The sequence below is a fragment of the Methylobacterium sp. ME121 genome, from assembly GCF_000974725.1.
Taxonomy (GTDB): Bacteria; Pseudomonadota; Alphaproteobacteria; order Rhizobiales; family Beijerinckiaceae; genus Methylobacterium; species Methylobacterium radiotolerans.
In genome coordinates, this window is record NZ_BBUX01000019.1 from 54,129 (window position 1) to 97,984 (window position 43,856).

Consider the following 43,856-nt stretch of genomic DNA (forward strand, 5'->3'; position numbering starts at 1 on the left):
CTTGGCGTTCAGCTCGTCCTCCAGCGCCTTGCGCTTGGTCTCGGCCTCGGCGGCCAGCTCGTTCCGGGTGGTCTGCGCGATGTCGCGCGCCTTGCCCTGGGCATCCCGGAGGGCGGTCTCGAAGGCCACGCCGGCGGCGTCCGCCTCGGCCTTCATCGCCTGCGCCTGGTCCAGATCGGCACGCAGGCGCTCGGCGCGGGCGTGCAGGATCGACTGGATCCGCGGCAGCGCGATCTTGTCCATCAGGTAGTAGAGGAGCCCGAAGGCCAGGGCGAGCCAGATCAGCTGCGCCAGGAAGCCCGAGGTCTCGAAGGGCGGGAAAGCGCCCGAATGCGCTTCCGTATGCTCGACATGGCCCGGCACGACCTGCGTGTCGGCGCCCGGGGGCGGCGTGGTGAGGGGATTGGGCTGCGCCATGAGACCGCTACACTGACACCGTTCGCTGAGGCCACCGCCGGCGCGGTGACGGACGAAGGCGGACGCCCCGTCGCGGGAGCGTCCACCCGTTCATCGGGCCGGAGCCCGGGAGGAGACCGCGGGGACCGCGGGCTCCGGCGCCGATCAGACGGCGAAGAGCAGCAGCAGCGCGATCAGCAGCGAGAAGATGCCGAGCGCCTCGGTGAGGGCGAAGCCCAGGAGCAGGGTGGCGCGCTGGCCGTCGGCCGCGGACGGGTTGCGAAGGGCGCCGGCGAGGAACTGACCGAACAGGTTGCCGAGGCCGATGCCCGCACCCGCCATGCCGAGGCAGGCGAGGCCGGCGCCGATGTACTTCGCAGCGACGGGATCCATGGTAACTCCTGAGGTCTCTTCAGATCGAAACGTGCGATGACGTTTGCGGCGGGTGGAGCCGGCCGATCAGTGGCCGGGGTGAAGGGCGTCGTTGAGGTAGATCGCCGTCAGCGTCGCGAAGACGTAGGCCTGAAGCGCCGCAACGAGGAACTCGAGAGCGGTCAGCGCGATCGTCAGGAACAGCGGGAGCGGCGATAGCACGCTCCAGGCGCCCGCGAGAAGGAGCTGAACCACGAAGAAGGCGAAGATCTTCATCGCGATGTGGCCGGCCAGCATGTTGGCGAACAGACGGACCGACAGGCTGATCGGGCGCGAGATGAACGAGATCACCTCGATCGGCACCAGGATCGCGAGGAGCGGCTTCGGCACGCCCGACGGCACGAACAGGCCGAAGAAGTGGGTGCCGTGCTTCATCACGCCGAAGATCACCACGGTGGAGATCACCAGCGCCGCGAGGCCGAAGGTGATGATCAGGTGGCTGGTCACCGCGAAGGCGTAGGGGATCATCCCGAACAGGTTCAGGACGAGCACGAACATGAACAGCGAGAACACGAGCGGCATGAACCGCTTGCCGCCGTCGCCCGTCGCCTGGTGCACGGTGTCGGCGATGAACTCGTAGAAGATCTCGGCCAGCGACTGCATGCGGCCCGGAACGATCGAGCGGGACGCGGTCGCCACGATGGTGATGAGCGCGATCACACCGACGGCGGCGAACATGTAGAGGGCCGACTGCGTGAACGCGAGCTGCTGGTGGCCGATATGGCCCAGCGAAACGAGCGGCTTCAGCTCGAACTGATGGATCGGGTCGATCGTGACCGCCATTCCCGCTTCCGCCCTTCTTGTCCGGCGCGCCGACGGGTGTCGGCCGCCCCACATTCCCCACTGACCGGCGCGCCTTATGGCTCCTGCCGATCGCGCCGTCCCGGACGCGCGCCGGCGAAACCCGACACCCGCATCACGTTGTAGACCCCCGCGACGAACCCCAGCATCAGGAGGACGATCAGGCCCCAGGGCTTCGTCCCGAAGACATGATCGACGATCCAGCCGAGTATGCCCCCCGCGATCACGCCCGCGACGAACTCCGTGGAGAGCGTCATGGCCTGGCCCAGCGAGGATGGCCCGCCGTTCCGAGGGCGCGTAGAAGGATCGGGAGCGGCCTGCGGCCGCTTCCGTTCGATCTGCGTCTCGAGACGTCTGAGCCTCGCGGAGAGTTCGCTGTCCGTCGGCGTCTGCTCGGTCCCTTTCCCGTCCCTCGGATCGTCGCCGTTCACGGCTCAAAACTCATCGGGCGGGAGGCTGTGGAACCGGCTGGACACCCCCAGCAAGCGGGGCGCACCATAGTTTCGCCTATCTTGAGTGTCAAGGCGAACCCCATACACCGTAAGTAATTGATTTCAGTTTGGTATTCCAACTTCGGGCGATGCGCCGGAGCCGCGCCGCGCACGAGGCTCCGACCGGTCGATCAGGCGCCGATGATCGGCTTGATCACCTTCTCCATGCCCTCCACGGTCATCTCGCCGGTGTAGCGCTCGCCGTTGATGAAGAAGGTCGGGGTCGAATCCACCTTGAAGACGTCGAGGCCGCGCTGCTTCACGGCGTTGACCGCGCTGTAGATCTTCTGGTCCTTCAGGCAGGCCTCGAAGGTCTGCTTGTTGTAGCCCGCCTGCCGGAGCATCTGCTCCAGCGCGTCCACGGGCTTCGGCGTGAAGGCCCAGGCCGCCTGCTGGTCGAACAGCAGGTCGGTGATCGGGTAGTACTTGGAATCGCCCTGGCAGCGCGCGAGCATGAAGGCCGCGGTGGCCAGCGGGTCGAGGGGAAATTCGCGCAGGGTGAACCGCACCTTGCCGGTGTCGATGTAGCGTTCCTTGAGGGTCGGCCACGTGTTCCGGTGGAAGGCGGCGCAGTGCGAGCAGGTCATCGAGGCGTACTCGATGATCGTGCACTTCGCGTCCGCCGGGCCCAGCCAGACGTCGCCGAGCGGGCCCGGCTGCAGCAGGGCCGCCATCTCGGAATTCTGCGCCTGGGCAGGCCGCCCGAGATAGGGCAGGGCGAGGCCGGCGCCGAGGGCGAGGCCGGAGAACTTGAGAGCGTCGCGTCGCGTCGTCATCGGGCAGGCTCCGCCGGATTGATCAGTCGTGGCGTCCGGATGCCGGTACTCGGGCGCGACCGTCCTGGCAAGGTGACCGAATCGACCGTTCACCGCTCCGGACGCGTCGCCACGGCGGCGGTGCCGAGGCGGTCGAGGGCGGCGCGCAGGCCGTCATCGACGATCCCCGCCACGGCGCGCTGGACCTCGACGGCGGCGGCCGGATCGACGCGCGCGCGCGCGGGCGCCCGGCCGGCGCGCCCGACCCGGTCCTGCTGCAGCACGATCCGGGAGACGCAGGCCCAGCCGTAATGGGCGTTGATCCGCTGGATCACCACCGGCGCGAGATGCTGCAACTCGAGCGCGAAGACGCCCTCGACGCGCACGACCAGCGTGCCGGATTCGGGCGTGGCGGACTCGCTCCGGCGGCGCTTCGGCCATTCCAGCTTGGACGGCCGGCAGTAGCGGGCCAGCCGCTCGCCGACGATCTCCGGCCAGGCGGCCAGGATGTCGGTCGAGGCGAATCCCTGCGCCGCGAAGGCCGGCCCGATGCAACTCTCGATCAGCTCGGCTAGCGGTTTGACGCGCGCCATGGTGGTTCCGGCCCTGTGGATCCGCGAAGGTTAGCGCAGGATGGTTGACGAAGGGAGCACGCGCCGGCGCTTTCGACGCCCTATGATCGCCGCGGCGCTCCGGCTATTCAGCGCGACCCCTGTCGACCTGCCCATGCCGCCTCGCACAGCCACGGATCCTGAAGCCGGTCCCGGACCGCGCGCCGACGACCTGCTCGCCTGGTACGACCGGCATCGGCGGGTGCTGCCCTGGCGGGCGCTCGCCGGCGCGGCGCCGGATCCCTACCGGGTCTGGCTGTCCGAGGTGATGCTGCAGCAGACCACCATCGCGGCGGTGCGGCCGTACTTCGAGCGCTTCCTGACGCGCTTTCCCGACATCTTCGCCCTCGCCGAGGCCCCCGAGGAGGCGGTGATGTCCGCCTGGGCCGGCCTCGGCTACTACTCCCGGGCCCGCAACCTCCACGCCTGCGCCAGAACGGTCGCGGCGGCCGGCGGGCGCTTCCCCGACACCGCCGAGGGCCTGCGCAAGCTCCCGGGAATCGGCGCCTACACGGCCGGCGCGATCGCCGCGATCGCCTTCGACCGGCAAGAGGCGGCCGTCGACGGCAATGTCGAGCGGGTCCTGAGCCGCGCCTACGCGGTGGAGGCCCCGCTCCCGGGGAGCCGGCCGGAGATCCGCCGCCTGACGCAGGCGCTCGTGCCGACGGACAGGCCGGGCGACTTCGCCCAGGCGCTGATGGATCTCGGCGCGACGATCTGCACGCCCAAGCGCCCCGCCTGCGCGCTCTGCCCGTGGATGCGGCCCTGCCGCGCCCGGTCGCTCGGCACGCAGGAGAGCTTCCCGCGCAAGATCAAGGTCGCCAAGGGGGCGCTCCGCCGCGGCGCCGCCTTCGTGGCGATCCGCAGCGGCGACGAGGCGGTGCTGCTGCGGACACGCCCGCCCGAGGGTCTGCTCGGCAACATGGCCGAGCCGCCGGGGAGCGCCTGGGAGCCGGATTACGACGTCGCCGCCGCCCTGCTGGACGCGCCGCTCGACGCGCGGTGGAAGCGGCTCCCGGGGCTGGTCCGCCACGGCTTCACGCACTTCCCCCTGGAGCTGACGGTCTTCGTGGCCCGCGTCGCGCTGGCGACACCGGCTCCGGCCGGCACCCGCTTCACGCCGCGCAGCGCCCTCGACGACGAGCCGCTGCCCGGCCTCATGCGCAAGGTCCTGGCGCACGCCTTCGACCCGAAGCCGGAGCCCGAGAAGAAGCCGCGCGGGCGGCCCAGGAAGGAACCGCCGCCGATGCCGCTGCTGGCGGCGATGGAGGCGCCGGTCTTGATGCCGGATCCCGAGCCGCGTCCGCGCGTGCGCGCCGTCCCCAAGCCTCAGCCGAAGGCGCCGCCGGCGCCGCCGCCCGAGGCGAACGAGTTGTTCGACGGGGAGGTCGAGCCATCACCCGCACCGGCGCGGGCCCGGTCATCGCCGCGGCGGCCGGGGCCGGTCCGGAAGCGGTAGGACAACCGTCATCGCGGGCGCAGCGAAGCGACCCAGGGCAGCGCGAGGCCTCGAGACGTCGCGCGACCGGCTCGCTTCGCCGCGCTCGCAGAGACGGCGGCGCGTCAGCCGTTCGCCATCGCCTGGCGGAGACCGGCCCGGAAGGTGTCGATCACCACTGGCTTGCCGCCGCGCTCCACGTGCCAGAAGGTCCAGCCGTTGCAGGCCGGAAGGCCCTGCACCAGCGCGCCGATCTTGTGGATCGAGCCGATGACGAGGCCGTTGTCGAGCTGGCCGTCCGGGCGCACCGTGGCGCGGAACCGGCGGCGCTCGTCGGTCACGGTCTCGCCGGGGCGGATGTGGCCCGCCTCGATCACCGACAGGAACGGCACCCGCGGTTCGGCGCGCTTGGTCGGCGCCACCATGAGGGCGGCCCTCGACAGGGTCTCGACGGCGGCGATCCGCTCCCGGGCGGCCTCGGCGTAGGTCGCCTCGCGCTCGATGCCGATGAAGCGGCGGCCGAGGCGCTTGGCGACGGCGCCGGTGGTGCCGGTGCCGAAGAACGGGTCGAGCACCACGTCGCCGGGATTGGTCGCCGCGAGCAGCGTCCGGGCGAGCAGGGCCTCGGGCTTCTGGGTCGGGTGGACCTTGCGGCCCTCCGCATCCTTCAGCCGCTCCTCGCCGGTGCAGAGGGGGATGAACCAGTCCGAGCGCATCTGGAGGTCCTCGTTGCCCCCTTTCAGCGCCTCGTAATGGAAGGTGTAGCCCTTCGAGTCGGCCGAGCGCGAGGCCCAGATCAGGGTCTCGTGGGCGTTGGTGAAGCGCTTGCCGCGGAAGTTCGGCATCGGGTTGGCCTTGCGCCAGACGATGTCGTTGAGGATCCAGTAACCGAGATCCTGCAACGCGCTCCCGACCCGGAAGATGTTGTGGTACGACCCGATCACCCAGAGGGTCGCGTTCGGCTTCATCACGCGGCGGCAGGCGGAGAGCCAGTCCCGGGTGAAGGTGTCGTAGGCCTCGAAGGTCGCGAACTTGTCCCAGTCGTCGTCGACCGCGTCGACGCGACTCTGGTCCGGGCGCAGGAGGCCGGCGTCGCCGAGCTGGAGATTGTAGGGCGGATCGGCGAACACGCAGTCGACGCTCGACGCCGGCAGGGCGTTCATGGCCGCGATGCAGTCCCCGACGAGAACCTGGTCGAGGGGCAGGGAACGCTGGGCGGGTACGAGACCCATCCGTGGCGCCGACGCGGGCCGCCCGGCACGCGAGACCTGTTTCCGGGCGACGGCGTCGGCAGCCACGGTACGCGGGGAAGCCATGGCAAACACCGGTTACGCGACTGACCTGCAGACCATGCGCCGGGTACGGTAAAGGTCACGTTGTCGAATTCGCGTCCGGCGCGTCCCGTTCTGGGGCTGCAGATTTTGCCGACCGGGCGCTCGGACAAGGATCCGACAGGTTAAGCAACCGTTACTGCGCCGCACCGCGCCTCCGCGACCAGGCGACAACACTCTATCGTTGCGGGCCGCGCGCCGCCGCGGCGGCCTATCCTTCGGCAACAGCCGCGCACGACAATCATCGTCGTCAGCGGGCAGCCCGGCACCCGCCGCTTCCACCTCAGCGGGACGCAGGGTCACACCCGGCGCAGGGCTTAAGAATGATATCCTATTCTGCGGCTTCGCGGGCCGACATGGGCAGTTCTTGGTGAATACACGGAACGACGCGCCAATGCATCACCCGCAACAAGAGCGCAAATAAGCTGAAATAAGCCCTCATGTAATCAGCATGACCAGCACGAAATCGGCCAAAATATGACCCCAGCGACCGGAAAACGCCTGCCATATTCCGGCCGATTTCGGACACGACTGGCGCCGCCCCGACAAAAACAAAGGGAATGCGTCGAGAATGTCGTTTGGTTTCGGTAAGCTCGTTGTCTCACTTGGAATGCTGTCCACCGTCGTCGGAACAAGCCTCCCGGCCGCCGCGCAGAGCGGAGCGGCCTCCTGGTACGGGAGCGGCCATCGCACCGCCAACGGCGAGCGTTTCAACCCCAACGGACTGACCGCCGCCCATCGCAGCCTGCCGTTCGGAACCCGGGTCCGCGTCGAGAACAAGCGGACCGGCCGCTCGGTCGTCGTCCGCATCAACGACCGCGGCCCCTTCGTGCGCGGCCGCATCATCGATCTGTCGCGCGGCTCCGCCCGCGCCCTCGGCATGGGCGGCACGACCTACGTGTCGCTGCAGGTCGTGCACTGAGCCCTCAGGGGTATTCCACGCCCCGGCCCGCTCCCGCTCCGCGCGGGCGGGGCGGCCTCCGGGGCGTTGTCTGCCGGACCCGGACGCACCATCTGCTGCCGGGTTCAGCTCGGATCACCCGCCCATGCCCAAGCCCCTCATCGTCGACATCCCGCACGACCTCGGCCGCGACGAGGCCAAGCGGCGCCTCGAGCACGGCACGGATCAGGCGCGGGCCTTCCTGGCCAAGAGCGGTATCACGGTGGACCAGCTCGCCTGGACGGGAGACCGCCTCGATTTCGGTGTGTCCGCGGTGGCGCAGAAGATTGCCGGCACGATCGACGTGGGCGCGGAGAGCGTCCGTCTCGAAGTGAAGCTGCCTTTCCTGCTCGCCCTGTTCGCCGAGAAGATCCAGAAGGTGGCGAGCAAGGAGGGCAATCTCCTGCTGACGAAGAAGTAGGGCTCGGAACCGGATCGGCCGGACCTTGTTTCCGCGGAAACGGTGCGGATCTGCACCGTCGGTCTCGCGGAGGATAACGGTGCCCGATTTCACGCTCGCCGACCCGGGGCAGGTCCCCGAGGTTCCGCCGCAGCCGGCGCCCGTGCCGGACCGGCCCTACGATCCGCCGCAGGCCCCGACGCAGCCGCCCGGACCGGAAATCCCCGGGAACACCCCGGCCGAGGCGCCGGGCGTCCATCCGCCCGAGGTCCCGGTCAACGATCCGGGCGCGCCGGAGATCAGCCCGCCGACGGGACCGGCCAACCGGATCGCCTGACCGGGAGTCGATCGACGGGGGCGGCGCCGTTTGAACAGGCCGCCCCACGCTGCCATAAGCCGGCCCATGGCCGCTCCCCCGCTCCTCACCCTCCAGGACGTCGCGCTCACCTTCGGCGGCACGCCGCTGATCACGAGCGCGAGCCTCGCCATCGCGCCGGGCGAGCGCACCTGCCTCGTCGGCCGGAACGGGTCCGGGAAGTCGACGCTCATGAAGATCGCCGCGGGCCTCGCGGAGCCCGACCGGGGCCGGCGATTCGTCCAGCCCGGCACGACGATCCGCTACCTCGCGCAGGAACCCGACTTCACGGGCTTCTCCACGACCCTGGACTTCGTCGAGGCCGGCCTGCCGCCGGGCGAATCGACCCACCGCGCCCGCTACCTGCTGGAGAGCCTCGGCCTGACCGGCGAGGAGGATCCGAGCAAGCTCTCCGGCGGCGAGGGACGCCGCACCGCGCTGGCGCAGGCGCTCGCTCCGGAGCCCGACGTGCTGCTCCTCGACGAGCCCACCAACCACCTCGACCTGCCGGCGATCGAGTGGCTCGAGACGGAGCTGAAGGGTACCCGCGCGGCCCTCGTACTCATCAGCCACGACCGGCGCTTCCTCTCGGCGCTGTCCCGGGCCACGATCTGGCTCGACCGCGGCGAGACGCGCCGGATCGACCAGGGCTTCTCCAGCTTCGAGGCGTGGCGCGACGCCTTCTTCGAGGAGGAGGAGCGGGACCAGCACAAGCTCGACCGCAAGATCGCCGCCGAGGAGCACTGGCTGCGCTACGGGGTCACCGCGCGGCGCAAGCGCAATGTCCGCCGGCTCGGCAACCTGCACGAGCTGCGCAAGAACCGCCGCGAGGTGCGTCGCCCGGTGGGCAGCGTCAGCATGCAGGCCTCCGACGCGGAATCCTCGGGAAGCCTCGTCGTCGAGGCCCGCGACATCGCGAAGAGCTACGGCGAGCGCAAGATCGTCGACGGCCTGTCCCTGCGGGTGATGCGGGGCGACCGGCTCGGCATCGTCGGGGCGAACGGCGCGGGCAAGAGCACCCTGATCAACCTGCTCATGGGCCGGCTCGCGCCGGATGCCGGGCAGGTCGTGCTCGGTACGAACCTGCTGCCGGTGGTGCTCGATCAGGCCCGCGCCGTGCTGGAGCCCGGGATGACCGTCACCGACGTGCTGACCGGCGGTCGCGGCGACAGTGTCACGGTGAACGGACAGAGCCGCCACGTGGTCGGCTACCTCAAGGACTTCCTGTTCACGCCCGAGCAGGCCCGCACGCCGGTCTCGGTGCTGTCCGGCGGCGAGCGCAACCGGCTGCTGATCGCCCGGGCCCTGGCCCAGCCGGCCAACCTCCTCGTCCTCGACGAGCCGACCAACGACCTCGACCTCGAGACCCTCGACCTGCTCCAGGAGATGCTGGGCGACTACCAGGGCACGCTGATCCTGGTCAGCCACGACCGCGACTTCCTCGACCGCGTGGTCGGCAGCGTGCTGGTCTCCGAGGGCGCCGGCCGGTGGGTCGAGTATGCCGGCGGCTACAGCGACATGCTGGTCCAGCGCGGGCAGGGCGTCGAGGCGCGCACCGTCGCGCCGAAGACCAAGGAGCCGCGCGAGCGCGCCGCTCCGGCGGCCCAGCCCTCGGGCAAGCCCAAGCTCGGCTTCAAGGACCAGCACGAGTTGAAGACCCTGCCGGCCCGCATCGAGAAGCTGGAGGCGGCGATCGCCCAGCTCCGGACGATCCTCGCCGACCCCGAGCTCTACGCCCGCGACCCGGCGCGGTTCGACAAGGCCTCGACCATGCTGGCCCAGGCCGAGACCGAGCTGTCGCAGGCGGAGGACCGCTGGCTGGAACTGGAGATGCTTCAGGCGGGGTGAGAGCCGCAGCGTCGCGCCGCGAGACCTTTCCGACGGAGACCGCATGACCGCCTATCAAACCCTCGAACAGCGCTTCGCCCGGCTCGCCGCCCTCGAGGGCGCGGCCGGGATCCTCGGCTGGGACGCGCAGACCCTGATGCCGGAGGGTGCCGCCGAGGCCCGCGGCGACCAGCTCGCGATCCTGCGCGGGCTCGCCCACGGGATGCTCACCGCCCCCGAGGCCGCCGAGGAGCTGGCGGCGGCCGAGCAGGCCGGGGACCTCGAACCCTGGGCCGCCGCCAACCTGCGGGAGATGCGCCGCGCCCAGGCCCACGCCACCGCGGTGCCCCGCGACCTCGTCGAGGCGAGCTCCCGCGCCGTGTCCCGCTCCGAGATGGTCTGGCGCGAGGCGCGGCGCGACGCCGACTTCGCCCGCCTCGAACCCCACCTCGCCGAGGTGCTGCGGCTCCAGCGGGAGATCGGCCAGGCGAAGGGCGCGGCCCTCGGCCTCGATCCCTACGACGCGCTGCTCGACAGCTACGATCCCGGCATGCGCCGGGCGACCATCGACCCGCTCTTCGCGGATCTGACCGGCTGGCTGCCGGACCTGATCGCCCGCGCCCGGGAGATCCAGGCGTCCCGGCCGGCGCCGCTCCCGCTCGACGGACCGTTCGACGTGACGGTGCAGCGCGACCTCGGCCTGACGCTGATGAAGGCGGTGGGCTTCGACTTCACCCGCGGCCGGCTCGACATCAGCCTGCACCCGTTCTGCGGCGGCGCCACCGACGACGTGCGGATCACCACCCGCTACGACGCGGCCGATTTCGGCCGGTCGCTGATGGGCGTTCTCCACGAGACCGGGCACGCCCTCTACGAGCAGGGCCGGCCGGCGGCGTGGCGGAACCAGCCGGTCGGCGCGGCGCGCGGGATGAGCCTGCACGAGAGCCAGTCGCTCATCGTCGAGATGCAGGCCTGCCGGAGCCGGGAGTTCTTCACCTTCCTGGCGCCGCTCCTGCAGGCGGCGTTCGGGCGATCCGGGCCCGAATGGTCGCCAGAGAACCTTCACGCGCTCAACACCCGGGTCGCGCCGGGCTTCATCCGGGTGGATGCCGACGAGGCGACCTACCCGGCCCACATCCTCCTGCGCTACCGGCTGGAGACCGCGATGATCGCGGGCGACCTCGCGGTGCGCGACCTGCCGGGGGCGTTCAACGACGGGCTGCGCGATCTGCTCGGGCTCACCGTGCCGGACGACCGGGTCGGCTGCCTCCAGGACATCCACTGGCCGAGCGGCGCGTTCGGCTATTTCCCGACCTACACGCTCGGCGCCCTGGCGGCCGCGCAGCTGTTCCGGGCGGCCCGCACGACCGAGCCCGCGCTGCCGGGCTGCCTCGCGCAGGGCGACTTCGGACCCTTGCGGGACTGGCTCCGCGCGCACGTGCACGCGGTGGGGAGCCTGCTCGACACCGACGACCTGCTCACCCGCGCCACCGGGACGAAGCTCGGCACGGCGGCGTTCCGGGCCCACCTGGAGGCGCGCTATCTCGGGCGCGCGGGCGCCTGAGCGGCTGCGGACGGGGAGGGGGCGGATCGGCCCCCTCCGCCAGCCCCCCTAGAGCGTCACCACGTCGACGGAGTCGCCGAGCCGGTCGCGGGCGATGTCCGCGACGTGGCGGTGGTGCGTGAACAGGATCGGCTGGACGCGGGTGCCGATCGCGGCCAGCGCGTCCAGACCGTACCCGGTCCGGGTCTCGTCGAAGGTCGAGAACAGGTCGTCGCCGATGAACGGGGCCGGCTCGGCGCGGCCGGCGTAATCCTCCAGATAGGCCAGCCGCAGGGCGAGATAGAGCTGGTCGCGGGTGCCCTCGCTCATGCCCTCGATCGCGACCGTGCCGCCCCCGGCACGCTGCCCGGCGAGCTTCGGCGTGTCGGCCTCGTCGTAGATCTGCGCCAGGCCGGAGAACGCGCCGCCGGTCAGCGCGCTGAACAGCGCGCCCGCCCGGGTGACGAGCGGATCCTGCTGCCCCGCGCGGTGGCGGGCCACGGCCTGCCCGAGCATCAGCCCGGCGAGCCGCAGCACGGCCCAGGACCGGGCCGCCGCCTGGAGATCCGCCTCCGCGGCCTTGCGCTCCGCGAGGGCCAGCTCGGCGCCGGTGCCGCCCTCGAGCTCCGCCCGCCGCCGCTCCGCCCGGTCGCGGTCCGCGAAGATGACCTGGCCGCGCTCGGCCTGCTCATCGGCCTCGAGCGACAGCCGCGCCAGCTCCGCCTCGATCGCCTCCGGGGACAAGGTCTCCAGGCCGGCCCGCAGCTCGGCCTCGGGAAGCCCGTCGGCCGCGCCCGCGAGGGTGCCGCGGAGCCGCAGGCGCTCGGCGCGCAGCGCCTCCCGCGCGCTGAGGCGGCCGAACAGCCGGTCGATCTCCGGCGTCGGTGCCGCGGCGAGGTCCGGCATCACCTCGGCCACCTGCCGGACGAGCGTCGCCCGCGCGGCGTCGCGCGCCTCGGCGGCGGCGCGATGGGCCGCCTCGGCCTCGTCGCGGCGGCGGTCCAGCTCGGCGCGCCGCGCCTCGCGGGCCTGCGCGGCCACGAGGCGGCCGTGGAGCGATCGGATCGCGCCGGCGGACAACACCTCCGCGAGGTCGGGCGCCAGGGCCCCGACCAGGGTGGCCGCCGTGGACCGGAACGCCTCCATGTCCCGCCGGATCCCGGCGGAGCGGCGCTGAAGGGCGGCCCGTTCCGCCAGCCGGTCCGGCACGCTTCGCCACGCCTCCAGCGCGCCCTCCGCCTCCTCGGGACCGGCCGAACCGTCGAGGCCGAGGGGCAGGAGCGCCGCCGCCCAGTCCGCCCGCCACGCGGCGCGACGGGCAGCGGTCTCGGCGAGGCTCGCCTCCAGCCGCTCCACGGCGAGTCCCGCGGCGCGCAGCAGCCCGCCGGTCTGCAGATTGGCCTCCCAGCGGCTCGCCAGGGCGGCGATGCGCGCTTCGAGACCGTCCAGCGCGGCGGCGATCTCGAGGTCCGGTGCGGCGTCGAGCCCGGCTCGGGTACGCAGGTCGGCCAAGGGCCCCCGCGCGGTCTCGATCCGCGCCAGGAGGCGGTCGGCCTCGATCCGCTGCGCCGCGAGGCGCTGCTCGGCCTCGATCAGGCTCTCCACCTCGGCGAGCCAGGCCGCCATCTCGGCCGGCGGCCCGGGCACGAGGCCGGCGGGCCGCCAGGCCTCGCCCCACGCCGCCTCGCCCGCCGCGATCTCCGCGGCGAGACCGGCGAGGACGTCGTCGGCCCGCGCGGCCTCCGCCTCCTCGGCGGCGAGCCGCTCCAGGTCGGCCGCGTGGGCGGCGACCCGGGCGGCGTCGGAGGCCCGCTCGTCCGCGACGCGGTCGGCCTCGAGGAGCGCGCGCTCGAAGGCCGCGATCTCGGCGACGGCGGCCGCTCGGCCGGCCGCGAGAGCGTCGCGCAGGGGCGCGAACGCCGCGTCGCGGGTCGCCCGCAGGGCGTCGAGCCGCTCCCGGGTGGCGACGGGCCGGCCGGCCTCGCGCTCCCGCAGCCGCGCCCGGGTGACCGCGACCTGCCGGCGGGCCGTGTCGCACCGGTCGGCGGCTCGCTCGTGCTCGCGGGTCTTGGCCTCCAGGCGCTGACGGTAGCGCGCCACCGTGTCGGGGGCGGGCAGGGGCGTCCGGACGAGGGCGGCGAGGTCGGGGACCGGGGGCGACAGCCGCTCGGCCTGGTTGCGCAGCAGCGCCGCCTCCCGGCGGACCGCGCCGTCCAGGGTATCGCGGGCCGCGATCCACTCGTGGAGCCGGACGAGGGGCTTCAGCGCCTCCCGGAGCGGGGTCGGATCCCGGGCCGCGTCCGCCGCCTCCACCTCGCGGGCGAGGCGCTCCCGCTCGGCGCGGGCGGCGGCGAGGTCGCGGGCGACCTGCTCCTCGGCGGCCGCCAAGGTCCGGCCGTCGCGGATCAGCCGCTCGGTTCGCGCCCGCGCGGCGTCCGGGGGCTGGCGGGCCTCCAGCGCGGCGAGGTCGGGCACGCCGATCCGGGCGCGCAGCCGCTCCAGCTCCAGCCCGACCTTGTGGGCGTCGCCCTCGAGGCGGGGCAGGTCGGTGCCGCCCTTCTCGAACTCCCTGGTGCCGCTGAATGCCGCCAGGATCTCGTCCGCCCGGTGGGTCAGCCCCGGCTCGACCGGGACGGATTCGGCCTCGCTGCGGGCCCGGTCGAGCGCGGCCTCGGCCCGCTCCGCCTCGGAATCGGCGGCGCGGCACGCGTCCAGGGCGGCCCCGAGACGGGCGATCCAGGCGGGATCCGCGTCGACGAGGTCGGCCTCGGCGGCGATGCGCTGCTCCAGCGCGTCGATCTCGGCGATGATCGGCCGGACGCGCTTGAACCGCTCCAGCCGGGCGCGCGCGACCGCGCCGGCCTTCTGCTCGGCCCGGAGCGCCTCGAGCTGCGCGGCCGCCGCGGCGATCTCGTCGTTCAGGGCGCGCCAGTCGCCGGCGCGCAGGCCCCGCTCGCGGATCGCCCGCCGGGCCGTCTCGTGGCGCTCCAGCGCCTGGTAGAAGGTCCGGTGCTTCGCCTGGCGCGGGGCGAAGATGGCGTCGGCCTCCGCGTCGAGCGTCGTCTGCAGATCCGTGAGGCCGCGCAGGCCGGAGCCCGCCGCGAACAGGCTCGCGCCGACCTCGCCCTCGACGTCGACCATCTCGCGGCCCCCGGCCCGGAGGCTCGCCGCGTCGAGCCCGAAGGCCCGGCAGAACACCGTCCGGGACAGGCCGCCGAGGTAGGGGGCGAGGGCGTCGTCGGCGAGCGGCGTGTCGGCGGCGTCGATGAGGGTGCGGCTGTTGCCCTTCCGGCGCCGGAAGGACAGCCGGCGTCCGTCGGCGGCGGCGATCTCCGCACCGAGGCGCAGCTGCGGCATGTCGTGCAGGAAGGCGTAGGGCGTGGTCTTGCCGAAGCCGAACAGCAGGTCCGTGACCGCCGCCAGGGCGGTGCTCTTGCCGGCCTCGTTGGCGCCCAGCACGACGTGCAGGCGCGCGTCCGGCCGGAACGCGACGGTGCGGTCCGTGAAGGCGCCGTAGCGCTCCAGGGCGAGGCGGATCAGGCGCATCGGGGGTCCATGGGCGCGCCTCAGCAGTGCCGGCCGCCGAGGCGGCCGAGGACGAGCGCCTCGGCCTCGGCGCAGAGCGCGTCGAACTCCGAGTCGAGGTCGGCCTCCGCGGCGGCCGTCCCCGGCATACGGCCGCCGATCTCGGCCAGCGCCGCCTTCGCCCGAGCGCGGAACTCGGGGTCGCGGTCGAGGTCGGCGAGCAGGGCCGCGGGGTCGATGGCGGCTCCGGTCGGCTCCGCCGCGGCGCGCGGGCGGCGGGTCTCGATCTTCAGGCGCTCCAGCCAGATGTCCTCGTGCAGCCGGTGCGCGGCCGCCTGGATCTCGGCCGTCAGGGACTCGCGGTCGGCCGCGAGGGCGTCGTGGGCCCGCGTCGTCCCGGCGAGGTGGACGCGGACCAGGAGCAGCCGGCGCGCCGCGATCGGCGCCAGGGGCGCAAGCGCCGCCTCGACGGCCTCGACGGCGCCGCGCGCGTCGGCCACCGCCCCGAGATCGACCGTGACGCGCTCGAACCGCGCCCGGTCGAGGGGCAGGCGGCTCACCCCCGTCACCCGACCGTCGGCGACGTCGACCACGACGGCCCCCTTCTCGCCGCACTCGCGCACGCTCCGGCCCTGGAGATTGCCGGGGAACACGATCCAGGGATCCCGGGACAGCTCCGCGTACTCGTGGATGTGGCCGAGCGCCCAGTACTCGTAGCCCCGGGCCGCGAGGTCGGCGACCGAGCAGGGGGCGTAGGTCTCGTGGGCCGCGTGGCCGGTGCAGGAGGTGTGCAGGACCCCGAGGTTGAACCAGCCCGGCACGGCGGCCGGGTAGGTCAGCGAGAGGTTCTCCTCGACGGCCCGGCCCTGGAAGCTGCGGCCGTGGACCGCGACGCGGAGCGCGTCGAGGCGCAGGGTGCCGGCGCGGGCAGTCGGGAAGACGTGCACGGAGGCCGGCAGCGTGATCGAGCGCGTGATGACGCTCTCGGCGTCGTGGTTACCGCGCACGAGGATCGTCGGGATGCCGGCGCGGTCGAGGCGCGCCACCTGCCGGGCGAAGAACAGGCCGATCGTGGTGTCGGCCCAGTCGCCGTCGTAGACGTCGCCCGCCACCACCACGAAGGCGACCGACCGCTCGATCGCCTGGCTCACCAGATCCTCGAAGGCCTGCCGACTCGCCGAGGCGAGGCGACGGGCCAGATCCGCGTCGCGCGCGGCGAGCCCCGCCAGCGGGCTGCCGAGGTGCAGGTCGGCGGCATGGATGAAGCTGAACGCCGTCATGGCCTCCGGACGGGATCGGTGGATGGCGGCACGCGGCGGTCCGCGGAGCGGCCGGCGCAGCGCCGTGCCGGCTCTTAGGCCGCCGACCGGGTCCGCCTCAAGCACCGTCCTGCGATGCGCTGTGGGGCGAAGAGATCGGCCCCGGGCGCGTCCGCGAGCGGCACCGCTATCGCGGCCCCTTTCCGATCACGGCAAGCCCGATTGCAAGCCCGATCACGGCGCGGCACCGGTCGAACGTCCCGGCTCCGGGCGCGTTAGAGCGTGGCGGTGGCGGGAGCGCCGCGCGTTGAGGTACGAGACCGGCCCGATGAATCCTTCTGCACGCCCGGCCCGCTCCAACCCCGCACCGTCACCCGTCACTCCCATCCGCCCGGCAGACCGGCCGCACCAGCCCTTCAAGATCGTGAGCTGGAACCTGCTGCGGCGCACCGGCGCGGCGGTGGACGACGTCGCCGCCCTCGTGGCGCAGGAGAAGCCGGACCTGCTGCTGATGCAGGAGGCCACCCGCGCCATCGGCTTCCTGCTGGACCGGATCGGCGGCCACTACGCCTGGGCCCCCCTGCCGGGCCGGATCCACGGGCTCGCCATGTGGAGCCCGAAGCCCTGGACGGCCCCGCCCCGGGTCATAGCGCTCCCCTCCGGCGCCCTCGTGCACCGGGTCTGCCAGATCCTCGACCTCGGCGAGTTCGGCGTGGCCAATGTCCACCTCTCGCACGGACAGATGCTGAACCGGCGCCAGCTGCGCCGCATCGTCAGCGAGCTGCCGCCGCGGGCGGCCGTGCTCGGCGACTACAACATCGTCGGCCCGGCGCTGATCCCGGGGTTCCGCGATGTCGGACCGCGGCAACCGACCCACGCGATGGTCGAGGTCCTGCCGCTGCGGCTAGACCGCTGCTTGGCCCGCGGGCTCGTCTGCCACGCGCACGCGGTGCTGCCGCGGGGGCGCTCCGATCACCGGCCGATCGTCGTCCATCTCGGCCCGGCGCCGGAGGCGCACGCGCCCGCCCGGTTCAAAGGTATGGCAGCAGCAGTCGCACGCCTGCGTCGCGCAGACGGAGCGGCAGGCCGCGCGCGGCGAGATCCTCCCGGCTGAGCCGCGCCTCCATCTTGCCGCGCATGAACCGGTCGAGGTGGGCCGCGAGGTCCGCGTCGATGATCTCGACGTTCAGCTCGAAATTGAGCCGGAAGCTGCGCATGTCCCAGTTGGCGCTGCCGACGAAGCACCAGATGTCGTCGACCACCATCGCCTTGGAATGGTCGAAGGGCGGCTCGTCGAGCCAGACGTTCACGCCGGCCCGCAACAGCGGATCGAGATGCGCCCGGGTCGCCCAGTCGATGTACGGGTGGTCGCTGACCCGCGGGATGATGACGTCGACGGTGATGCCCCGGGTCGCGGCCTGGGCGAGCGCGCCGGTCACGAGCTCGTCGGGCAGGAAGTAGGGCGTCACGAAGCGCACCGACCGGCGCGCGCAGGCGAGGGCCTGGAGGATGACCTGCTCGATCTTCTCGACGTCCGCGTCCGGGCCGGATGTGACGGCCCGGGCGACGCTCGGTCCGCACGGCTCGAGGTCGACGAACCACGGGGGGCCGTCGAGGATCTCGCCGTCCACGAAGGCCCAGTCGGCCGCGAAGGCGGCGGCGAGCTGCTCGACCACGGGGCCGGTCATCCGGAAATGGGTGTCGCGGATCGGGTGCTCGGGCTTCAGGGCGACGCGGTTCGGGTGGGAGATGTTGAGGCCGCCGGTGAAGGCGATCCGCCCGTCGATGACCAGCAATTTCTTGTGCGAGCGCAGGTTGAGGAACGGCATCCGCCAGGGGAGGGCGGAGTGCATGAACAGGGCCGCCGGCACCCCGGCTGCCGTCAGCCGGCGGTAGACCGGCGCCCGGAAGTAGCCGCCGCCGATCCCGTCGATGATGACGCGGACCTTCACGCCCCGGGCCTGCGCCTCGACCAGCGCGTCGCAGAACTCGCGGCCGGTGGCGTCGTCCCGGAAGATGTAGCTCGACAGACCGATGCTGGTCCGCGCCTCCCGGATCGCCGCGAGCATCACCGGGTAGGCCGCGTCGCCGTTGCGGAACATCTGCACGGTGTTGCCGGCGAAGGCCGGCAGGCCGGTGATCCGCCGGATCGCCCGGTCGAGGGGCCAGAGCGCCTCCGGCACCACGGCGTCGTCGGTGTCGGGCAGCTGCGTCGCGTCGGAGGGCTTGGTCCGCAGCCGCCGCGCGCGGCGCGAGACGCGGTTGATGCCGAAGGTCAGGTACAGGGCGGTACCGAAGATCGGCGACAGCCACGCGAGCCCGATCCAGCCCACCGCCACGCTGACCCGGCGCTTGCGCAGCAGGGCGTGCAGGGTGACGCCGATCGCCAGCGCGAAGCCGAGCAGGGCCTCGACATCCGACCGCATCAGGGCGGTCGACTGGACCCAGCGGGTGATCGCGTTTTCCAAGGTGCGGCTATCCGGGTTCGCGTCGGGGGGCGCCGGATCGACCTAAAGCCCATGCGGCGGGCGGATCAATCCGCCGGCTTGGCCGGATGCGCAATGGCCGCCGCGGCCGCGGGCCGCTCGCAGCGATAGGGTCCGCTGCCGTCGAGGGCCCCGTACAGGACCCGGCCGCCGGAGGCGATGCAGCGCGCCTTGGCCTCGGCGTAGGGGCGGTGGAAGCTCCAGATGGTGATCATCGGCCCGACCGTCGCGATGCAGACGCCTCCGAAGATCACGGCGGCGGCCCAGGTCGCACCGTTGCGGTTCGGCCGCGGGGGCCGCGGCGGCGGCATCGTGCCGTAGAAGGACAGCGTCAGACCGAGCAGGTCGAGGGTGCTCATCAGCCGTTCCGCGTTGCGGCGCCGAGCCCGGCAGGATCGGACAGGCCCTCATCCTAGAGCAGGGCGGCGCCATCACCTACGCGCGCCGCGCAGAACCGCCTGCGTCGTATCGCGCCAGGAGGCCAGCTCACGGCTCCCAGCGGGGCGGTCGCTTGCCCAGGAAGGCGTCGATCCCCTCCTGCGCGTCGGCCATCATCATGTTGCGGGTCATGACCTCCGCCGTGTAACCGTAGGCGTCCTCCAGGCTCATCTCGATCTGCCGGCCGAACGCCTCCTTGCCGATCGCCAGGACGCGCCGGGCCTTGCCGGCGATCCGGGCCGCGAGGGCGCTCACCGCCGCGTCGAGATCCGCCTCCGGCACGGCGCGGTTCACGAGCCCGATCCGCAGAGCCTCCGCGGCGTCGATCGGGTCGCCGACCAGCAGCATCTCCAGGGCGGCCTTGCGCGACACGGCCCGCGACAGGGCGACCATCGGGGTCGAGCAGAACAGGCCGATCTGCACCCCCGGCGTGGCGAAGCGAGCGGTCTCGGCGCAGACGGCGAGGTCGCAGGTGGCGACGAGCTGGCACCCGGCGGCGGTGGCGATCCCGTGCACCCGGGCGATCACCGGTTGCGGCAGGCGCGTGAGGCTCAGCATCAGCCGGGCGCAGGTGCGGAACACCGCCTCGGTGGCCTCCCGGGACGGGTCGGCGCGCATCTCCTTGAGGTCGTGCCCGGCGCAGAAGGCGGGGCCTGCCCCCTGCAGGATCACGACCCGCACGGACGGATCCGCGCGGATCGCGTCGAGCTGCGCCTGGAGCGCGCCCATCAGGGCCATCGACAGGGCGTTGCGGGCCTGCGGCCGGTTCAGCGTCAGGGTCGCGACGCCGTCGGCGTCGCTGCGCAGCAGCACAGGCGCCTCCGGGGTGGCGGCGGGGGCCGTGGCAAGGGCTGCGGTCATGGCGGCGTCTCCCGGCGCCGGCCTCCCTGCGGCGGGGCCGGTCGCGTCGCCGGACGGTAGCACGCGGTTTTCCGGTTCGCGACGGCGCCGCGGCCCGGCCTCCGCGATGAGCCGGCTGTCAGGCCTGCTCGGCCAGGGCGAGGTCGAGGCTCGCGTAGTCGGCGCCCGGCCCGTTCCACCACAGCGTGGGATAGGCGTCGAGCCGGCCCATCACGCCGGCATAGGCATCGGCGAGCGCGGCATCGACGACCACCAGCACGGCGCCCGACTCGGAGAGGCTGTCGGCGAGCGCCCGGTCACGGCCGGCGCAGTCGAGGCAGACGACGCGCAGGCCGAGACGGGTGAGGCCGAGGCGCATGGCCTCCGCCTGCCCGAGATCCTGCACCATGAGCGCCACGGTCTGCCCGGCCCGCAGGCCCTCGCCCCAGGCCCAGCGCGAGAAGCGGTGCGGACAGATCGCGGCGACCGGCACGGCCGGCCCGACACGCCGCTCCGGGTTGGCGACTCCTTGCGCGCCGGGCCGGGCGCGCCGGTCGGCGTCTCGAGCCGGAAGAGGGATGGAGGCCGCCGGGGAATGGACGCCGTACATGCGATGCGGACCGCCTGAATCTGGACACACTGCGGGTCCTGGCGTGACGCGAGCAGGTTAACACTCTCTCACGCGCCGGCGTTCCGCCGAAAAACGACCGCATTTTCGTCGGCGCGCGGGCCGGCGACTGCCGCCATGGCCAACGGGCCGTGAACGGCGACGGGCGAATCGTCGGCATCTCGGGCCGCATCTTCGGTCGCATTGGCGCGCGCGCGGGTCCGGCCTATGTCCCGCGCGCCAGAGGCCGCCCGTCAGAGGCCGCCCACGATCGAGGAACCGCCGCGCATGCGTCCCACAACGACCCGGATCTCTCTCCTCGCCGCCGCCACGCTCGCGGCCCTGCCGGCGCAGGCGCAGATCCGGAACGCCCCGTCGCCGCGGGCGCTGGAATTCGCCGCCTACATCTTCGCGGCCTCGAACGTCTGCGGCTACCGGATCGGCAGCGACCAGTTCGAGGCGTTGCTGGCGAAGCAGAACGTGCAGATCGGCGACGTCCAGCCGCGGGGGCCGTTCGGCAACCGGGTGCAGACCATGTTCACGCTGATGTCGAACCAGATGGCGCAGAACCGCGACCAGGCCTGCCTCGCGGTGGCCGGCGAGTACGGACCCGAGGGCACGGTGGCCAAGAACGTGCTCCTGCCCGCGGGCCAGGAGCCGGCCGCTCCTGCGAAGCCCGCCGAGCCCGCCAAGCCGTGATCGGTCGCGCTCCGGATCGACGCCGGCCTCAGCCGAGGCGCCACTCGATCGGCCGACGCCCGTGCTCGGCGAGCCACCGGTTGGCCCGGCCGAACGGGTCGGAACCCGGAAAATCCCGGGCGCGGTTGAGCGGCGAGGGGTGTCCGCTCTCGAACACGCCGTGGCGGGTCGCGTCGATCAGCGCGGCCCGGGCCCGCGCCTGGGCCCCCCAGAGCAGGAACACCGCGGGCTCGGGCCGCGCCGACACGGCGCTCACCGCCTCGTCGGTCAGCGCGGCCCAGCCGTAACGCAGATGCGCCCCGGCCTTGCCGGCCTCGACGGTGAGCGCGCTGTTGAGCAGGAGCACGCCCTGCCGCGCCCAGGGCGTCAGGTCGCCGCCCGCGGCGCGGTCGGAGCTCGCCTCCGCCAGGATCACCTTCAGCGAGGCTGGCAGGCGACCGGAGCCCACGAACGAGAAGGCGAGGCCGTTGGCGTCGCCCGGGGTCGGGTACGGATCCTGGCCGAGGATCACGGCCCGCACGTCCTGCGGCGGGGTCTCTGTCAGGGCGCGGAAGATCCGGTCCGGCGCCGGCAGGACGCGGGCGCCCGCGGCGATTCGCGCATCGACCCGCGCCGCCACGGCGTCGGCCTCCCCGCCGGCGAAGAAGGGCAGGCTCAGCCAGGGCGAACCCGAGGCGCGGAAGGCGGTGAGGGCGTCGGCGACGGGCGTGTCGGTCATGGTCTCTCGCGGTCGGGTTCCGCGGCCAGATAGGGGGCGGGGGAGCACCGTCACGGGCGCGGCGGTTGCGGCCGGGAGCCGCCCGTGTTTAGGGACTGGGGTCGAGCGTCCCGCCTATCGCGGTGCGACATGGCGCGTCCGGTCTTCGCCGGGCGGCTTCGCACCCTACATGGGGGCGCACCCGACGGGGTTTAAGCTCCGGCCAAGCTCGAGGCGTCCGCGCCGGCCGCCGGATATCGGAAACCAGAGGAAGGATCTCGGCGCGCGGCGCCGGAACGCTGCCATGAACGAACGCGTCGAACCCGCCGCGCTGGCGAATGGCCGGCCCCTCGCACCGCTGCAGCCCGCGGCGAACGCCCTGCCGGCCGACCACCCGAAGGTGGCCTGGGGCCGCGTCGGCGTGCTCCTGATGAATCTCGGGACGCCCGAGGGCACGTCCTACTGGCCGATGCGCCGGTACCTCAAGGAGTTCCTCTCGGACCGCCGCGTGATCGAGGTGCCGCGGCTGATCTGGTGGCCGCTGCTCAACCTGATCATCCTGACGAAGCGCCCCGGCCCGAAGGGCCGCGACTACGCCAGCGTCTGGAACAATGCGCTGAACGAGGGGCCGCTGAAGACGATCACCCGCGGCCAGTGCGAGCGCCTCCAGGCCGCGATGGGCGAGTCCGTGGTGGTCGACTGGGCGATGCGCTACGGCAAGCCCGAGGTCGCCGGCCGGATCCAGGCGCTGCTGGACCAGGGCTGCGACCGCATCCTGCTGGTGCCGCTCTACCCGCAATACGCCGCCGCGACCTCGGCCACGGCCTGCGACCAGGCCTTCCGGGCGCTGATGGACATGCGCTGGCAGCCGACGGTGCGCGTCTCGCCGCCCTATCACGACGACCCGGTCTACATCGCCGCCATGGCCGATTCGATCCGCGAGGGTCTGGCCAAGCTCGATTTCGAGCCGGAGGTGATCCTCACCTCGTTCCACGGGGTGCCGCGGAGCTACCTGCTCAAGGGCGATCCCTACCATTGCCAGTGCCACAAGACCGGGCGGCTGATCCGCGAGGCGCTGGGCCTGTCGCCGGAGAAGATGCGGGTGACCTTCCAGTCGCGCTTCGGCAACGAGGAGTGGCTGAAGCCCTACACCGACGAGACCGTGATGGAGCTCGCGAAGTCGGGCGTGAAGCGGATGGCGATCGTCGCCCCGGGCTTCACGGCCGATTGCCTGGAGACCCTTGAGGAACTCGACGGCGAGAATCGCCACTACTTCGAGGAGAATGGCGGCGAGCGCTTCGCCTACATCCCGTGCCTGAACGACAGCGACCTCGGCATGCGGGTGATCGAGCACGTGGTGCGCCGCGAGCTGCAGGGCTGGATCTGAGATCCCGGCCGGGATGCCGCTTGCGGCGCGGCCCGGCCCGCCTATTCTTCTCCCAAGCCGAGCGGGCCCAGAGGTTCGGCGCGGGAGGATCACATGGCGTTCTTCATCGGCATCGCGTGTCCGTGGCTGCTGATCGCGGTGCTCGACAGGATCGCCGAGGGGCGCCGCAGCGCCGAACTCTCGGCCCTCGGGATCACGCCCCAGCCGGCCCCGGCGCAGTCCAGCTACCTCGTCCCGGACCGGCCGTACTGACGACGGGGCGCGGCCCCGGGGGCCGCGCCGGTCGGGCGCCGAGCGCTACTTCTTCGGTTCGGGCGCAGTCTGCGCGGCCGGCGGCGCGTCGGCGCGCTCGATCTTGGCCTCCGAGCGGAGCTTCAGGATCATGTCCTGCTGCGCCTTGCGGATCAGGTGCTGGTCGATCTGCTCCTTGAGCTCGTCGAAGGTTGGCTGCGGCTTGGTCCGCTTCTCCTCGACCTTGATCACGTGCCAGCCGAACTGGGTCTTGATCGGGTCGGAGACCTGGCCGGCCTTCATCGCGAAGGCGGCGTTGGCGAAGTCGGGCACCATCCGCTCCTTGGTGAACCAGCCGAGATCGCCGCCCTCGGCCTTCGAGCCCGGGTCCTTCGACGCCTCGGCGGCGACCTTGGCGAAATCCTCGCCGCCCTTGATGCGCGCGGCGATCTTCTTGGCCTCGGCCTCGTTGTCCACCAGGATGTGGCGCGCGTGCACCTCCTCCTCGGGCTTCATCAGCTTGACGGTCTGGTCGTAGATCGCGTGCTCCGCCTCGGGCGTGACCGCGCGCTTGGCCTCCTGCTCCAGGTAGTCGTCGAGCAGGAGCTTGTCGCGGAAATAGGCGAGCTTGCGCTTGAACTCCGGCGTGTCGCCGATCTTGGCGGCCTCGGCGGCCTGCGCACCGACGCGGAGGTCGACCATGTAGTCGACGAGCAGGTTCTTCTTCTGCGCCTCGTCGACGCCGGGCAGCGACAGGGCCGGGTCATCGGCCGCGATGGCGAGGTCGCCCTGGGTGATCGGCTTGCCGTTGACGCTCGCCACGACCGCGTCCGCGCTCGGCGCGGCAGCCGGCGTCGCGGCGGCCGGCGTCGCGGCGGGGGCCGCCGGCGTGTTGGCGGCCGGCGTCGGGGCCTTCTGGGGTGCCTGGGCCAGCGCCAGTCCCGGCATCGCGATCATGACGGCGAGCGCGCTGACGCGCCGGAGAAGGGCGGTGTTCGGCATACGGGCGAAGTCCTCGGCTCACGTCTCGGCGTCGCGCCGGATCGGCCGGGCGTCGCGCCGCGGCACAGGTGGCCCGCGTCGGGCGAGAAGGCAAGCGCGGCCATTTCACCGGTGCCGGAACCGTGACCGTACCGGCATGCGTTGAGGGCTGCCCCTTCCAGGTGCGCCGGGCGATGTTTACCTCTATAAGCCCGGCCAACTCCGTCCAGGCCGGCCCGCCACGCTCACCCGTGGGCGGGCTCGCGCGTCCGCAGGTCCACGATGCTCGGCTCCATCGCCAAGAAGATTTTCGGCTCCTCGAATGACCGCCGCGTCAAGGGCTACCGCCCGCGCGTCGCGCAGATCAACGCGCTGGAACCGGAGATCCAGGCCCTCTCGGACGAGGCCCTGCGCGCCCGCACCGACATGCTGAAGGCCGAACTCGCCAACGGCAAGAGCCTCGACGACATCCTCGTGCCGGCCTTCGCCACCGTCCGCGAGGCGGCCAAGCGCGTCTTCGGCCAGCGCCACTTCGACGTGCAGCTCATCGGCGGCATGGTGCTCCACGAGGGCGGCATCGCCGAGATGAAGACCGGCGAGGGCAAGACCCTGGTGGCGACGCTGCCGGTCTACCTCAACGCCCTGGAGGGCAAGGGCGTCCACGTCGTCACGGTGAACGACTACCTCGCCTCGCGCGACGCCGAGTGGATGGGTCAGGTCTACCGGTTCCTGGGCCTCTCCGTCGGCACGATCGTGCACGGTCTCGACGATGCGCAGCGCAAGGAGGCCTACGCCTGCGACATCACCTACGGCACCAACAACGAGTACGGCTTCGACTACCTGCGCGACAACATGAAGTACGAGCTGTCCCAGCTGGCGCAGCGCGGGCACAACTTCGCGATCGTCGACGAGGTCGATTCGATCCTGATCGACGAGGCGCGCACGCCGCTGATCATCTCGGGCCCGGTGGACGACCGGTCGGAACTCTACGTGGCGGTGGACGCGCTGATGCCGCGCCTGCGCAAGGAGTTCTACGACCTCGACGAGAAGCAGCGCACCGTCTCGCTGACCGAGGAGGGCAACGAATTCATCGAGGAGGCGATGCGCGAGGCGGGCCTCCTGAAGGAGGGCGACCTCTACGACGCCCACAACGTGACGCTCGTCCACCACGTGAACCAGGCGCTGCGCGCCCACACGCTGTTCACCCGCGACAAGGACTACATCGTCAAGAACGACGAGGTGGTGATCATCGACGAGTTCACCGGCCGCATGATGCAGGGCCGGCGCTACTCGGAAGGCCTGCATCAGGCGCTGGAGGCGAAGGAGCGGGTCACGATCCAGCCCGAGAACCAGACGCTCGCGTCGATCACCTTCCAGAACTACTTCCGCCTGTACAAGAAGCTGGCCGGCATGACCGGTACCGCCTCGACCGAGGCCGACGAGTTCGCCGAGATCTACAAGCTCGACGTGGTCGACATCCCGACCAACAAGGAGGTCGAGCGCGTCGACGAGGACGACGAGGTCTACCGGACCGTCGGCGAGAAGTACGAGGGCATCATCGCCGAGATCGACAAGGCGCATGCGCGCCACCAGCCGATCCTGGTCGGCACCGGCTCGATCGAGAAGTCGGAGCACCTCGCCGAGATGCTCAAGAAGGCCGGCTACAGCCTGCTCGACTACTCCGACCCGAACGCCCTGACCGACGTCTACGCCGCCGCCCGCGAGGGCCGGGTGACCAAGCGCTTCGCCGTGCTGAACGCCCGCTTCCACGAGCAGGAGGCCTACATCGTGGCCGAGGCGGGCGTGCCGGGCGCGATCACCATCGCCACCAACATGGCCGGACGCGGCACCGACATCAAACTCGGCGGCAACCTCGAGATGCGCATCGAGAAGGAGCTGGGCCATCTCGCCGACGGTCCGGAGCGCGACGCCGCGATCGCGGCGATCAAGGCCGAGATCGCCGAGAACCGGACCAAGGTGCTGGCCTCGGGCGAGCCGGCCGATCCGGCGGCGGGCCGGAAGAAGGACCTGCCGGGCGGCCTCTACATCATCGGCACCGAGCGCCACGAATCGCGGCGCATCGACAACCAGCTCCGCGGCCGCTCCGGGCGTCAGGGCGATCCCGGCCGCTCGAAGTTCTACCTGTCGCTTCAGGATGACCTGATGCGCATCTTCGGCTCCGACCGCATGGACGGGATGCTGCAGAAGCTCGGCCTCGAGCAGGGCGAGGCGATCATCCACCCCTGGATCAACAAGGCGATCGAGAAGGCGCAGCAGAAGGTCGAGGCGCGCAACTTCGACATGCGCAAGAACGTGCTCAAGTACGACAACGTCATGAACGACCAGCGCAAGGTCGTGTTCGAGCAGCGCCGCGACTTCATGGGCCAGGACAGCGTCCGCGAGACCGTGGACGAGATGCGCGAGGGCGTGATCGACGACCTCGTCGCCCGGCACATCCCGGAGAACGCCTACGCCGAGCAGTGGGACGTCGCCGGCCTGCGCGAGCAGGTGAAGGAGATCCTCAATCTCGACGTGCCGGTCGAGGACTGGGCCAAGGAGGAGGGCATCGCCGACGAGGAGATGCGCGAGCGCCTGCTGAAGGCGGCCGAGACAGCCTACGCCGAGCGGACGGAGAAGAACGGCGCCGAGGTCACGGCCTACATCGAGAAGCAGGTCCTGCTCCAGACGCTCGACCATCTCTGGCGCGAGCACCTCGTGACGCTGGACCACCTCCGGCAGGTGATCGGCTGGCGCGGCTTCGCCCAGCGGGACCCGCTGAACGAGTACAAGTCCGAGGCCTTCGACCTGTTCAACGGGCTCGTGACCGCCCTGCGCGAGCAGGTCACCGCGCAGCTCTCGCGGGTCGAGATCATGCTGCAGGAGCCGCCGGCGGAGTTCCCGGCCGGCGGTCCGGCGCTGCCGCCGATGTTCGCCCAGCATCTCGACCCGGTCACCGGCGAGAACGAGATGGACTACGCCGGCTTCGGCTCGGGCAGCGACGGCGGCGGGGGCCCGGCCTACGGCTTCGCCGCCCAGGGCCTCGCGGCCGACGGGGCGGTGCTGGAGCGTGACCCGACCGACGCCAACACCTGGGGCCGCGTCGGCCGCAACGAGCCGTGCCCCTGCGGCTCGGGCAAGAAGTACAAGCACTGCCACGGCAGCCTCCAGGCCTGAGGCGGGGATCGCGGCGGGGATGACCGCGCGGGCGCTGTTCATCGCCGGGGCCGGCACCGAGATCGGCAAGACCTACGTCACCGCCGCCCTGACCCGCAGCCTGCGGGCGCAGGGTCGGGCGGTCCGGACGGTGAAGCCGCTCGCGAGCGGTGTCCCGCCGCTGAGCGATCCCGGCTTCATCGAGAGCGACACCGCCCGGCTGCTGCACGCGCAGGGCCTCGCCCTGGACGAGGAGGCCGTGGAGGCCTGCTCGCCCTGGCGGTTCTCGGCACCGCTCTCGCCCGATCAGGCCGCCGTGCTGGAGGGGCGATCCCTGGACCTGGCCGACCTCGTCGGCTGGTGCCGGGATGAGATCGCCCGCACGGAGGGCACCCTGCTGATCGAGGGCGTCGGCGGCCTCATGAGCCCGGTCACCGGGGCCGCCACCGGCCTCGACTGGCTCCGGGCCCTCGGCCTCCCGGCGCTGCTCGTGTCCGGGAGCTATCTCGGGGCGATCAGCCACGCGCTCACCGCCTGCGAGACCCTGCGCTTCCACGGCGTGGCGCTGCGCTCCGTAGTGGTCAGCGAGAGCCCGGACGCGCCGGCGCCCGCCGCGACCGTGGCCGCCGCCATCGCCCGGCACGCCGGGGCGCCCGTCGCCTGCCTGCGTCGCGGCGAGGCCTGCCCGGATGACCTGGCCGCCCTGATCTGATGGCCTGCCGCGCCGTCGCTGGACGGCGCGACCGCTGCCCCTAGCTTTACCGCTGCGGCGTCGAACCCGGCGCTCGAATCGTCTCGGCCGGGTGATGCCCTAGGGAGCCCTGCGGTGAGTCAGACCCTTGCGCCGGCGGCGAGTCCCCGATCCGATACGGGCGCGGTCGACGCGGAGACGGCGCGCGACAGGCTCCGGCCGGCCCTCGTTTTCGGCGCGCTGGGCGTCGTGTACGGCGACATCGGCACGAGCCCGCTCTACGCGTTCAAGGAGGCGGTGAAGGCGGCGACCGCGGGCGGCGCCTCGGTGCCGGCAGCCGCCACGGGCGCGGTGTCGCTGATCCTGTGGGCGCTGATCCTGATCGTGTCGCTGAAATACGCGGTGCTGATCCTGCGGGCCGACAACCGCGGCGAGGGCGGCATCGTCGCCATGCTGGCGCTGCTCGGCGCCCGTCAGGCCCGGCCGGGCACGTGGAAGGCGCTGCTCCTGGTGGTCGGGCTGGTGGGCGCGGCCCTGCTCTACGGCGACGGCGCGATCACGCCGGCGATCTCGGTCCTGTCGGCGATCGAGGGGCTGAAGGTCGACGCGCCGTCACTCGGCCCGTACGTCGTGCCGATCACCCTGGTGATCCTGGTCGGGCTGTTCCTGGTCCAGCACAAGGGCGTGGCCGCCATCGGCCGGGTCTTCGGACCCGTCATGCTCGTCTGGTTCGCCGTCCTGGGGCTCCTCGGGATCTCCGGCATCGTCGCCGAGCCCGGGATCCTCGCGGCGGCCAACCCGTTCCGGGCCGTCGATTTCATGCTCCACGCCGGCTGGCACGTCAGCTTCGCGATGCTGGGCGCGGCGTTCCTGGCGGTGACCGGGGGCGAGGCGATGTACGCCGATCTCGGCCATTTCGGCGCCCTGCCGATCCGCGTCGCCTGGTTCGTGCTGGTCCTGCCCGCGCTGGTGCTCAACTATTTCGGCCAGGGCGCCCTGCTGATCGCCGCGCCCGACGCCCTGGAGAACCCGTTCTTCCGCCTCAGCCCCGACTGGGGCCATCTGCCCCTCGTCGCGCTCGCCACGATGGCGACCATCATCGCCTCGCAGGCGATCATCTCGGGCGTTTTCTCCCTGACACAGCAATCGGTCCAGCTCGGCTTCCTGCCGGCCATGCGCATCGTCCAGACGGCGCACGACGAGCGCGGGCAGATCTACGTGCCGGCGGTGAACTGGCTGCTCGCCGCGGCGACGCTGACGGCCGTGGTGGTGTTCGGCTCCTCCGACGCGCTCGCCGGCGCCTACGGCATCGCGGTCTCGATGCTGATGGGCATCACGACGCTGCTCGCCGCGCTGATCGCGCTCCGTTGGGGCTACAACCCGCTCCTGGTCTTCGCGGTCAACGGCTTCTTCCTCGGCATCGACCTCGTGTTCTTCGCCGCCAACAGCGTGAAGATCCTGGAAGGCGGGTGGTTTCCCCTGGTGCTCGCCGGTCTCGTCGCCGCGATGATGCTGACCTGGAAGAAGGGGAACGAGCTGGTCGAGGAGGCGAGGGCCGCGCTGCGCCTGCCGGAGGACGTCTTCCTCGGCGGTCTCCAGCACCGCGACCTGCTGCGGCTGCCGGGCACGGCGGCGTTCCTCTCGGCGGCCGAGCACGGCATCCCGCTGCATCTCTCGCGCTTCGTGGAGCGCAACCACGCCCTGATGGAGCGCATCCTGATCATCACGGCGCTCTACGAGGAGACGCCCACCGTCCCGCGGGACCGGCGCGCCCACGTGACGATCCTGGCGCCGGATTTCTACAGGGTGATCCTGCGCTACGGCTTCATGGAGGAGGCCTCGATCCCCGAGGGGCTGGCCTGCGCGGTCGAATCGCGCCACCTGCCGCCGCACGTCCTCGACGACATGACCGTCTTCGTCGGGCACGAGACGATCATTCCGCGACGGGACAAGCGGGGCATGGCGCCCTGGCGGGAGAACCTGTTCGCCTTCATGCAGCGCAACGCCGAGCGCACCGGCGCCTTCTTCGGCGTGCCGACCCGGCAGGTCGTCGAGGTCGGGACCGAGATCGAGATCTAGACCTCCGCCGCAGACATTCCCGCCGCCCGGCAAGTCACCGCTGCGGCGCGGTCGAGAACAGGCCGAGTGGTGCCGAGAGATCGGAGCGCCGGCTCACCCGCGATGTGCCTCGATCAGCGCCCGGCGATTGGCGCCGCCGCGGCCGGTGACGTCGCGCCGGTCCGAACCTGTTTCCGGCACGGGCGCGCCGACGCACGAAAACTTGAGGCCGCTCCGCCGCGCCGCCGGGAACCGGAGCCTTCCGCCATCGTTCCGCCCCGACGCAGGCGTCGCGCCCCCGGGCTGCGCGCCGGATTGGAGAGACAGCATGAACAGGGATCATCTCGAGGGCGGCGTCCGCCATCTGCGCGGCCGGATCAAGACGGCTGCGGGCGCGGTCCGCGGCCGGGCCGCCGACCAGCTCGACGGCGCCTACGATCAGGCCGCCGGCGCCGCCCAGTACGCCTACGGCGAGGCCCGGGACACGGTCCGCGACCTGCGCCACGGCGGCGAGCACCTCATCGAGGAGGGCCGCACCCGGTTCCGAGACGTCAGCGAGCGCGGCCACGCCCTGGCGGACGAGGCGCTCGAGCGCGGCCAGCACTACCGCGCGCAGGCCGTGCGCCACGGCCGCACCCTCGCGGCGCGCGCGGACGAGAACCGCGGCACGACCCTCGCCCTCGTGGCCGCCGTCGCGTTCGGCCTCGGGTGGCTGGCGCGGCCGGCCCGCTGAGCGGCGGACGGGACCTGATCCGGAGCGGGGCGGGCGTTCGCGCGGCCGCCCCGCCGAACAGAACGCATAAAGACATCTTTATGTCTTGATTGCTTCGTAGGCCGCGCGGTGGTAGGGGTTGCCCCGACCCGCAACGCGAACACGGAGCCATCGACTCATGGCCAAGGATTACATCGTCAAGGATATCGGGCTGGCCGATTACGGCCGGAAGGAGATCTCGATCGCCGAGACGGAGATGCCGGGCCTGATGGCGGTCCGCGAGGAGTACGGCGCCGCGCAGCCCCTGAAGGGCGCGAAGATCGCCGGCTCGCTGCACATGACGATCCAGACCGCCGTGCTGATCGAGACCCTGAAGGCGCTCGGCGCCGACATCCGCTGGGTCTCCTGCAACATCTACTCGACCCAGGACCACGCCGCCGCCGCCATCGCGGCCGCCGGCATCCCGGTCTTCGCCGTGAAGGGCGAGACCCTGGAGGAGTACTGGGACTACACCTCGCGCCTGTTCGACTGGCACGACGGCGGCATGCCGAACATGATCCTCGACGACGGCGGCGACGCGACCATGTTCGTCCATCTCGGGCTGCGCGCCGAGAACGGCGACACCGCGTTCCTCGACAAGCCGGCGAGCGAGGAGGAGGAGGTCTTCTTCGCGCTCCTCAAGCGCAAGCTCGCCGAGAAGCCGAAGGGCTGGTTCGCGGGCCTCGCGGACAGCATCAAGGGCGTCTCCGAGGAGACGACCACGGGCGTCCACCGCCTCTACGTGCTGGCCAAGGAGGGCAAGCTGCTCTTCCCGGCGATCAACGTGAACGACTCGGTCACCAAGTCGAAGTTCGACAACCTGTACGGTTGCAAGGAGTCGCTGGTCGACGGCATCCGCCGCGGCACCGACGTGATGATGGCCGGCAAGGTCGCGATGGTCGCGGGCTTCGGCGACGTGGGCAAGGGTTCGGCCGCGTCCCTGCGCAACGCCGGCTGCCGCGTGCTCGTGTCGGAGATCGACCCGATCTGCGCGCTCCAGGCCGCCATGGAGGGCTACGAGGTCGTGACCATGGAGGATGCCGCGCCGCGCGCCGACATCTTCGTCACCGCCACGGGCAACAAGGACATCATCACCATCGACCACATGCGGGCGATGAAGGACCGGGCGATCGTCTGCAACATCGGCCACTTCGACAACGAGATTCAGGTCGCCGGCCTGAAGAACCTCAAGTGGTCGAACATCAAGCCGCAGGTGGACGAGATCACCTTCGCGGACGGCCACCGGATCATCCTCCTGTCGGAGGGCCGCCTGGTGAACCTCGGCAACGCGACCGGTCACCCGTCCTTCGTGATGTCGGCCTCGTTCACCAACCAGACGCTGGCCCAGATCGAGCTGTGGTCCAACCCGGGCAAGTACCAGAAGCAGGTCTACACCCTGCCGAAGACGCTCGACGAGAAGGTCGCGGCCCTGCACCTGGAGAAGATCGGCGTGAAGCTCTCGAAGCTCCGCCCCGATCAGGCCGCCTATATCGGCGTCTCCGAGAGCGGCCCGTTCAAGCCCGAGCACTACCGCTACTGAGCCCGCATCGGCGACGGCGCGGACGGCCCCGTTCCCGGGGTCAGCACCGCGCCGCCGCGATCCGGCGGAGAGGTCCGATCGGACGATCCGAGAGCCCGGCGCGCTGCGCCGGGCTTTCTCGTTTGTCAACCGCCGACGGCCGAATCGAACTGTGTCTTCTGTGTGTCGTTAACGGCTGATTATGCCGACTTCGCCCAAAGCCACGCTTCGTTCCCCTTCCGGGGCGATTCCGCCGCACTGTAGAGTGCGGGCGAATCTTAGATCGATGGGGCTGCGGCAGTTCGGGACGAGCGCCGCGGAAACGGTGCCTTCTGCGCCGCGCGGCGACGCGCGCCGGTCGGACAGCCATCGGGTACGGGGGCGGGGCAAACCATGGGTGTCGGTCGTGCGACACACGTTCGGATCGGCGTGGGCGCGCTCGCCCTGACGACGGCGAGCGCGGCCTTCGCCGAGCTGCCGGAGGCCGCCGCCGCGCATCCCGCGCGGGAGATTCACAGCGTGGCCGCCCTGGCGATCTTCGGCGGGCTCGTGGCCTTCGCGGTGATCCTGTCGCTCCTCCACCTCTACGAGCGCGGCCGGTGGACCCGCCGCGAGCGCGAGCTCGCCGCGACTCTCGACGTCCTGCGCGGCGCCCACGACCGGGCCGAGATGCTGCTCAACGCCGAGCGGCAGATCATCGTCACCTGGGATCAGCGCAGCGAGCCGGTGGTCGAGGGCGACATCAGCCTCGCCATCCACGGCGAGCGGCCGACCTCCGGCTACGCCCGCCGCGTGCTGGCTTTCGGCACGTGGCTCGTCCCCGCGGACGCGACCGCCGTGGAGACCGCCGTGGAGACCTTGCGGGCGCGCGGCACCGGCTTCGCGCTGAGCCTGCGGAGCCAGACCGGCCGGAGCATCGAGGCCCACGGGCAGGCCGTGGCGGGGCGGGCGCTCCTGCGCCTGCGCGAGACCAGCCAGGAGCGCTGCGAGATCGCCGACCTGCGCGCGGCCCTGGACGAGACCCGCCGCGGGCTCTCGGCCCTGTCGGGACTCCTCGACGCGATCCCGCAGCCGGTCTGGCGGCGCAACCGCGACGGCGGGCTGAGCTGGGTCAACGCGGCCTACGTGGCGGCGGTCGAGGCGGAGAGCCGCGAGGCCGCCCTCGACGCCGGCCTGGAGCTGTTCGACCGCCCGGCCCGGGAGACGATCGCCCGCGAGGAGGCGGCCCGGTTCGCCGGCCTGACCCGGAGCGTCCCGCGCCTCTCGGCCATCGTGGCCGGCAACCGGCGGATGCTCGACGTGTTCGAGACCGGGCTCGAGACCGGCCGCGTCGGCATCGCCATCGACGTCTCGGAACTCGAGAGCGTGCGCGCCGACCTGCAGCGGCAGATGAACGCCAACGTCCGGACCCTGGACCAGCTTCCGACCGCGGTCGCGATGTTCGACGTCTCGCAGCGTCTGATCTTCCACAACGCCGCCTATCGGCAGCTCTGGGACCTCGACCAGGCCTTCCTCGACAGCCGGCCCTCCGACGGGGAGATCCTCGACCACCTGCGGGCGGAGCGGAAGCTCGAGGAGCACGCGGATTTCCGCGGCTGGAAGCAGGGCGTTCTGTCCGCCTACCGGGCCGCGGAGGCGAACCAGACCTGGTGGTACCTGCCCGACGGCCGGACCCTGCGCGTGGTCGCGGATCCGAACCCGCAGGGCGGCCTGACCTACCTGTTCGACGACGTCTCCGACCGCCTGAACGCCGAATCGCGCTACAACGCCCTGCGCCGCCTGCAGGCGGAGACCCTGGACACGCTGGCCGAGCCGGTGGCCGTGTTCGGCGCGGACGGGCGCCTGTCCCTCGCCAACCGCGCCTTCTTCACCGTGTGGCGGCTCGACCCCGAGATGGTCGAGGAGCGCCCGCACGTCGACGCGGTGATCGCCGCCTGCCGCGCGCTCGCCCCCGCCGAGGAGCCGTGGCTCGACATCCGCGACGCGGTGGTCGGCCTCGAAGCTCGCACCGCCCGGACGTGCCGCCTGGAGGTGGTGGACGGCACGGTCCTCGACTGCGCCGCACAGCCGCTCCCGGAAGGCGCGACGCTCCTGACCCTGATCGACGTGACGGCGAGCGTGAACGTCGAGCGGGCGCTCACCGAGAAGAACGACGCCCTGGAGAAGGCCGCGCAGCTGCGCGACACCTTCGTGCACCACGTCTCTTACGAGCTGCGCTCCCCGCTCACCAACATCATCGGCTTCACCCAGCTTCTCGGCGACGAGACTGTCGGCGCGCTCAACGAGCGGCAGCGCGAGTACGCCGACCACATCATGCGCTCCTCGGCGGCGCTGCTCGTCATCATCAACGACATCCTCGACCTCGCCTCGATCGACGCCGGCTCACTCGAGCTGCAGCGGGAGGAGGTCGACGTCCAGGCCACCGTCGAGGCCGCGGTGCGCGGCATCGAGGACCGGCTCGCGGAATCGCACATCACCCTCGCCCTCGACGTGCCGGAGGATATCGGCAGCGTCCACGCCGACGGGAAGCGGGTGCGCCAGATCCTGTTCAACCTGCTCTCGAACGCCGTCGGCTTCTCGGATGCCGGCCAGCGCGTGGAGGTCCAGGCCCGCCGGACCGCGCAGGAGCTGCTCCTGAGCGTGCGGGACCACGGACGGGGCATGCCGCCCGAGATCGCCGATTCGGTGTTCAACCGCTTCGAGAGCCACACGCTCGGAACCCGGCACCGGGGCGTCGGCCTCGGCCTGTCGATCGTGCGCTCCTTCGTCGAGTTGCACGGCGGCCGCGTCCTGCTGGAGACGGCGCCGGGCAGCGGCACCCGCGTCACCTGCACGTTCCCGACCGACCACGCGGGCGAGGCCCGGCGCGCCCCGCCCGAACCCAAAGCGCCGCTCCCGCCACCACCGCCGCGCAAGCCCATCCTGACGCTGCAGCCGATCCGGCCGGAACCCCCGACATCCGACCGGCGAACCTCGCCGTAGCGCTTGATTCTTCGGCCGGTCCCGCGCAGCAGGGGGCATGTCCGCGCACGATCGTTCCGGCTGGGCCGTCTTCGGCATCGGCGACTTCCGCCTGTTCGGCTCGGCGCGGTTCCTCACGGGCCTCGCCTACCAGATGCAGGCCGTGGCGATCGGCTGGTTCGTCTACGACCTGACCCATTCCGCCCTGGCGCTGGGCCTCGTGGGCCTCGCGGGCTTCCTGCCGGCGGTTCTGTGCGCGCTGATCACCGGCCACGTCGCGGACGCCTACGACCGGCGCCTCGTCGGTGGCGCCGCCTTCGCCCTGCAGAGCGCGGCGAGCCTCGGGCTCCTCGCCTGCGCCCTCACGGGCGTGCACTCCGTCTGGCCGATCTACGCCCTCGTCATCGTCGTGGGCACGGCCCGGGCTTTCGCCAATCCGGCCCTGCAGGCGCTGCTGCCGACCCTGGTGCCCGGACCGCAATTCAGCTCGGCGATCGCGTGGAACGCGTCCCTCTGGCAGAGCGCGTCCGTGATGGGGCCGGCGCTCGGCGGCTTCCTCTACGCCCTCGGTCCCGGGGTCGTGTTCGGCCTGGCAGGGGGCAGCTTCGCCCTGGCCAGCGTCCTGACCCTGCTGATCCGCTTCCGGCCGGCGGCGGTGAGCGAGCGGCCGCCGATCACCTGGGCGGCGCTGTCGGCCGGCATCGACTACATCCGCTCGCAGCCGGTGGTGCTCGGAGCGATCAGCCTCGACCTGTTCACGGTGCTGCTCGGCGGCGCCACGGCGCTCCTGCCGATCTACGCGGCGGAGGTGCTGCATGTCGGGCCCCTGGGCCTGGGCGCGCTGCGGAGCATGCCGGCCTTCGGGGCGGTCGCCATGGCGGTGCTGCTGGCGAACTACCCCCTGCGGCGCCACGCGGGCGTGCGCATGCTCCGCGCCGCCGCGGTGTTCGGGGCCGCCACGGTCGCGTTCGGGCTGTCGACGTCGCTGCCGCTGTCGATGGCCTGCCTGTTCGTCACGGGCGCCGCCGACATGATCTCGGTCTACGTGCGCCAGACCTTCGTGCAGGGCGAGACGCCGGACGCGATGCGCGGCCGCGTCTCGGCGGTGAACACGGTGTTCATCGGCGCCTCGAACGAGCTCGGCGAGTTCGAATCGGGGCTGCTGGCCGCCGCGATCGGCGCGGTCCCGGCGGTGGTGGTCGGCGGCGCCGCGACGGTCGGGGTCGCGCTGCTCTGGGGCAAGCTCTTCCCGGCGTTGCGGGCCCGCGACCGGCTGATGGTGCAGGGATAGCGCGCGGTTTCGGAGGCGGCGCGTCTCGGATGATCGCGGTGGCGATCGTAGCGCCGCGAGCCGGCGCCGCACGGAGCGCGCGTCGCCTCTCCCGTGCGGGCGAGGGACAGGGTGAGGGGCGCGCCGTCCTTCAGAACCGTTGCACCACGACCGGGAACGGTCCCGGAGCCCGCCCCGCGAGCCGGGCTCCGCGACGGGCTCAGCGGCCCGACAGCAGCGGCGACCAGGTCGGGTCGGACGCGTAGGCGGGCGTCGGGACCGGCTGCTCCACCTTGCCGGTGATGTCGACCATGAACAGCTTGCCGCCGCCCTGGCCGCCCGGATCGCGGAAGAACAGCACGTACTGGCCGTTCGGCGCGAAGGTCGGGCCCTCGTTGTGGAAGCCCTCGGTGAGCACGCGCTCGCCCGAGCCGTCGGGCTTCGAGACGCAGATGGCGAAGCCGCCGTTGCGCTGGCGCGTGTAGGCGATCAGGTCGCCGCGGGGCGAGAAGGCCGGCTGCGAGGCCGAGCCGGGACCGAAGGTGATCCGGTGCGGGTTCGAGCCGTCCGCCCCCATCACGTAGACCTGCTGGGAGCCGCCGCGGTCGGACTCGAAGGCGATCTGCGATCCGTCCGGCGAGTAGGTCGGCGAGGTGTCGATCGCCATGCCGTTGGTGATCGAGCGCTGGGCCTTCGAGGCGAGGTCCATCGTCACGATGTCGGCGTTGCCGCCCTGCTGGACGCTCATCACGATCTTCCGGCCGTCCGGCGAGAAGCGCGGGCTCGCGCTCATCGAATCGACGTTGCCGAGCGCCTGGCGGGAGCCGGTCTCCAGGTTGATCATCTGCACCCGCGGCTGGTGGCCGGTGGCCTGGGCCATGAAGGCGATGTCCTGGGTGGCCGGCGAGTAGCGCGGCGCCACGATCGACATCTCGCCGGTGGTGATCGCCCGGACATTGGCGCCGTCCTGGTCCATGACCATCAGGCGCTTGCGGCGGTTCTCCTTCGGGCCGGTCTCGTCCACGAAGGCGATGCGGCTGTCGAACCAGGGCCCGAGGCCGGTGATCTTAGTGTAGACCCCGTCGGAGATCAGGTGGCCGGTGCGCCGGACGTTGGCGGCGTCGGTGCCGTATTGCTGGCCGGTCATCTGCTGGCCGTTGGTCACGTCCCAGAGCCGGAACTCGACCTTGACCCGGCCGCCCTCGCGGACGACGCGGCCGGTGACGAGGCCCTGGACGCCGGTGGCGCGCCACTTCTCGAAGTTCGGGGCGGCGTCGAAGTTCGGCTGCTCGGGGAAGCGGGCGTGATCGAGTGGCGTGAAGTAGCCGGAGCGGCGCAGGTCGTTGGTGACCACGCCGGAGACGAGGCCGGCGAGGCTCGGATCGCCGCCGAAATCCGCGATGGCGATGGGCATCGGCTGGAAGTTGCCGCCGCCGATGCGCAGCTGCAGCTGCGCCTGGGCGGGCCCGGCCAGGACGGCCGTCAGCAGGGTGAAGACCGCGATCAGGCGCGCGGCGAAGGACGTCGGGAGTCGCCCGACGAAGGGCAGGTGCAGCATGGTGGGTCGGATCCGAGTGACGATCTGACGAGGCGGCCGGATCAGGGCGGAAGAAGGGCTGGACGCCCTCAAGTCGCCGTGAACTCGAACTCCGCGTTGATGGCCTTCCAGTCGTTGTAGTACGGCGCGTAGGTGGCCGGGATGTTGTACGGCGCGCAGCGGCGGACCGCCCGGAGCGCGGCCTGCGCGATCGACTGGTCCACCGCGCTCGCCCCGCCGCGCATGATCCGCGGCTCGGTGCTGAGCGAGCCGTTGGGGTTCAGGCGGATGTCGAGCACCGGCAGGACCACGCCCTGGGCCGCGCCGGGCGGCGCCGAGTAGCAGCGCTCGATCTGCTGCTGGAGCAGCCCGACCAGGGCGTCGCGCAGCGACGGCGACAGGCGCTGCGCGTTGCCGGTCGCGGCGCCGAGCGCCGCCACCTTCTGCACCGCGTGGCCGGTGGCGCCGGTCGACTGCGACGGCGCCTTCGAGGCGAGCATCGAGCGGATGTCGCCCGCGTTGAACTTGTCGGCGAGCTCGGCCTGCTTGCGTGCCTTGGCCTCGGCGTCGGCCTTGGCCTTCGCGTCCGCCATGGCCTTCGCCTTCGCCTTGGCGGCGGCCTCGGCTTTGGCGGCCGCCTCGGCCTTGGCGGCCTCCGCCTTCGCCTTGGCGGCGGCCTCCGCCTTCTCGCGCTCGGCTTCGGCCTTGGCCTCCGCGATCTCCTTCTGGCGCTCGGCTTCCGCCTCGGCCTTGGCCTTCGCGTCGGCGGCCTTCTTGGCCGCTTCCTTGGCCGCCTCCTTGGCGGCTTCGGCCTTCTTCGCGACGGCGGCCTTCTGGGCGGCCGCCGCGGCCTCGGCTTCCTGCTTCTCGATCAGCTTCTCGAGCTGCTCGCGCTTCTCGGCCTCGGCCTTCGCGACGGCCTCGGCCTTGGCCTTCGCCTCGGCCTTGGCGGCGGCAGCCTTCTCCGCCGCGGCCTTCTCGGCCGCCTTCTCGGCCGCCTTGGCGGCGGCCTTCTCGGCGTCGCGCTTCTCCTGCGCCGCCTTCTCCGCCGCCTTGGCGGCCTGGGCCGCCTCCTGCGGGTCGGGCTCGCCGCGCAGCGGCATCTCGTCCGCGTTGGCGAGCTTCATCTCGGCCGTGCGGGTCGGCGCGGTGGGCGCGTCCTGCTTGGCATTCTCGGGCTCGCGATCCTCGAACTTCTCCGCCTTGCGGTCGGCCCGCGACGTGGCGTTCGGCATCGGCTTGTCGGCCTGACGCTCGCCCTTGGTGATCTCGGAGAACTGGTTCTCGGTGATCACCTCGACGGGCACGCCCTCCTGGGCCTCCGGCAGGGCCGGGGCCGCGACACTGACCAGCGCCAGCGCGAGGAGCGCGACGTGGGTGCCGGCGGAGATCCAGACACCCGGTTCCTTGCGGTCGAAGCGGAACTCCACGGGACGGCCCTACTGATGCTCAGGCTCGGTGACGAGGGCGACTTTCTTGAAGCCGCCGCCGGTCACGATCGCCATCACCTGCGCCACCCGGCCGTAATCGACCCGCTTGTCGCCGCGCACGAAGACGCGCTCCTCGGTGCCGGTCTTGGCGGTCTCCATGAGCTTCGGCACGATCGTGTCGTCGGTGAGCTCGTCCTCGCCGAGGAAGACCTGGCCGGTCTGGCGGATCGACAGGGTGATCGGCTTCACGTCCGAATTGAGCGGCGCGGCCTTGGACTGCGGCAGGTCGAGGGGCACGCCCACGGTCATCATCGGCGCCGCGACCATGAAGATGATCAGGAGCACGAGCACGACGTCGATGAACGGCGTCATGTTGATCTCGTTGATGGGGCCGCCGCGGCGGCCCCGGCGCCGGCGGCGCTTGCCGCCCTGCGATGCGCCCGCTGCCATGCCCATGGATCGGTCTCCTCTGGATCAGCCGGTTCAGGCGGCGAGCGGCAGCCGCTCGTCGATCTGGCGGGAGAGGATGGCGGAGAACTCGTCGGCGAAACTCTCCAGCCGCGACTGCGCCTTAGAGACCTCGGCCTGGAGCTTGTTGTAGGCGAGCACCGCCGGGATCGCGGCGAACAGGCCGATGGCGGTGGCGAACAGCGCCTCGGCGATGCCGGGGGCGACGACCGCGAGCGAGGTGTTCTTCGAGGCGGCGATCGACGTGAAGGCGGTCATGATGCCCCAGACCGTACCGAACAGGCCGATATACGGGCCGGCCGAGCCGATCGAGGCGAGGAACAGCAGGCGCGATTCCAGCCGCTCGACCTCGCGGTGGATGGTGACGTCGAGCTGCTTCTCGATGCGCTGCGACAGCGACTGGATCTGCCGGCCGGAGCCCTCGAAGCTGCGCTTCCACTCCCGCATAGCGGCGACGAACACGGCGGCGAGGCCCGTGGCCGGCCGGTCGTTGAACGAGCGGAACAGCTCCTCCAGCGAGCGGCCGGACCAGAACGCGTCCTCGAACGCGTCCATCTCGGCCTTGGTCCGGCGGAACAGCAGCGTCTTGTCGACGATGATCGACCAGCACCAGATCGAGGCGCTGAGCAGCCCGATCATCACGATCTTCACGACGAAGTGGGCCTGCAGGAACAGGCCGAGCAGCGTCATGTCGGCGACAGGCGCGGCCTGCATCGCGTCGGCTGGGTTCATCCGTCGAGGTCTCCTGCTCCGGATCGCGATGCGCCGGGCGAGGCCCGCGTCCGCCGGATCCGTGAGCGATATCAAGGCTGTCGCCCGCGAATCTGTCGAAAGTAAGGGCCGTCGACGACCCCCGCGCCCCGCCGTGGCATCGCCTCCGTTAAGGGCGCGGCAGGGTTAAGGATCGGTTTCGATCCGGGCGATCCTGAGGCACGCGGCGGCGAAGGCCGGGCCGTGCGGGCTGGACCTGCCGAAAGCGCCTCCCGTATGGTCGCGGCAAGCGGCGCCGAGTCGACGGCCCTGAGATACGCAGGACGCGCATGACCCTCCCCGTTCCCAGCCTGCCCGATCTGCTGCCCACCGGCCCGGCCCGGTTCCTGGGCTGGTCCATGGTCGCCGACCCGATGCTGGCCGGCTTCCTGGCGCGCGCGGGATTCGACGCCGTCCTGCTGGACCAGCAGCACGGCACCTACGACTACAAATCGTCCTGTGCGGCGATCACCGAGGTCGCCCTCGCGGGCAAATCGAGCCTCGTGCGCGTGCCGGTGGGCGACTTCGCCATGGTCTCGCGGATGCTCGACGCGGGCGCCGCCGGAATCGTGGCGCCGATGATCAACACCGTCGCGGATGCCGAGGCCCTGGCCGCCGCCGCGAAGTTCCCGCCGGTGGGCCAGCGGAGCTGGGGACCGGACCGGGCCATGTGGCTCTCGGGGCTCCGGAACGGCGCGGACTACCTCGCGGGCGCCAACGACCGGGCGCTCACGATCGCCATGTGCGAGACCGAGGCGGGGATCGCCGACCTGGAGGCGATCCTCGCCGTGCCGGGCATCGACGGGGTGCTGGTCGGGCCCGCCGACCTGTCGATCGCCCTGTCGAAGGGGGCGGTCATCGACCCCCTGGGATCGGCGGTGACGGCGGCCCTCGGCGAGATCGCGCGCAAGACGCGGGCGGCGGGCAAGATTCCCTGCGCCTTCGCGCCGTCGCCGGCGCGGGCCCGGGAGATGGTCGGGATGGGCTACCAGCTGGTCTCAGTCGAGTACGACGCCCTGACGATCGTCAACGCCTTCGCCCGGGTCCTCTGCGAGGCCGACCCGTCGCGGGCCGGCTGACCTCCGGCCGGTGCCTAGGCGGCGTCGCCCGGTGCGAGCTGCCGCCGCAGCGCGTCGGGCAGGCGAACGGCGCGGCCGTCGCGCACGCAGGCGACGGTGACCTCCGCGGCGACCAGCACCGCGTCGCCCCGCCGCACCTCCTGGGCGAGCTGCATCGAGGCCCCGCGCAGGGCGCGCGTGCGGGTGACGACGGTCAGCAGGTCGTCCATCCTGGCCGGGCGGAGGAAATCGAGACTCATCCGCCGCACCACGAAGACGAGGCCGCGCGCGTCGCGGTGCAGGTCCGACTGGTCGCCGGCGAGCGCCCGCAGCAGCTCCGTGCGGCCGCGCTCGAGGAAGCGCAGGTAGCTGGCGTGGTAGACGAAGCCCGAGAAGTCGGTGTCCTCGTAGTAGACGCGCACGCCCAGCCGGTGCGGTGGGGGGCCATCCTCCGAAGGTCCGTCGGTGCCGGGCTCGATCGCGCTCATGCGCCCCTTTAGCGACGGGCGGCGCAGGGGCGCAACACGACGAGGGCCGCCCTGGGGCGGCCCTCGCGGGATCACGCGGTGCGCGCGGTTCAGCCGCCGATGCGGGCCGCGATGGTTGCCGAGTGGGCGTGCTCGTCGGCAATGTACGGCAGGGCCTCGGTGGCGAACTTGCGACCCTGGGCGTTGTCGCCCTGCTTGGCGTAGGCGTCGTAGAGCGCCAGGGTGCGGGCGTCCGAGCGGGCCTGCTGATCGATGTAGGTCCGGTCGAAGGCCCGGCCGTTCGGGGCCGCCTGGAGCTGCGCCAGCCGCGCCTGGCCGCGCTCGCCGAGGGCGACGCGACGGCCCGGCTCGGCCGGGCTGTTGTCGACGATGCCGACCGCGCCGAGGGCGCCGCCGACGATCCCGGTGCCGATGTTGGCGGCCACCGTCACCGGCGCGAGCACGAGGCCCACCGGGTTGCTCAGGTCGGTGCGGATGCCCTGGTTGTCGGAGACCACCGAGCCGTTGCGGGTCAGGGAGGTGTTCGGCGGCAGCAGCGCGTCCGTGGTCGCCTTGCGCTCGACGAGGACGCGGTTGGCGTAGTTGCGGACCTGCGGGTTGCGCGACCGCTGAAGGGCGATGCGGCTCGCCTCGATGCTGGCGGCGTCCGAACGGAGCGCCTCGGCCCGGAAGGCGGGCGTCTCGGTCGCGGCGGCGCCGACGCCGTCCTGGTTGGCGAAGGGCAGCACGCGGATCGGCAGGGCGTCCTGCGCGAAGGCGGGCGCCGAGATCGCGGCGACGGACAGGCCGAGAACGGCGAGCGTGAGCTTCTTCATGGCGGAAGTTTATCCCTGACGTTGTTCTTGAGATCGCGAAGATCTGCCGCGATCGCAGAGGCAGGACCCCGATCGAGACAGCCTTGCCGGCGCCGAGCGGACCCGGCGCGGTCGCCTCCACAACTGTCGCGTTTCGGGCCTGTTCCACGCGATCCGGCACATTTTTACAGTACACAGATCCGTGATGACCCGACCTAAGCTTGGCAATATTGTCCGGCAACCGTCGGGAAAACGGATTGCGTCGCAGCGACTTGCCGATGCCGCGGGGCGCGATCGCGCCGGCAGGGGCGCGGATCGGGGCGCGCGGAGCGCATGTGCCGCGGGAAACGCTGGTCCGAACTCAGTGCATAGAGCGGTCGGGGCCGCCTCACGGCTCCTCGTCGCCGAAGAAGCCGAACTGCCCGGGGGTCTCGCGCGTCGGTTCCGGGATCTGCATG

At 72.0% G+C, this 43,856-nt stretch carries 39 protein-coding genes (1 of these 39 only partly in view); 18 read left to right on the forward strand and 21 right to left on the reverse strand.

Going from position 1 to position 43,856, the window contains the following annotated elements:
- The 6 genes from ME121_RS14605 to ME121_RS14630 all read right to left on the reverse strand — a co-directional run.
- Positions 1 to 417: the 5' portion of a F0F1 ATP synthase subunit B family protein gene (locus ME121_RS14605; protein ID WP_012317717.1), read on the reverse strand. Its footprint begins 162 nt before the window's first position; the window shows 417 of its 579 coding nt (coding positions 1-417); it begins with the start codon at positions 415 to 417; its stop codon lies off the left edge, out of view.
- A gap of 144 nt (positions 418 to 561) precedes the next feature.
- Positions 562 to 789, reverse strand: coding sequence for a F0F1 ATP synthase subunit C (locus ME121_RS14610; protein WP_007566773.1), 228 nt, complete (start codon positions 787 to 789; stop codon positions 562 to 564).
- Positions 790 to 855: 66 nt separating this feature from the next.
- On the reverse strand, positions 856 to 1,611 hold the full coding sequence (locus ME121_RS14615) for a F0F1 ATP synthase subunit A (RefSeq protein ID WP_012317718.1): 756 nt from the start codon (positions 1,609 to 1,611) through the stop codon (positions 856 to 858).
- 74 nt (positions 1,612 to 1,685) lie between these two features.
- Positions 1,686 to 2,060, reverse strand: a complete 375-nt coding sequence (locus ME121_RS14620) for an AtpZ/AtpI family protein (protein WP_012317719.1) — start codon at positions 2,058 to 2,060, stop codon at positions 1,686 to 1,688.
- Between the two features lie 191 nt (positions 2,061 to 2,251).
- The gene (locus ME121_RS14625; protein ID WP_012317720.1) at positions 2,252 to 2,896 is read right to left on the reverse strand and encodes a DsbA family protein; all 645 of its coding nucleotides are present in this window, start codon (positions 2,894 to 2,896) and stop codon (positions 2,252 to 2,254) included.
- 89 nt (positions 2,897 to 2,985) lie between these two features.
- Complete coding sequence (locus ME121_RS14630; protein ID WP_012317721.1) at positions 2,986 to 3,468, reverse strand: DUF721 domain-containing protein; 483 nt, start codon at positions 3,466 to 3,468, stop codon at positions 2,986 to 2,988.
- Positions 3,469 to 3,601: 133 nt separating this feature from the next.
- Here ME121_RS14630 and mutY point away from each other — a divergent pair, with 133 nt between their 5' ends.
- The gene (mutY, locus tag ME121_RS14635) at positions 3,602 to 4,945 is read left to right on the forward strand and encodes an A/G-specific adenine glycosylase (RefSeq protein ID WP_059409065.1); all 1,344 of its coding nucleotides are present in this window, start codon (positions 3,602 to 3,604) and stop codon (positions 4,943 to 4,945) included.
- A 104-nt stretch (positions 4,946 to 5,049) separates the two neighbouring features.
- Here mutY and ME121_RS14640 read toward each other — a convergent pair whose 3' ends face one another.
- Positions 5,050 to 6,240: a site-specific DNA-methyltransferase gene (locus ME121_RS14640; RefSeq protein WP_024830999.1), complete on the reverse strand. Its 1,191-nt coding sequence runs from the start codon at positions 6,238 to 6,240 to the stop codon at positions 5,050 to 5,052.
- A 586-nt stretch (positions 6,241 to 6,826) separates the two neighbouring features.
- Here ME121_RS14640 and ME121_RS14645 point away from each other — a divergent pair.
- The 5 genes from ME121_RS14645 (at position 6,827) to ME121_RS14665 (ending at position 11,341) form a co-directional block, all read left to right on the forward strand.
- Positions 6,827 to 7,177: a septal ring lytic transglycosylase RlpA family protein gene (locus ME121_RS14645; RefSeq protein WP_012317724.1), complete on the forward strand. Its 351-nt coding sequence runs from the start codon at positions 6,827 to 6,829 to the stop codon at positions 7,175 to 7,177.
- A 124-nt stretch (positions 7,178 to 7,301) separates the two neighbouring features.
- Complete coding sequence (locus ME121_RS14650; protein ID WP_012317725.1) at positions 7,302 to 7,616, forward strand: polyhydroxyalkanoic acid system family protein; 315 nt, start codon at positions 7,302 to 7,304, stop codon at positions 7,614 to 7,616.
- Between the two features lie 79 nt (positions 7,617 to 7,695).
- Positions 7,696 to 7,932: a hypothetical protein gene (locus ME121_RS14655; RefSeq protein WP_059409056.1), complete on the forward strand. Its 237-nt coding sequence runs from the start codon at positions 7,696 to 7,698 to the stop codon at positions 7,930 to 7,932.
- A gap of 66 nt (positions 7,933 to 7,998) precedes the next feature.
- Positions 7,999 to 9,798 carry an ATP-binding cassette domain-containing protein gene (locus tag ME121_RS14660; protein ID WP_012317727.1) on the forward strand — a complete coding sequence of 600 codons (1,800 nt, stop codon included), beginning with the start codon at positions 7,999 to 8,001 and terminating at the stop codon, positions 9,796 to 9,798.
- Positions 9,799 to 9,841: 43 nt separating this feature from the next.
- Positions 9,842 to 11,341, forward strand: coding sequence for a carboxypeptidase M32 (locus tag ME121_RS14665; RefSeq protein WP_059409057.1), 1,500 nt, complete (start codon positions 9,842 to 9,844; stop codon positions 11,339 to 11,341).
- A gap of 48 nt (positions 11,342 to 11,389) precedes the next feature.
- Here the strand turns inward: ME121_RS14665 and ME121_RS14670 are convergent, their stop codons facing one another.
- Positions 11,390 to 14,866 carry an ATP-binding protein gene (locus tag ME121_RS14670; protein WP_059409058.1) on the reverse strand — a complete coding sequence of 1,159 codons (3,477 nt, stop codon included), beginning with the start codon at positions 14,864 to 14,866 and terminating at the stop codon, positions 11,390 to 11,392.
- A gap of 20 nt (positions 14,867 to 14,886) precedes the next feature.
- Positions 14,887 to 16,125 carry a metallophosphoesterase family protein gene (locus ME121_RS14675; RefSeq protein WP_053621663.1) on the reverse strand — a complete coding sequence of 413 codons (1,239 nt, stop codon included), beginning with the start codon at positions 16,123 to 16,125 and terminating at the stop codon, positions 14,887 to 14,889.
- Positions 16,126 to 16,432: 307 nt separating this feature from the next.
- On the opposite strand from ME121_RS14675, the gene ME121_RS14680 reads away from it, so the two are divergent.
- Positions 16,433 to 17,218 (forward strand): endonuclease/exonuclease/phosphatase family protein, encoded by a 786-nt coding sequence (locus tag ME121_RS14680; protein WP_179239977.1) that lies wholly within the window; start codon positions 16,433 to 16,435, stop codon positions 17,216 to 17,218.
- Here the strand turns inward: ME121_RS14680 and ME121_RS14685 are convergent.
- The 4 genes from ME121_RS14685 to ME121_RS14700 form a co-directional block, all read right to left on the reverse strand.
- Positions 17,136 to 18,572: a phospholipase D-like domain-containing protein gene (locus ME121_RS14685; RefSeq protein WP_029360418.1), complete on the reverse strand. Its 1,437-nt coding sequence runs from the start codon at positions 18,570 to 18,572 to the stop codon at positions 17,136 to 17,138. The genes ME121_RS14680 and ME121_RS14685 overlap by 83 nt on opposite strands.
- 65 nt (positions 18,573 to 18,637) lie before the next feature.
- Positions 18,638 to 18,949: a hypothetical protein gene (locus tag ME121_RS14690; RefSeq protein WP_012317733.1), complete on the reverse strand. Its 312-nt coding sequence runs from the start codon at positions 18,947 to 18,949 to the stop codon at positions 18,638 to 18,640.
- A gap of 127 nt (positions 18,950 to 19,076) precedes the next feature.
- On the reverse strand, positions 19,077 to 19,889 hold the full coding sequence (locus ME121_RS14695; RefSeq protein ID WP_012317734.1) for an enoyl-CoA hydratase: 813 nt from the start codon (positions 19,887 to 19,889) through the stop codon (positions 19,077 to 19,079).
- Between the two features lie 118 nt (positions 19,890 to 20,007).
- Positions 20,008 to 20,361 (reverse strand): AMP-dependent synthetase, encoded by a 354-nt coding sequence (locus tag ME121_RS14700; RefSeq protein WP_245297789.1) that lies wholly within the window; start codon positions 20,359 to 20,361, stop codon positions 20,008 to 20,010.
- A gap of 402 nt (positions 20,362 to 20,763) precedes the next feature.
- Between ME121_RS14700 and ME121_RS14705 the strand changes: the two genes are divergently transcribed.
- Positions 20,764 to 21,174 (forward strand): hypothetical protein, encoded by a 411-nt coding sequence (locus ME121_RS14705; RefSeq protein WP_012317736.1) that lies wholly within the window; start codon positions 20,764 to 20,766, stop codon positions 21,172 to 21,174.
- A 28-nt stretch (positions 21,175 to 21,202) separates the two neighbouring features.
- Here ME121_RS14705 and ME121_RS14710 read toward each other — a convergent pair whose 3' ends face one another.
- Complete coding sequence (locus ME121_RS14710) at positions 21,203 to 21,892, reverse strand: uracil-DNA glycosylase (protein ID WP_024830990.1); 690 nt, start codon at positions 21,890 to 21,892, stop codon at positions 21,203 to 21,205.
- Between the two features lie 283 nt (positions 21,893 to 22,175).
- On the opposite strand from ME121_RS14710, the gene hemH reads away from it, so the two are divergent.
- On the forward strand, positions 22,176 to 23,258 hold the full coding sequence (gene hemH, locus ME121_RS14715) for a ferrochelatase (protein ID WP_012317738.1): 1,083 nt from the start codon (positions 22,176 to 22,178) through the stop codon (positions 23,256 to 23,258).
- Positions 23,259 to 23,351: 93 nt separating this feature from the next.
- The gene (locus ME121_RS33645) at positions 23,352 to 23,510 is read left to right on the forward strand and encodes a hypothetical protein (RefSeq protein ID WP_012317739.1); all 159 of its coding nucleotides are present in this window, start codon (positions 23,352 to 23,354) and stop codon (positions 23,508 to 23,510) included.
- A gap of 45 nt (positions 23,511 to 23,555) precedes the next feature.
- On the opposite strand, the gene ME121_RS14720 is transcribed toward ME121_RS33645, so the two are convergent.
- Complete coding sequence (locus tag ME121_RS14720; protein ID WP_012317740.1) at positions 23,556 to 24,491, reverse strand: peptidylprolyl isomerase; 936 nt, start codon at positions 24,489 to 24,491, stop codon at positions 23,556 to 23,558.
- A gap of 261 nt (positions 24,492 to 24,752) precedes the next feature.
- On the opposite strand from ME121_RS14720, the gene secA reads away from it, so the two are divergent.
- From secA to ME121_RS14755, 7 genes are all read left to right on the forward strand, one after another.
- Positions 24,753 to 27,644: a preprotein translocase subunit SecA gene (gene secA / locus ME121_RS14725; RefSeq protein WP_012317741.1), complete on the forward strand. Its 2,892-nt coding sequence runs from the start codon at positions 24,753 to 24,755 to the stop codon at positions 27,642 to 27,644.
- A gap of 19 nt (positions 27,645 to 27,663) precedes the next feature.
- Positions 27,664 to 28,335: a dethiobiotin synthase gene (gene bioD / locus ME121_RS14730; protein WP_059409059.1), complete on the forward strand. Its 672-nt coding sequence runs from the start codon at positions 27,664 to 27,666 to the stop codon at positions 28,333 to 28,335.
- Positions 28,336 to 28,449: 114 nt separating this feature from the next.
- Positions 28,450 to 30,393 carry a potassium transporter Kup gene (locus tag ME121_RS14735; protein ID WP_012317743.1) on the forward strand — a complete coding sequence of 648 codons (1,944 nt, stop codon included), beginning with the start codon at positions 28,450 to 28,452 and terminating at the stop codon, positions 30,391 to 30,393.
- Positions 30,394 to 30,700: 307 nt separating this feature from the next.
- Positions 30,701 to 31,105, forward strand: coding sequence for a hypothetical protein (locus ME121_RS14740; RefSeq protein WP_012317744.1), 405 nt, complete (start codon positions 30,701 to 30,703; stop codon positions 31,103 to 31,105).
- A 157-nt stretch (positions 31,106 to 31,262) separates the two neighbouring features.
- Positions 31,263 to 32,663: an adenosylhomocysteinase gene (gene ahcY, locus ME121_RS14745; RefSeq protein ID WP_012317745.1), complete on the forward strand. Its 1,401-nt coding sequence runs from the start codon at positions 31,263 to 31,265 to the stop codon at positions 32,661 to 32,663.
- A gap of 372 nt (positions 32,664 to 33,035) precedes the next feature.
- Positions 33,036 to 35,624, forward strand: coding sequence for a sensor histidine kinase (locus ME121_RS14750; protein WP_012317746.1), 2,589 nt, complete (start codon positions 33,036 to 33,038; stop codon positions 35,622 to 35,624).
- A 37-nt stretch (positions 35,625 to 35,661) separates the two neighbouring features.
- Positions 35,662 to 36,894 (forward strand): MFS transporter, encoded by a 1,233-nt coding sequence (locus ME121_RS14755; RefSeq protein ID WP_012317747.1) that lies wholly within the window; start codon positions 35,662 to 35,664, stop codon positions 36,892 to 36,894.
- 199 nt (positions 36,895 to 37,093) lie between these two features.
- On the opposite strand, the gene tolB is transcribed toward ME121_RS14755, so the two are convergent.
- The 4 genes from tolB to tolQ all read right to left on the reverse strand — a co-directional run bounded on the left by tolB (position 37,094) and on the right by tolQ (position 41,040).
- Entirely contained in the window at positions 37,094 to 38,431 is a 1,338-nt protein-coding gene (tolB, locus tag ME121_RS14760; protein ID WP_083461141.1) for a Tol-Pal system beta propeller repeat protein TolB, read from the reverse strand.
- 68 nt (positions 38,432 to 38,499) lie between these two features.
- Positions 38,500 to 39,840 carry a cell envelope integrity protein TolA gene (gene tolA, locus ME121_RS14765; RefSeq protein ID WP_059409060.1) on the reverse strand — a complete coding sequence of 447 codons (1,341 nt, stop codon included), beginning with the start codon at positions 39,838 to 39,840 and terminating at the stop codon, positions 38,500 to 38,502.
- Positions 39,841 to 39,849: 9 nt separating this feature from the next.
- Entirely contained in the window at positions 39,850 to 40,296 is a 447-nt protein-coding gene (locus ME121_RS14770) for an ExbD/TolR family protein (protein ID WP_012317750.1), read from the reverse strand.
- Positions 40,297 to 40,323: 27 nt separating this feature from the next.
- Positions 40,324 to 41,040: a protein TolQ gene (gene tolQ / locus ME121_RS14775; protein WP_012317751.1), complete on the reverse strand. Its 717-nt coding sequence runs from the start codon at positions 41,038 to 41,040 to the stop codon at positions 40,324 to 40,326.
- A gap of 308 nt (positions 41,041 to 41,348) precedes the next feature.
- Between tolQ and ME121_RS14780 the strand changes: the two genes are divergently transcribed.
- The gene (locus ME121_RS14780; RefSeq protein WP_059409061.1) at positions 41,349 to 42,137 is read left to right on the forward strand and encodes an HpcH/HpaI aldolase family protein; all 789 of its coding nucleotides are present in this window, start codon (positions 41,349 to 41,351) and stop codon (positions 42,135 to 42,137) included.
- Positions 42,138 to 42,151: 14 nt separating this feature from the next.
- Here ME121_RS14780 and ybgC read toward each other — a convergent pair whose 3' ends face one another.
- Positions 42,152 to 42,604 (reverse strand): tol-pal system-associated acyl-CoA thioesterase, encoded by a 453-nt coding sequence (gene ybgC / locus ME121_RS14785; protein ID WP_059409062.1) that lies wholly within the window; start codon positions 42,602 to 42,604, stop codon positions 42,152 to 42,154.
- Positions 42,605 to 42,693: 89 nt separating this feature from the next.
- Positions 42,694 to 43,419, reverse strand: coding sequence for a DUF4142 domain-containing protein (locus ME121_RS14790; RefSeq protein ID WP_012317754.1), 726 nt, complete (start codon positions 43,417 to 43,419; stop codon positions 42,694 to 42,696).
- Positions 43,420 to 43,856 lie beyond the last annotated feature (437 nt).

Excerpts from the sequence above, each read along its gene's own strand:
- ME121_RS14610 (WP_007566773.1), bottom strand. The coding sequence starts at position 789 with ATGGATCCCGTCGCTGCGAAGTACATCGGCGCCGGCCTCGCCTGCCTC.
- ME121_RS14615 (WP_012317718.1), bottom strand. The coding sequence starts at position 1,611 with ATGGCGGTCACGATCGACCCGATCCATCAGTTCGAGCTGAAGCCGCTC.
- ME121_RS14625 (WP_012317720.1), bottom strand. The coding sequence starts at position 2,896 with ATGACGACGCGACGCGACGCTCTCAAGTTCTCCGGCCTCGCCCTCGGC.
- ME121_RS14630 (WP_012317721.1), bottom strand. The coding sequence starts at position 3,468 with ATGGCGCGCGTCAAACCGCTAGCCGAGCTGATCGAGAGTTGCATCGGG.
- mutY (WP_059409065.1), top strand. The coding sequence starts at position 3,602 with ATGCCGCCTCGCACAGCCACGGATCCTGAAGCCGGTCCCGGACCGCGC.
- ME121_RS14640 (WP_024830999.1), bottom strand. The coding sequence starts at position 6,240 with ATGGCTTCCCCGCGTACCGTGGCTGCCGACGCCGTCGCCCGGAAACAG.
- ME121_RS14645 (WP_012317724.1), top strand. The coding sequence starts at position 6,827 with ATGTCGTTTGGTTTCGGTAAGCTCGTTGTCTCACTTGGAATGCTGTCC.
- ME121_RS14650 (WP_012317725.1), top strand. The coding sequence starts at position 7,302 with ATGCCCAAGCCCCTCATCGTCGACATCCCGCACGACCTCGGCCGCGAC.
- ME121_RS14660 (WP_012317727.1), top strand. The coding sequence starts at position 7,999 with ATGGCCGCTCCCCCGCTCCTCACCCTCCAGGACGTCGCGCTCACCTTC.
- ME121_RS14665 (WP_059409057.1), top strand. The coding sequence starts at position 9,842 with ATGACCGCCTATCAAACCCTCGAACAGCGCTTCGCCCGGCTCGCCGCC.
- ME121_RS14670 (WP_059409058.1), bottom strand. The coding sequence starts at position 14,866 with ATGCGCCTGATCCGCCTCGCCCTGGAGCGCTACGGCGCCTTCACGGAC.
- ME121_RS14675 (WP_053621663.1), bottom strand. The coding sequence starts at position 16,125 with ATGACGGCGTTCAGCTTCATCCATGCCGCCGACCTGCACCTCGGCAGC.
- ME121_RS14680 (WP_179239977.1), top strand. The coding sequence starts at position 16,433 with ATGAATCCTTCTGCACGCCCGGCCCGCTCCAACCCCGCACCGTCACCC.
- ME121_RS14690 (WP_012317733.1), bottom strand. The coding sequence starts at position 18,949 with ATGAGCACCCTCGACCTGCTCGGTCTGACGCTGTCCTTCTACGGCACG.
- ME121_RS14695 (WP_012317734.1), bottom strand. The coding sequence starts at position 19,889 with ATGACCGCAGCCCTTGCCACGGCCCCCGCCGCCACCCCGGAGGCGCCT.
- ME121_RS14705 (WP_012317736.1), top strand. The coding sequence starts at position 20,764 with ATGCGTCCCACAACGACCCGGATCTCTCTCCTCGCCGCCGCCACGCTC.
- ME121_RS14710 (WP_024830990.1), bottom strand. The coding sequence starts at position 21,892 with ATGACCGACACGCCCGTCGCCGACGCCCTCACCGCCTTCCGCGCCTCG.
- hemH (WP_012317738.1), top strand. The coding sequence starts at position 22,176 with ATGAACGAACGCGTCGAACCCGCCGCGCTGGCGAATGGCCGGCCCCTC.
- ME121_RS33645 (WP_012317739.1), top strand. The coding sequence starts at position 23,352 with ATGGCGTTCTTCATCGGCATCGCGTGTCCGTGGCTGCTGATCGCGGTG.
- ME121_RS14720 (WP_012317740.1), bottom strand. The coding sequence starts at position 24,491 with ATGCCGAACACCGCCCTTCTCCGGCGCGTCAGCGCGCTCGCCGTCATG.
- secA (WP_012317741.1), top strand. The coding sequence starts at position 24,753 with ATGCTCGGCTCCATCGCCAAGAAGATTTTCGGCTCCTCGAATGACCGC.
- bioD (WP_059409059.1), top strand. The coding sequence starts at position 27,664 with ATGACCGCGCGGGCGCTGTTCATCGCCGGGGCCGGCACCGAGATCGGC.
- ME121_RS14740 (WP_012317744.1), top strand. The coding sequence starts at position 30,701 with ATGAACAGGGATCATCTCGAGGGCGGCGTCCGCCATCTGCGCGGCCGG.
- ahcY (WP_012317745.1), top strand. The coding sequence starts at position 31,263 with ATGGCCAAGGATTACATCGTCAAGGATATCGGGCTGGCCGATTACGGC.
- ME121_RS14750 (WP_012317746.1), top strand. The coding sequence starts at position 33,036 with ATGGGTGTCGGTCGTGCGACACACGTTCGGATCGGCGTGGGCGCGCTC.
- ME121_RS14755 (WP_012317747.1), top strand. The coding sequence starts at position 35,662 with ATGTCCGCGCACGATCGTTCCGGCTGGGCCGTCTTCGGCATCGGCGAC.
- tolB (WP_083461141.1), bottom strand. The coding sequence starts at position 38,431 with ATGCTGCACCTGCCCTTCGTCGGGCGACTCCCGACGTCCTTCGCCGCG.
- ME121_RS14770 (WP_012317750.1), bottom strand. The coding sequence starts at position 40,296 with ATGGGCATGGCAGCGGGCGCATCGCAGGGCGGCAAGCGCCGCCGGCGC.
- tolQ (WP_012317751.1), bottom strand. The coding sequence starts at position 41,040 with ATGAACCCAGCCGACGCGATGCAGGCCGCGCCTGTCGCCGACATGACG.
- ME121_RS14780 (WP_059409061.1), top strand. The coding sequence starts at position 41,349 with ATGACCCTCCCCGTTCCCAGCCTGCCCGATCTGCTGCCCACCGGCCCG.
- ybgC (WP_059409062.1), bottom strand. The coding sequence starts at position 42,604 with ATGAGCGCGATCGAGCCCGGCACCGACGGACCTTCGGAGGATGGCCCC.
- ME121_RS14790 (WP_012317754.1), bottom strand. The coding sequence starts at position 43,419 with ATGAAGAAGCTCACGCTCGCCGTTCTCGGCCTGTCCGTCGCCGCGATC.